Annotated in this window: 58 protein-coding genes (2 of these 58 cut by a window edge); 33 read left to right on the top strand and 25 right to left on the bottom strand. The window is 72.3% G+C overall.

Going from position 1 to position 54,754, the window contains the following annotated elements; translation table 11 throughout:
- The 3 genes from AH6_RS00795 to AH6_RS00785 form a co-directional block, all read left to right on the top strand.
- Positions 1 to 815: the final stretch of a tetratricopeptide repeat protein gene (locus tag AH6_RS00795; protein ID WP_067471711.1), read on the top strand. It extends 979 nt beyond the left edge of the window; the window shows 815 of its 1,794 coding nt (coding positions 980–1,794); the start codon falls outside the window, past its left edge; its stop codon occupies positions 813 to 815.
- A gap of 89 nt (positions 816 to 904) precedes the next feature.
- On the top strand, positions 905 to 1,435 hold the full coding sequence (locus AH6_RS00790; protein ID WP_067471709.1) for a universal stress protein: 531 nt from the start codon (positions 905 to 907) through the stop codon (positions 1,433 to 1,435).
- 33 nt (positions 1,436 to 1,468) lie between these two features.
- Positions 1,469 to 2,119: an adenylate kinase family protein gene (locus AH6_RS00785; protein ID WP_067471706.1), complete on the top strand. Its 651-nt coding sequence runs from the start codon at positions 1,469 to 1,471 to the stop codon at positions 2,117 to 2,119.
- Here the strand turns inward: AH6_RS00785 and AH6_RS00780 are convergent.
- On the bottom strand, positions 2,104 to 4,227 hold the full coding sequence (locus AH6_RS00780; protein WP_067471703.1) for an MMPL family transporter: 2,124 nt from the start codon (positions 4,225 to 4,227) through the stop codon (positions 2,104 to 2,106). The two genes, AH6_RS00785 and AH6_RS00780, sit on opposite strands and share 16 nt — an antisense overlap.
- A gap of 105 nt (positions 4,228 to 4,332) precedes the next feature.
- Here AH6_RS00780 and AH6_RS00775 point away from each other — a divergent pair, with 105 nt between their 5' ends.
- Genes AH6_RS00775 through AH6_RS00765 form a run of 3 tightly spaced genes read left to right on the top strand, consistent with a single transcriptional unit; the run spans position 4,333 to position 6,687 of the window.
- Positions 4,333 to 4,947, top strand: coding sequence for a TetR/AcrR family transcriptional regulator (locus tag AH6_RS00775; RefSeq protein WP_067471700.1), 615 nt, complete (start codon positions 4,333 to 4,335; stop codon positions 4,945 to 4,947).
- A 34-nt stretch (positions 4,948 to 4,981) separates the two neighbouring features.
- Positions 4,982 to 5,821 (top strand): 1-aminocyclopropane-1-carboxylate deaminase/D-cysteine desulfhydrase, encoded by an 840-nt coding sequence (locus tag AH6_RS00770; protein ID WP_218005668.1) that lies wholly within the window; start codon positions 4,982 to 4,984, stop codon positions 5,819 to 5,821.
- Between the two features lie 14 nt (positions 5,822 to 5,835).
- Complete coding sequence (locus AH6_RS00765) at positions 5,836 to 6,687, top strand: hypothetical protein (protein ID WP_067471694.1); 852 nt, start codon at positions 5,836 to 5,838, stop codon at positions 6,685 to 6,687.
- Here the strand turns inward: AH6_RS00765 and AH6_RS00760 are convergent.
- The 5 genes from AH6_RS00760 to AH6_RS00745 form a co-directional block, all read right to left on the bottom strand.
- Positions 6,660 to 7,571: a helix-turn-helix domain-containing protein gene (locus tag AH6_RS00760; protein WP_067471691.1), complete on the bottom strand. Its 912-nt coding sequence runs from the start codon at positions 7,569 to 7,571 to the stop codon at positions 6,660 to 6,662. The two genes, AH6_RS00765 and AH6_RS00760, sit on opposite strands and share 28 nt — an antisense overlap.
- Positions 7,572 to 7,640: 69 nt before the next feature.
- Positions 7,641 to 8,984, bottom strand: a complete 1,344-nt coding sequence (locus AH6_RS00755) for an amidohydrolase family protein (RefSeq protein ID WP_067471688.1) — start codon at positions 8,982 to 8,984, stop codon at positions 7,641 to 7,643.
- Positions 8,985 to 9,141: 157 nt separating this feature from the next.
- Complete coding sequence (locus tag AH6_RS43275) at positions 9,142 to 9,387, bottom strand: hypothetical protein (protein WP_157431191.1); 246 nt, start codon at positions 9,385 to 9,387, stop codon at positions 9,142 to 9,144.
- A gap of 23 nt (positions 9,388 to 9,410) precedes the next feature.
- Entirely contained in the window at positions 9,411 to 10,475 is a 1,065-nt protein-coding gene (locus AH6_RS00750) for an acyl-CoA dehydrogenase family protein (protein ID WP_067471685.1), read from the bottom strand.
- Positions 10,472 to 11,665, bottom strand: a complete 1,194-nt coding sequence (locus tag AH6_RS00745) for an acyl-CoA dehydrogenase family protein (RefSeq protein ID WP_067471682.1) — start codon at positions 11,663 to 11,665, stop codon at positions 10,472 to 10,474. Before AH6_RS00745 ends, AH6_RS00750 begins: the two co-directional genes overlap by 4 nt.
- 576 nt (positions 11,666 to 12,241) lie before the next feature.
- Here AH6_RS00745 and AH6_RS00740 point away from each other — a divergent pair.
- Together AH6_RS00740 and AH6_RS00735 are read left to right on the top strand one after the other, a co-directional pair.
- Complete coding sequence (locus AH6_RS00740) at positions 12,242 to 12,487, top strand: hypothetical protein (protein ID WP_067471680.1); 246 nt, start codon at positions 12,242 to 12,244, stop codon at positions 12,485 to 12,487.
- A 10-nt stretch (positions 12,488 to 12,497) separates the two neighbouring features.
- Positions 12,498 to 14,363, top strand: a complete 1,866-nt coding sequence (locus tag AH6_RS00735; protein ID WP_067471677.1) for a DUF4407 domain-containing protein — start codon at positions 12,498 to 12,500, stop codon at positions 14,361 to 14,363.
- Here AH6_RS00735 and AH6_RS00730 read toward each other — a convergent pair.
- Genes AH6_RS00730 through AH6_RS00720 form a run of 3 tightly spaced genes read right to left on the bottom strand, consistent with a single transcriptional unit; the run spans position 14,342 to position 18,328 of the window.
- Positions 14,342 to 15,220, bottom strand: coding sequence for a DNA-3-methyladenine glycosylase family protein (locus AH6_RS00730; RefSeq protein ID WP_067471674.1), 879 nt, complete (start codon positions 15,218 to 15,220; stop codon positions 14,342 to 14,344). The genes AH6_RS00735 and AH6_RS00730 overlap by 22 nt on opposite strands.
- Positions 15,217 to 17,259, bottom strand: coding sequence for a HelD family protein (locus tag AH6_RS00725; RefSeq protein WP_067471671.1), 2,043 nt, complete (start codon positions 17,257 to 17,259; stop codon positions 15,217 to 15,219). The genes AH6_RS00730 and AH6_RS00725 overlap by 4 nt, the downstream gene beginning before the upstream one ends.
- A gap of 49 nt (positions 17,260 to 17,308) precedes the next feature.
- Positions 17,309 to 18,328 carry a LacI family DNA-binding transcriptional regulator gene (locus AH6_RS00720; RefSeq protein WP_067471668.1) on the bottom strand — a complete coding sequence of 340 codons (1,020 nt, stop codon included), beginning with the start codon at positions 18,326 to 18,328 and terminating at the stop codon, positions 17,309 to 17,311.
- A 201-nt stretch (positions 18,329 to 18,529) separates the two neighbouring features.
- Between AH6_RS00720 and AH6_RS00715 the strand changes: the two genes are divergently transcribed.
- Together AH6_RS00715 and AH6_RS00710 are read left to right on the top strand one after the other, a co-directional pair.
- Positions 18,530 to 19,801 carry an MFS transporter gene (locus AH6_RS00715; RefSeq protein ID WP_067471666.1) on the top strand — a complete coding sequence of 424 codons (1,272 nt, stop codon included), beginning with the start codon at positions 18,530 to 18,532 and terminating at the stop codon, positions 19,799 to 19,801.
- Between the two features lie 59 nt (positions 19,802 to 19,860).
- Positions 19,861 to 20,553, top strand: coding sequence for an alpha/beta fold hydrolase (locus AH6_RS00710; RefSeq protein ID WP_067471664.1), 693 nt, complete (start codon positions 19,861 to 19,863; stop codon positions 20,551 to 20,553).
- A gap of 54 nt (positions 20,554 to 20,607) precedes the next feature.
- On the opposite strand, the gene AH6_RS00705 is transcribed toward AH6_RS00710, so the two are convergent.
- Together AH6_RS00705 and AH6_RS00700 are read right to left on the bottom strand one after the other, a co-directional pair.
- Positions 20,608 to 21,843 carry an MFS transporter gene (locus AH6_RS00705; protein WP_067471661.1) on the bottom strand — a complete coding sequence of 412 codons (1,236 nt, stop codon included), beginning with the start codon at positions 21,841 to 21,843 and terminating at the stop codon, positions 20,608 to 20,610.
- Positions 21,843 to 23,240 (bottom strand): GH1 family beta-glucosidase, encoded by a 1,398-nt coding sequence (locus tag AH6_RS00700; protein ID WP_218005672.1) that lies wholly within the window; start codon positions 23,238 to 23,240, stop codon positions 21,843 to 21,845. Before AH6_RS00700 ends, AH6_RS00705 begins: the two co-directional genes overlap by 1 nt.
- Before the next feature lie 334 nt (positions 23,241 to 23,574).
- On the opposite strand from AH6_RS00700, the gene AH6_RS45180 reads away from it, so the two are divergent.
- Both AH6_RS45180 and AH6_RS00685 read left to right on the top strand, forming a co-directional pair.
- Positions 23,575 to 24,912, top strand: a complete 1,338-nt coding sequence (locus AH6_RS45180; RefSeq protein WP_218005667.1) for a proprotein convertase P-domain-containing protein — start codon at positions 23,575 to 23,577, stop codon at positions 24,910 to 24,912.
- 26 nt (positions 24,913 to 24,938) lie between these two features.
- Positions 24,939 to 25,973, top strand: a complete 1,035-nt coding sequence (locus AH6_RS00685; protein ID WP_174555062.1) for a helix-turn-helix domain-containing protein — start codon at positions 24,939 to 24,941, stop codon at positions 25,971 to 25,973.
- A 55-nt stretch (positions 25,974 to 26,028) separates the two neighbouring features.
- Here AH6_RS00685 and AH6_RS00680 read toward each other — a convergent pair whose 3' ends face one another.
- Positions 26,029 to 27,390 carry a M28 family peptidase gene (locus AH6_RS00680; protein WP_067471649.1) on the bottom strand — a complete coding sequence of 454 codons (1,362 nt, stop codon included), beginning with the start codon at positions 27,388 to 27,390 and terminating at the stop codon, positions 26,029 to 26,031.
- A 295-nt stretch (positions 27,391 to 27,685) separates the two neighbouring features.
- Between AH6_RS00680 and AH6_RS00675 the strand changes: the two genes are divergently transcribed.
- From AH6_RS00675 to AH6_RS00655, 5 genes are all read left to right on the top strand, one after another.
- Positions 27,686 to 28,528 carry an ABC transporter ATP-binding protein gene (locus AH6_RS00675; protein WP_083982084.1) on the top strand — a complete coding sequence of 281 codons (843 nt, stop codon included), beginning with the start codon at positions 27,686 to 27,688 and terminating at the stop codon, positions 28,526 to 28,528.
- Between the two features lie 86 nt (positions 28,529 to 28,614).
- Entirely contained in the window at positions 28,615 to 29,196 is a 582-nt protein-coding gene (locus AH6_RS00670) for a TetR/AcrR family transcriptional regulator (protein WP_067471642.1), read from the top strand.
- Between the two features lie 164 nt (positions 29,197 to 29,360).
- On the top strand, positions 29,361 to 30,854 hold the full coding sequence (locus tag AH6_RS00665) for an RtcB family protein (protein ID WP_083982083.1): 1,494 nt from the start codon (positions 29,361 to 29,363) through the stop codon (positions 30,852 to 30,854).
- 77 nt (positions 30,855 to 30,931) lie between these two features.
- Positions 30,932 to 32,113: an acyl-CoA dehydrogenase family protein gene (locus tag AH6_RS00660; protein ID WP_067471639.1), complete on the top strand. Its 1,182-nt coding sequence runs from the start codon at positions 30,932 to 30,934 to the stop codon at positions 32,111 to 32,113.
- Between the two features lie 77 nt (positions 32,114 to 32,190).
- Positions 32,191 to 33,066: a DUF5753 domain-containing protein gene (locus AH6_RS00655; protein ID WP_067471636.1), complete on the top strand. Its 876-nt coding sequence runs from the start codon at positions 32,191 to 32,193 to the stop codon at positions 33,064 to 33,066.
- On the opposite strand, the gene AH6_RS45175 is transcribed toward AH6_RS00655, so the two are convergent.
- Positions 33,063 to 33,845, bottom strand: a complete 783-nt coding sequence (locus tag AH6_RS45175; RefSeq protein ID WP_218005666.1) for a DUF6879 family protein — start codon at positions 33,843 to 33,845, stop codon at positions 33,063 to 33,065. The two genes, AH6_RS00655 and AH6_RS45175, sit on opposite strands and share 4 nt — an antisense overlap.
- Positions 33,846 to 33,994: 149 nt before the next feature.
- Here AH6_RS45175 and AH6_RS00645 point away from each other — a divergent pair, with 149 nt between their 5' ends.
- The 3 genes from AH6_RS00645 (at position 33,995) to AH6_RS00635 (ending at position 35,522) form a co-directional block, all read left to right on the top strand.
- Positions 33,995 to 34,183 carry a hypothetical protein gene (locus tag AH6_RS00645; protein ID WP_067471977.1) on the top strand — a complete coding sequence of 63 codons (189 nt, stop codon included), beginning with the start codon at positions 33,995 to 33,997 and terminating at the stop codon, positions 34,181 to 34,183.
- 125 nt (positions 34,184 to 34,308) lie between these two features.
- Positions 34,309 to 34,758, top strand: coding sequence for a glycine-rich domain-containing protein (locus AH6_RS00640; RefSeq protein WP_067471633.1), 450 nt, complete (start codon positions 34,309 to 34,311; stop codon positions 34,756 to 34,758).
- Positions 34,759 to 34,772: 14 nt separating this feature from the next.
- Entirely contained in the window at positions 34,773 to 35,522 is a 750-nt protein-coding gene (locus AH6_RS00635) for a protein kinase family protein (RefSeq protein ID WP_067471623.1), read from the top strand.
- 126 nt (positions 35,523 to 35,648) lie between these two features.
- On the opposite strand, the gene AH6_RS00630 is transcribed toward AH6_RS00635, so the two are convergent.
- Together AH6_RS00630 and AH6_RS00625 are read right to left on the bottom strand one after the other, a co-directional pair.
- A complete protein-coding gene (locus AH6_RS00630) occupies positions 35,649 to 35,930 on the bottom strand; it encodes a hypothetical protein (protein ID WP_067471620.1) in 282 nt (93 codons plus the stop codon).
- Complete coding sequence (locus tag AH6_RS00625; RefSeq protein WP_169807779.1) at positions 35,927 to 36,295, bottom strand: ATP-binding protein; 369 nt, start codon at positions 36,293 to 36,295, stop codon at positions 35,927 to 35,929. The genes AH6_RS00630 and AH6_RS00625 overlap by 4 nt, the downstream gene beginning before the upstream one ends.
- 196 nt (positions 36,296 to 36,491) lie before the next feature.
- Between AH6_RS00625 and AH6_RS00620 the strand changes: the two genes are divergently transcribed.
- From AH6_RS00620 to AH6_RS00605, 5 genes are all read left to right on the top strand, one after another.
- Entirely contained in the window at positions 36,492 to 37,286 is a 795-nt protein-coding gene (locus AH6_RS00620) for a helix-turn-helix domain-containing protein (RefSeq protein WP_083982082.1), read from the top strand.
- Positions 37,277 to 37,462, top strand: a complete 186-nt coding sequence (locus tag AH6_RS41930) for a DUF397 domain-containing protein (RefSeq protein ID WP_083982081.1) — start codon at positions 37,277 to 37,279, stop codon at positions 37,460 to 37,462. Before AH6_RS00620 ends, AH6_RS41930 begins: the two co-directional genes overlap by 10 nt.
- A 287-nt stretch (positions 37,463 to 37,749) precedes the next feature.
- A complete protein-coding gene (locus tag AH6_RS00615) occupies positions 37,750 to 39,069 on the top strand; it encodes an MFS transporter (RefSeq protein ID WP_245679102.1) in 1,320 nt (439 codons plus the stop codon).
- A gap of 10 nt (positions 39,070 to 39,079) precedes the next feature.
- Positions 39,080 to 39,745: a response regulator transcription factor gene (locus AH6_RS00610; RefSeq protein WP_067471611.1), complete on the top strand. Its 666-nt coding sequence runs from the start codon at positions 39,080 to 39,082 to the stop codon at positions 39,743 to 39,745.
- Between the two features lie 106 nt (positions 39,746 to 39,851).
- Complete coding sequence (locus AH6_RS00605; RefSeq protein WP_067471608.1) at positions 39,852 to 41,207, top strand: sensor histidine kinase; 1,356 nt, start codon at positions 39,852 to 39,854, stop codon at positions 41,205 to 41,207.
- Here AH6_RS00605 and AH6_RS00600 read toward each other — a convergent pair.
- Positions 41,186 to 42,103, bottom strand: coding sequence for a TAXI family TRAP transporter solute-binding subunit (locus tag AH6_RS00600; protein WP_067471605.1), 918 nt, complete (start codon positions 42,101 to 42,103; stop codon positions 41,186 to 41,188). The genes AH6_RS00605 and AH6_RS00600 overlap by 22 nt on opposite strands.
- A gap of 90 nt (positions 42,104 to 42,193) precedes the next feature.
- Here AH6_RS00600 and AH6_RS00595 point away from each other — a divergent pair, with 90 nt between their 5' ends.
- Positions 42,194 to 42,628 (top strand): SRPBCC family protein, encoded by a 435-nt coding sequence (locus AH6_RS00595; RefSeq protein WP_067471601.1) that lies wholly within the window; start codon positions 42,194 to 42,196, stop codon positions 42,626 to 42,628.
- A gap of 12 nt (positions 42,629 to 42,640) precedes the next feature.
- On the opposite strand, the gene AH6_RS00590 is transcribed toward AH6_RS00595, so the two are convergent.
- From AH6_RS00590 to AH6_RS00580, 3 genes are all read right to left on the bottom strand, one after another.
- The gene (locus AH6_RS00590) at positions 42,641 to 43,447 is read right to left on the bottom strand and encodes an enoyl-CoA hydratase/isomerase family protein (protein WP_067471599.1); all 807 of its coding nucleotides are present in this window, start codon (positions 43,445 to 43,447) and stop codon (positions 42,641 to 42,643) included.
- Positions 43,444 to 44,415: an alpha/beta hydrolase gene (locus AH6_RS00585; protein ID WP_067471597.1), complete on the bottom strand. Its 972-nt coding sequence runs from the start codon at positions 44,413 to 44,415 to the stop codon at positions 43,444 to 43,446. Before AH6_RS00585 ends, AH6_RS00590 begins: the two co-directional genes overlap by 4 nt.
- A gap of 78 nt (positions 44,416 to 44,493) precedes the next feature.
- Entirely contained in the window at positions 44,494 to 45,198 is a 705-nt protein-coding gene (locus AH6_RS00580; protein WP_067471594.1) for a gamma-glutamyl-gamma-aminobutyrate hydrolase family protein, read from the bottom strand.
- A 555-nt stretch (positions 45,199 to 45,753) separates the two neighbouring features.
- Here AH6_RS00580 and AH6_RS00575 point away from each other — a divergent pair.
- A complete protein-coding gene (locus AH6_RS00575; RefSeq protein WP_083982080.1) occupies positions 45,754 to 46,971 on the top strand; it encodes a globin domain-containing protein in 1,218 nt (405 codons plus the stop codon).
- 241 nt (positions 46,972 to 47,212) lie between these two features.
- Positions 47,213 to 48,034 carry a hypothetical protein gene (locus tag AH6_RS00570; protein WP_067471591.1) on the top strand — a complete coding sequence of 274 codons (822 nt, stop codon included), beginning with the start codon at positions 47,213 to 47,215 and terminating at the stop codon, positions 48,032 to 48,034.
- Between the two features lie 60 nt (positions 48,035 to 48,094).
- Here AH6_RS00570 and AH6_RS00565 read toward each other — a convergent pair whose 3' ends face one another.
- Positions 48,095 to 48,901, bottom strand: a complete 807-nt coding sequence (locus AH6_RS00565; RefSeq protein WP_067471588.1) for a helix-turn-helix domain-containing protein — start codon at positions 48,899 to 48,901, stop codon at positions 48,095 to 48,097.
- Positions 48,902 to 49,029: 128 nt separating this feature from the next.
- Between AH6_RS00565 and AH6_RS00560 the strand changes: the two genes are divergently transcribed.
- Positions 49,030 to 49,431 (top strand): PaaI family thioesterase, encoded by a 402-nt coding sequence (locus AH6_RS00560; RefSeq protein WP_067471585.1) that lies wholly within the window; start codon positions 49,030 to 49,032, stop codon positions 49,429 to 49,431.
- A gap of 38 nt (positions 49,432 to 49,469) precedes the next feature.
- A complete protein-coding gene (locus AH6_RS00555; protein WP_067471582.1) occupies positions 49,470 to 49,673 on the top strand; it encodes a hypothetical protein in 204 nt (67 codons plus the stop codon).
- 99 nt (positions 49,674 to 49,772) lie between these two features.
- Here the strand turns inward: AH6_RS00555 and AH6_RS00550 are convergent, their stop codons facing one another.
- Together AH6_RS00550 and AH6_RS00545 are read right to left on the bottom strand one after the other, a co-directional pair.
- Complete coding sequence (locus AH6_RS00550; RefSeq protein WP_157431190.1) at positions 49,773 to 50,090, bottom strand: hypothetical protein; 318 nt, start codon at positions 50,088 to 50,090, stop codon at positions 49,773 to 49,775.
- Between the two features lie 217 nt (positions 50,091 to 50,307).
- Positions 50,308 to 50,511, bottom strand: coding sequence for a hypothetical protein (locus tag AH6_RS00545; RefSeq protein ID WP_067471574.1), 204 nt, complete (start codon positions 50,509 to 50,511; stop codon positions 50,308 to 50,310).
- Between the two features lie 254 nt (positions 50,512 to 50,765).
- On the opposite strand from AH6_RS00545, the gene AH6_RS00540 reads away from it, so the two are divergent.
- Together AH6_RS00540 and AH6_RS00535 are read left to right on the top strand one after the other, a co-directional pair.
- Entirely contained in the window at positions 50,766 to 52,079 is a 1,314-nt protein-coding gene (locus AH6_RS00540) for a helix-turn-helix domain-containing protein (RefSeq protein ID WP_067471571.1), read from the top strand.
- 3 nt (positions 52,080 to 52,082) lie between these two features.
- On the top strand, positions 52,083 to 52,628 hold the full coding sequence (locus AH6_RS00535) for a GNAT family N-acetyltransferase (RefSeq protein ID WP_067471568.1): 546 nt from the start codon (positions 52,083 to 52,085) through the stop codon (positions 52,626 to 52,628).
- Positions 52,629 to 52,693: 65 nt separating this feature from the next.
- On the opposite strand, the gene AH6_RS00530 is transcribed toward AH6_RS00535, so the two are convergent.
- Positions 52,694 to 53,338, bottom strand: a complete 645-nt coding sequence (locus AH6_RS00530; RefSeq protein ID WP_067471565.1) for an HAD family hydrolase — start codon at positions 53,336 to 53,338, stop codon at positions 52,694 to 52,696.
- A gap of 222 nt (positions 53,339 to 53,560) precedes the next feature.
- Here AH6_RS00530 and AH6_RS00525 point away from each other — a divergent pair, with 222 nt between their 5' ends.
- Entirely contained in the window at positions 53,561 to 54,184 is a 624-nt protein-coding gene (locus AH6_RS00525) for a 2'-5' RNA ligase family protein (protein WP_067471562.1), read from the top strand.
- 95 nt (positions 54,185 to 54,279) lie between these two features.
- Here the strand turns inward: AH6_RS00525 and AH6_RS00520 are convergent, their stop codons facing one another.
- Complete coding sequence (locus AH6_RS00520) at positions 54,280 to 54,558, bottom strand: DUF2283 domain-containing protein (protein WP_067471559.1); 279 nt, start codon at positions 54,556 to 54,558, stop codon at positions 54,280 to 54,282.
- A 17-nt stretch (positions 54,559 to 54,575) separates the two neighbouring features.
- A protein-coding gene (locus tag AH6_RS46995; protein ID WP_067471556.1) for a DUF4258 domain-containing protein crosses the window boundary here: on the bottom strand, positions 54,576 to 54,754 show its 3' portion. The gene runs 46 nt beyond the window's last position; only the last 179 of its 225 coding nucleotides appear in the window; its start codon lies beyond the right edge, outside the window; the stop codon is at positions 54,576 to 54,578.

Genomic DNA, 54,754 nt, shown 5'->3' with positions numbered 1-54,754 from the left:
GGCACGTGCCCCGGCCGTCGGAGGCGGTGGTCAACGTGCTGCGGCAGATGCTGGCGGAGGGCGGCGGCACGGGCGGGGCCGCGTTGACGTTGTCGGCGCCGGAGCCGCCCAGCGCGCTGCTGGCGTTCGACCGGGCGCTGCCGGGCTCCACCGTCGACATCACCGGCGTGCCCGAGCCCGACCCGCGCCGCACCGTCCCGGAGGTGTTCGCCGAGGGCCCGGTCCGCACGGTGCGGCACCGCGTCTGGGAGTACGACGGCGTGACCGCGCACCCGGCCGTCCCGCCGCCGTCGCCCGAGGCGCTGCGCGCCGTCCAGGCTATGGCCGGGCACCGGTGGCGGCACCTGCCGGGCGCCTACGACGACGCGGTGCGGCTGGCCGAGACCGATCTCGACGACCTGCTGGGCGTGCTGGTCCACCCGCCCGCGCAGCCCGAGCCCGACCCCGCGACGCTGCCGGAGTGGATCCGGTCGGCGCAGGCGTGGGCGTGCCTCGGCATCGCCCACCACCGCCCCGACGAGCCGTGGGAGGGGTCGCGCCGCCGCGCCGTCCTGGTCGACCTCGCCTACGGCCCGGAGGACTGGACGGGCGAGGCGGCGCTGCTGGCGCTGGTCGCGGTGGCCTGGACGCACCCCGAGGCCCGCGCCGACGTGGCGGCGCTGGTGTCGTGGCGGTTCCTGGCCGCGCTGCGCGCCGGACGCGACCGCGCGGTGCCCGTCCTGGACTCGCTGGCGCTGCTGGTGCGCGTCACCCCGGACGTGCACCCCGACATGCGCGGCCTGGCCGCGGAGGTGCTGGAGGAGCCCGCCGGCTGAGGTTTCCGCGCGCCCCCTTCCGCCGAGGTCACCGTCCTGCCAAGCTGTCAGGCACAGCTCAAACAGTGGTGTTCGGAGGACGAGACACCGTGATCTCACGACCGGACGGCGGCCCGCGCGTGGTCGTCGGGGTCGACGACTCCGCCGGGGCGCGCTGCGCCCTGTCCTGGGCGATCGGCGAGGCCCGGCTGCGGCGGCTGCCGCTGCTGGTGGTGCACGCCGCCCCGCTCCCCCCGCACGTGTCGGCCGCCGGCCAGCTCGGCTGCGGGATCACCGAGGCCCTGCGCGGCGCGGGCGCCGAGCTCGTCGCCCGGCTGCTGGCCGAGACGGCGGGCGGCGCGCCCGCCGGCGTGGAGACCGCCACGCTCGCGCTGGTCGGCGAACCGGGCGCGGCCCTGGTGCGGCTCGCGCGCGACGACGACATCCTGGTGGTCGGGCACGGCTCGCGCGGCCTGCTGTCGCGGCTGGTCCGGCCGTCGGTGCGGCTGCACTGCGCCCGCCGCACCCGCGCGACGTTCGTGTGCGTGCGGCCGCCCGCGCTGGACTCGCTGCTGCGCTCGCTCAACGCCCGGGACCGGCCCCCCGACCGCCACCGGCCGCGCCGCCGCGACGTCGATTAGCGCCGCGCGCCCGCCGCGTGCCAGGGTTCCGGCATGCGCAAATACGTCATCATCGGTGCTCAGGGCAGCGGCAAGGGGACCCAGTCGCTGCTGCTGGCCCGGGACCTTGACCTGGTGCACATCAGCGTCGGCGACATCTTCCGCTGGCACGTGCAGAGCCACACCAAGCTCGGCGCGCAGGTCCGCCGCGCCGTGTCGGCGGGCGAGCTGGTGAACGACGACCTGGTGGCGGGCGTCGTCCGCGACCGGCTGGACCAGCACGACTGGAACTACGGCTTCATCATCGACGGCTTCCCCCGCAACCCGCGCCAGGCGGAGTTCTTCTTGGAGAGCTACGACATCGACGGCGTGATCCACCTGGACCTGCCCGACGCCGAGGTGCGTCGCCGCGTGCTGGCCCGCCGCCTGTGCTCGCGCTGCGGCCTCGACTACAACCTGATCGCACACCGCCCCGCCGACGAGGGCCGCTGCGACGTGTGCGGCGGCGAGCTGGTGAGCCGCCCGGACGACACCGAGGAGGCGCTGGCCGAGCGGTTGCGCGTCTACCACGAGAAGACCGACCCCATCATCGAGCTGTTCCGGCGCAAGGAGTACGTATTCACCATCGACGCCCGCCCGGACAAGCACACGATCCAGCAGACGATCCGCGAGCGCCTCAACCTGCCCGCCTACGAGCGCTCGTAGACGCGCGGGGCGGGGGCGTCCAGGGCGGGGGCCGGGTCCTCGGCGAGGCCGACGCGGCGGTGGAGGCGGCGCAGCGGGGCGGGGGCCCACCAGTTGGCGGGTCCGGCCAGGCGCATGAAGGCCGGGGCCAGGACACCCCGGACCAGGGTCGCGTCCACCAGGACGGTGAGGGCCATGCCGACGCCGAGCTGCTGGAGGAACACCACCCGGCCGGTGGCGTAGGCGGCGAAGGACACCGCCAGGATGACGGCGGCGGCGGTGACCAGGGGCGCGCTGCGGGCGATCCCGGCGGGCACCGAGCCGGCGGCGTCGCCGGTGCGGTCGTACTCCTCCTTGATCCGTGACAGCAGCAGCACCTCGTAGTCCATGGACAGGCCGTAGGCGACGCAGAACATCAGGAGGGGGATGCTCGGCTCGATCGTCCCCGTCGGGGTGAAGCCGAGCAGCCCCGCCAGGCGGCCGTCCTGGAAGACGAACACCAGCGCGCCGAACATGACCGTCAGGCTCACCGCGTTCAGCAGCGACGCCTTGAGCGGCGCGACCACGCTGCCGGTCATCAGGAACAGCACCGCGCAGGTCACCGCGACGACGAGGGCGGCGACCAGCGGCAGCCGGGCGGTGACGCCGTCGCGGTAGTCGGTCAGCTCGGCGGGGTAGCCGCCGACCAGGGTCCCGGCGGGGGCGGGGACGGCGCGCACCTCGCGGACCAGGCCGATCGCGTCCCGTTCCAGGCGGTCGGCCGAGGGGACGACCGACAACCAGGGAGTGGGTCCGGAGGCGGCGTCGACGCGCAGGACCCCTTCGATCCGGGCGAGGCGGGCGGCGTAGGGAGCAACGGCGGCGGGGTCGGCGGCGGGCATCACCACGTGCAGGGCGTCGGCTTCCTCGGCGGGGAAACCGGCGCGGACCTGGTCGTACATCTGGCGGACGGGCGCGGAGCCGGGCAGCACCCGGTCGTCGGGCAGGCCGAACCGGATGCCCAGGAACGGCGCGCCGAGCAGCAGGACGACGCCGAGCGCCGCGCCGCCGAGCACGACCGGCCGCCGCATCACCCGGGAGACGACCGCGTGCCAGATCCCGGCGCTGTCGGGGGCCGGGCTCCGGCGTTCGACGCGGCGGCCCAGCAGTGCCAGCGCGGCCGGCAGCACGAGCGTCGCGGCGGCGACGGCGGCGATCACGACGGCGACGCCCGCGTAGGCGAACGAGGCGAGGAACGGGAAGGGGAACACCAGCAGCACCGACAGCGCCGCCGCGACCGTGACACCGCTGAACAGCACGGTGCGCCCCGCGCCGCGCACGGTGCGCGCCACCGCCTCGGGCACCGGGTGGAGCCGCAGCTCCTCGCGGAACCGGAAGATCATGAAGAGGCCGTAGTCGACGCCGAGACCGATGCCCATGACCAGCGCGAGGTTGGCGGCGAACGTCGAGATCTCGGCGAACGCGAGCGCCCCACGCAGCAGCGCCAGCGAGCCGAGCACCGCCGTCAGGCCGGTGCCGAGGGTGAGCAGGGCCGGGAGGAAGCGCCGGTAGACGCGCCACAACAGCAGCAACACCAGCGGCAGGACGATCAGCTCGGCGCGCGTGAAGTCCCGCCGCGCCTGCTCCATGACCTGCCGGAACACCTCGTCGCCGCCGCCGACCTCGACCTTGACGGTGGCGTCGGCGCGGTTGAAGCGCGGCGCGAGGGCGGGCAGCGCTTCGCGGCGCACCCGGTCGGCGTCGCCGGGCAGCCAGGCCAGCACCAGGGCCTGGCGCGCGCCGTCGCCGCGCAGCGTGGGCCGGTTGCCGCGCGTCCAGTAGGACCAGGCGTCGCCGACGCCCGGCCAGGCGCGCAGCTCCTCGGTGAGGGCGCGGCCCGCGGCGGCGACGGCCGGGTCGTCCACGGTGCCGGAGCGGGCGGTCACCAGCAGCGCGACGTTCGGGCTGCCGGTGCCGTACTCGCGGGCCAGCGCGTCCCGGGCGCGCATCGACTCCGAGCCCGGGGCCTCGAAGCGGTTGAGCGACAGCGCGCCGATCGTCCCGGCGCCGACCAGCGCGGCCACGACCGTCAGCAGCACCCCGGCCACCACGATCCACCGCGCACGGCGTACGACGAACCTTCCCAGCATGGTCTCCCCGTCCGGAGGAATTTACGAGTCATCGCTCGTGTTTCTGGGGACAATACGAGCGATGACTCGCGTTTGCAATACTTCGGGGGACCGGACGGAGGGCCCATGGGGGACGAGGAACGACCGCGCCGCAGGCAGGCGCGCGGGGAGCGCCGGATGGCGGAGATCCTGGCGGCGGCCGCCCGGGTCTTCGCCGAGTCCGGGTACGAGGCGGCGACCACCAACGCCATCGCGGCCGCCGCCGGGGTCTCGCCGGGCTCGCTGTACCAGTTCTTCGGCAACAAGGAGGCCGTCGCCCGGGCACTGGCCGACCGGTTCGTGAGCGAGATGCGGGCCGCCCACGCGGCGGCGTTCGACGAACTCGACCACGCCGCCCTCGACCTGGACGAGCTCATCGACCGCATGGCCGACCCGATCGTGGCGTTCAACATCGCCAACCCCGGCTTCAAGGCGCTGTTCGCCCGCCCCGACATGCCGCCCGGCCTCGCCGCGGCCGCCCGCCCCATCCAGGCGGCGCTGCTGGGCCGGGTGGAGCGGATGCTCGAAGTACGCGCGCCGGACCTGCCCTCCGACGACCGCGCGCGCACGGCCCGCGTGCTGATCCAGCTCTTCCAGGCGATGGTCCCGCTGGTGACCTCGACCGAAGGCGACGAGCGCGCGGCGTCGGTCCGCGAGATGAAGAAGGTGCTGCGTGGCTACCTGGCCCCGATCGTGGCCTGACGAGCGGACGACACCCCCGCGCCTCCCCTCCCCCGTGACGGAGCTCCACGACGAACGCCTCACACGAGCAGGCGTCCGGCTGTTCCTCAAGCGCGACGACCTGATCCATCTGGACCTGCCGGGCAACAAGTGGCGCAAGCTGAAACACAACCTCCGCGCGGCCGCAGAGCAGAGCCACCACACCCTCCTCACCTTCGGCGGCGCGTACTCCAACCACCTACGCGCCACGGCCGCCGCAGGCCGCCTGTTCGGCTTCTCGACCATCGGGATCGTGCGAGGCGAAGAACACCTGCCCCTGAACGAAGTACTGGAGTTCGCAGCAACCCAAGGCATGAAGCTCGCCTACCTGGACCGCACGACCTACCGCCACAAAACCGACCCCGCCGTAATCGAGGCGCTGCACCAAAAGTGGGGCGACTTCTACCTACTCCCCGAAGGCGGAAGCAACGCCCTGGCCGTGCAAGGCTGCGCCGAACTAGGAGCGGAGATCGGCCCGTCCTACGACGTGGTGTGCTGCGCGGTAGGAACCGGCGGAACACTCGCAGGCCTGGCCGCAGGATTGGCCCCACACCAACGCGCGCTGGGCTTCGCGGCCCTGAAAGGCGGCGAGTTCCTGAACGACGACGTCGAACGCCTACAGCGCGAGACCTACGGCGAACGACGCGGCGACTGGAGCATCGAAACCGCCTTCCACCACGGCGGCTACGCCCGCCGCACCCCGGAACTGGACGCCTTCATCAACGACTTCGCCACCCGCCACGGCATCACCCTCGACCGGATCTACGTGGCCAAGATGCTGCACGGCATCCTCACCCTCGCCATCCAGGGCACGTTCCCACCCGGAAAACGACTTCTGGCGGTCGTCACCGGCTGATTACCCTGGCGGCCATGAGCGGCGGCCACGCGCACTACGTGATCATCGACGGGGACAACCACCAGGTCTGGACCCGCGACCGCGGCGCGTCCGGCCTCTTCCGCGACCTGCTACCAGGCCCGGAAGCCGCGATCTCCTTCATCCGCGCCCAGGAAGGCGGCACCCCTAACCGCTGGATGAACTCGGTCTGGTGGGAAGGGGTGGCACTGCTCGATCTGCGACGGCGGCTGCTGCTCGTGCACACCAACCAGGAGATGCCGGGCCTGGAGAGCGACACGTCGGTCCCCCAGATCCGGGCCTGGCTGAACTTGGTCGGCGCCTGCTGGCCGGGTTGGCGCGTGAAGTGGGCGTCGCGCGGCCTCTTCGAGGTAATGGACTACCTGGAGCTGCCCTACAGCACCGTGCTCTACCTGGACGATCCGCCGAGTCCACTGCACGAGCAATGGGCGTACGAGGTCGTGGACGACGAAGACCCGACCGCCATGGCGCACGCCCTGGTCACGATCCGCAGCGCCCCCGAACGGCTGTCGTTCGCAGGGTGGTGGGGCGACGAACTAGGCCCGCTCCTGCTCGCCGGTCCCGATCCGCTGCTCGTCCCGCAAGACGAGGCGTCCACGTTCGCCGTGCTGGACGGCGTCCCCTACAGCGGCCTCCTGCTCGACGTGCCCGAGCGGCGCGCGGACTGGTGGTCGATCGACTGCCTGCACGATCCGCGCCTGCTGCCCGCCCGCTGGCCCGGCTGGACGCTGACCGACCACGGCGACGCCTACGAGGAGGTCGCCGCCCTGATCGGCCCCGAACTGCTCATCGACACCCCTCCCGAAGCGGAGGTCCTGCGTCAGGTGCGCGCCGCGCTGGAGGCGTGACCGCCGTGGGCGTTCAGCGCTTGGACGGACCAGTCGAGCATCGGGGCCAGGTCGTCCGGCGCGGTCCAGCCGTTGACGATCGAGAGCAGCTCGACGTACCGCTGCCTGCGCGGGTCTCCGGCGGCCGCCAGCAGGTCCGGCAGGTGGCCGCCGCCGTACGCGGTGATCGTCTCGACGATCGGGGCCGCTGCCGGGGAGGTCGGGGCCACGCCGTTCGCCAGCGCCGTGGCCGCGTGTTCGACGGCCACCGACACTGGGTCGCGGCGCAGAGGCGGGCCGATGCGGGACTGGTGTTCGGCCAGGGTCCGCAGGAGGGTGCGGAAGTCCTCGTCCTGGGACAGTTCGGCCAGCTCCACCCACGCCTCGATCTGCTCGTCGGACGGGTCGTCGGGCAGTTCCGGGGTCAGCGTGCGCCGGATGCCGGGCAGGCCGCCGCCCTCCCCCAGGTCCGCGAAGACGCCGTCCAGGAAATCGGCGATCAGGTTCCGGCGCTGTTCGGCCGACAGCCGGGCCAGTCGGTGCATGAGGTCCCCTTCGTCCATGGTGATGCCGCGCCGGGCCACCGCCGTCGCCACCGCGCGCCGGAACCGCAACGTCGTGATCTGTGCCGTGAGGGCGCGGGCGTGCGCCTCGGCGACGTCGGCGAGCGCGACCTCCCGGTGCACGATCCGGCGGATCGTGGCCAGGTCCAGCCCGAGGTCGCGCAGCGTCCGCACCAGCTCCAGGCGGGCGAGGGCCGCCCCGCCGTACAGACGGTGCCCCGCCGCGTTGCGGGCGGCCGGGGGCACGATGCCACGGTCGGAGTAGAACCTGATGGTCTTGACCGTCAGCCCGGTGCGCCGGGCCAGCTCGCCGATCGGAACCAGGGGATCGCCGTCGTCCATGGCCTCACCCTCGCAGCTCCCCTAACGGGAGGCGCAAGGCCGAGGGTGACGGCATGGGACTCCAGAGGATCACGGGACGAGCAGCGCGGGGTCGGGCGCGGCGGCGACCGCGCGGGCGATCAGGTCCTTCTCGTCCATGCGGGTGCTGCGGCCGTCGCTGATCAGCACCTCGCCGTCCACCAGCACGCTGTCGACGGTGCGTGAGCTGCCGGTGGTGAGCAGCGTCGCGCCGGGGTCGAGCACCGGCACGCACGCCAGGTCGCGGTCGAAGCGCAGCAGCACCAGGTCGGCCTGCACGCCCGGCAGCACGCCGTCGGGCCGCTCCTCCAGGCCGAGCACGGCGTTGGCGCCGCTGGTGGCCAGGCCCAGCATGTCGGCGAAACCGAGCAGGTCGGACCGGCCGCGCACCGCGCGTTGCAGGTAGGCGCCCATGCGCATGGTCTCCAGCGCGTCCTGGGTGTCGTTGCTGGCCGCGCCGTCCACGCCGAGGCCGACGCGGATCCCGGCCTCCAGCATCTCGGGGACGGGCGCGACGCCGCTGCCCAGGCGCATGTTGCTCAGCGGGTTGTAGGAGACGCCGACGCCGCGGCCCGCCAGCAGGCGGCGGCCCTCGGCGTCGAGCTTGCAGCAGTGCACCGCCAGCAGCCGGTCCCACAGGAAACCGGCCTCCTCCAGGTAGCCGACCGCGCCGACGCCCGCGTGCTCGCGGCACATGTCCTCGTCGGTGGCGGTCTCCAGCAGGTGGATGCTGGCGGTCATGCCGCGCTCCTCGGCGAACGCGCGGACGCGGCGCAGCCCGTCGGGGGTGAGCGAGCGCGGGTTGGGCACCGCGACGCCCAGCCCGATCCGGCCGCCTGCGGTGCGCGCGGCCAGCTCGTCCACGTGGTCGAACGCCTCGTCCAGCGGTTCCATCAGGCGCGGCTCGAAGCCCCACTTGCGGGTGGTGTCGGGGCGGTCGGCCACGCCCCGGCAGACGACGGCGCGGATGCCGGTGTCGTCCAGGGCTTTCAGGATGGCGTCGTGCACGGCGCGTGAGGGGTGCGGCCACATGTGCTCCACCAGCGCGGTGGTGCCGCTGCGCAGCGCCTCCAGCGAGGCGGCGGCCGCCGCGACGTACGCCTGCTCGGGGGTGAGGGCGACGGTGCCCTCGGCGACGTAGCGCAACCAGCGGATCAGCGGCTCGCCCTCGGCGATGCCGCGCATCACCGCCTGGTGCAGGTGGGTGTGGGTGTTGACCAGGCCGGGGATCAGGTGGCCGCCGCTGCCGTCCAGGACGTCGCCCGCGGCGGGCCGCGCGCCGTGCGGGACGACCTCGGTGACGCGGCCGCCGCGCAGGTGCACGTCCTGCCCGGCGACCCAGCGGCCCTGCGTCCACACGGTCACGTCGCGGATCATGGCGGGGGTGGCGGTCATCGGTGGGCCTTCTCTCTGCGGAGCGGCGATTTCGTCGCCGGACAGGCCCGGTTGCGGGTCATCGAGTCTCCCTCATCTCCTGCTGCCTGTGCGGTGAGCGGAGCCACGGGCCCCAAACGAAGGACGGTGTCCCGGCTCCGTTCGGCGGGGTGTCGGCTCAGTACAGCAAGGTGGGAAGGGTCGCCGTAGTGTCGATGCCTACGAAGCCGGGCCCGACGGTGATCACCGCTTTGTAGGAACGGGCCAAGTCGGCGGCCGGTTGCATGCACGGATCGACGGCGTAACGAAGAAGAGGCGGGCCCTGGATCCGGTTCGGAGACCTCAAGCGCCGCGCGAGTGCCTGACCGGCCTTGTGGGGCGAAGTGCGCAGAGTGTCGCCGGAGGGCTCGCCCTGTTCGCTCACATCCGCGATCTTATGACCCGCCGTCAGGACCCGTACGGCAGATCCACCAGGGCGGCCAGCGCCGCGCGGTGCCGGTCGGGCGTGCCGAGCGCCAGCGCGCCGCTCTTGGCCCGCTTGAGGTACAGGTGCGCCGGGTGCTCCCAGGTGAAGCCGATGCCGCCGTGCATCTGGACGCACTCCTCGGCCGCCCGGACGGTCACGGTCGAGCAGTGCGCCTGTGCGACGGCCACCGCGACCGGCAGGTCCGGGTCGCCGGTGGCGGCGCAGTCGGCGGCGTACCGGGCGACGGCGCGGGCCTGCGTGATGGCGGTCCACAGGTCGGCGAGCCGGTGCTTGAGTCCCTGGTAGGAGCCGACCGGGCGGCCGAACTGGTAGCGGGTCTTGAGGTAGGCGACGGTGGTCTCCAGGCAACGTTCGGCCAGGCCGAGCTGCTCGGACGCCAGCATCGCCGCGCCGACGGCGAGGGCCTGGCGCAGCGCGTCGTCTCCCTCGGCGATCCGCCGGGCGGGGGCCGCGTCGAACGTGACGTCGCACAACCGCCGGGTCATGTCCAGCGACACCACCGGCGTCAGCCGCGCGTCGGCGGCCTCGACGGCGTACAGCCCGCCGGACGCCGGGACCAGCAGCACGTCGGCGGCGGCCGCGTCGGCGACGCTGGTGACGGTGCCGGTCACCGTCCCGCCGTCGGCCTGCACCCCGCCGGGCAGCGGGCCGTTCGGCGCGGTGGTGAACGGCACCGCGAGCAGCGCCGTCCGGCCGCCGGACAGCAGGTCGCGGTCTCCGGCGGCCTGCGACGCGGCGACGCCGAGCACGGCCCCGGTCAGGAACGGCACCGCCGCGACGGCGCGGCCCAGCTCCTCCATCACCACGGCGGTCTCGCGCCACGACGCGCCCGCCCCGCCCAGGTCCTCGGGCACCGGCAGGGCGGTGACGCCCATGTCGGTGAGCGCGCGCCACAGCGCGGCGTCGTGCGCGTCGTCCTTCTCGGTCCCGGCGAGGACGTCGGTCCAGGCGGCCTTGTCGTCCAGCAGCCCGCGGACGCCGGCGCGCAGGTCGTTCTCGATCTCGCTGTACAGCAGGTCGCTCACTTGGGCAGGTCCTTCCACGGCACGTCCTTGTCCACCCGGATCTCGCCGGGCAGGCCCAGCACGCGTTCGGCGATGATGTTGCGCAGGATCTCGGAGGTGCCGCCCTCGATGGAGTTGCCCTTGGCGCGCAGGTAGCGGTAGCCGGGCGAGCGGCGGGTGAAGTCCACCTCCGACGGGCGGCGCATGGTCCAGTCGTCGTAGCGCAGGCCGTCCTCGCCGAGCAGTTCCAGCTCCAGGCCGGAGATCTGCTGGTTGAGGGCGGCGAAGGCGAGCTTGGCGGCCGAGCCCTCGGGGCCGGGCTGCCCGGCGGTGAGCTGCTGGCGCAGCCGCTCGCCGGTCAGGCGGGCGGCCTCGGCCTCCACCCAGGAGCGCAGCAGCGCCTCGTGCAGGCCGGGGGTGCGCAGCTCGGGACGCTCGCGCCACAACTTCGCGACGACGCCGATCATGCCGCCCTCGCGCGGGGTCGCCGCGCCGCCGATGGCGACGCGCTCGTTCATCAGCGTGGTGGTGGACACCCGCCAGCCGTCGCCGACCTCGCCGAGGCGGTGCTCGTCAGGAATGCGCACGTCGGTCAGGAAGACCTCGTTGAACTCGGCCTCGCCGGTGATCTGGCGCAGCGGCCGCACCTCGACGCCGGGCGCGGTCATGTCGCACACGAAGTAGGTCATGCCGCGGTGCTTGGGCACGTCGGGGTCGGTGCGGGTCACCAGGATCGCCCAGCGCGCCTCGTGCGCCATCGACGTCCAGACCTTCTGGCCGTTGACGGTCCAGTGGTCGCCGTCGCGGACGGCGCGGGTGCCGAGCGCGGCGAGGTCGGAACCGGCGCCGGGCTCGGAGAACAGCTGGCACCAGATCTCCTCGCCCGTCCACAGCGGCCGCAGGAAGCGCCTCTTCTGCTCCTCGGTGCCGAAGGCGAGGACGGTGGGGGCGGCCATGCCGAGCCCGATGCCGTTGCGCTCGGGCTGGTTGGTCGGCGCCCCGGCGGCGGCGAACGCCTTGTCCACCTGGGGCTGGAGGGCGCGCGGCGCGCCGAGGCCGCCCAGCCCCTCGGGGTAGTGCACCCAGGCGAGCCCGGCGTCGAAGCGGGCGCGCAGGAACTCCAGGGGCTCCGTCGCGGCCGGGTCGTGCCCGGCCAGGAAATCGCCGACCCGCCTGCGCAGCTCGTCGGCGTCGGGTGGTGCGGTGCTCACGGGGACCTCCGGGAAACGGGTGCCACGGACCTGCCGACACGGACATACCAACCGGTCGGTATGTGCCCCACCTTAGAAAGCGCCCACTGATGAGGTCAACCGTGCTGTGAGCCGTCACAAGGCCCGGACGTGAAGAAGGGCCCTCGCGGCAACGAGGGCCCTTCGGGTCCGCGGCTCCTCGTCTCACGCCATGAGGCGAAGGTGCGGAAGTGCCGCCCGAGGGGCGGCTCGGCCCCAGTGTCACATCCCGTCCGGCGGGGGGTCGAGGGCGGCGGCGTCCGGACGGCGGCCCGGACACCGGCCGCACAACCGTCCCCGCCCTGGCGGCCGACACCGGCCGTACGGACGCCGAACGCGGCCCGCACAACTCGCTGAGCTGCGCGTTCGTCACCGGCCGCGAACCCGGACGGACCGTGCCGCGCGACGGCCTTCCCGGTGCCCCTGTGGTGCAGGAGAGTGAGGGGCACACCGCTCGCGGTGACGGCGCTCGCAGCCGTCACGGGGTCGGCAAGCCCCGGCGGGCGGTGGCCGGGTCCCGTTCCTCGTCTCACGCCGTGAAGGGAAGGTGTCGTGCCCATGTCCGATCCCCTGTCCGATCTCCCCACCCCCGGTCCCCTGCCGCCGGGCCGGACCGCCGTGCTGGTCCTGGTGGTCGTCGCCGTGGTCTGCCTGTGGTTGCTGCACCGGGGGATGCCGCCGGTGCCCGCGCTCGGCTGCACCGCCGGGATCGGCCTGATCGCCGCCGAGGTCGTCGCCCGGCTCGCCGGGGCGCGGTCGCCGTGGTCGCCGCGCCTGGCCGCCACCCTCCCCCAGCCCGGGTAGGTCGGGGCCGGTGTCCAGAGCCGGGCGGCCGGAGGAGCCGCTCGACCCGTCCGCCGGCGCGGTCGCCGCCTTCGCGCAACGACTGCGGGAACTGCGCCGGGGGTCCGGGCTGACGCTGCGGCAGGTCGCCGAGCGGGCCGGGTACTCGCCGACGACCTGCACGGCGGCGGCGCGGGGCCGGACGCTGCCGACCTGGGAGGTGGCCCGCGCCTACGTCGTCGCGTGCGGCGGCGACGAGGCGGAGTTTCAGGCGTCGTGGGAGGAGGCGGCCGTCTCGGTGGGACGGCCGATCGACGCCCACGTGCCGATGGGAGATCCGCCCGACCCCGCCGCGGCCGCGTCCGTACGGGACTTCCTGGATCTGCTGGCGGAGCTGCGGACGTGGGCGCGGTTGTCGCTGGCCGACCTGAACAAGCGCGCGGACGGGCACAACGTGCTGCCGCCCAGCACGGTCAGCGAGACGTTGAAGCGCGGCCGCCTGCCGAAGGTCTCGTTCGTGCTCGCCTATGCACGGGCGTGCGGACTGGAGGAGGAGCGCGTCCGGGAGTGGGTAGCGGCGTGGGAGGCGCTGGACGACCGGGGCCGGGCCGACGAGGTCGAGCACGTCGCTCCGCCGGTTCCTCCGCCCGGCCGGGGCAGAGTGGGGCCGTTGTTGCGCCGTCTCATCGGTGTGGACGAGGAGGTCCTCGACCTGGTGCCGCAGGAGCGCGGACGCTACACGTCGGTCAGCCTGCTGCTCCTGGCCGCGACGCTGATGGTCGGCGCCCTGACGGTGCTGCTGGTCGTGAGCGTGCTGGGCAACGTTGCGGTGGCGCTGGCCGTGGGCGTGTCCTGGGGTCTGGTGCTGCTGGCCCTGGACCGTTGGCTGCTCGCGTCGCTACCCCTGGGCGGCGGCCGGGGCGGGGCGTTGGGGACGGTCGTGCCCCGCATGGTCCTGGCGAGCCTGATGGGCCTGGTCATTGCGGAACCGCTGCTGCTGGAGGTCTTCGGATCGGAGGTGAACCACGAGATACAGGCCCGCCACGAGCAAACGTTGCGCACGGCCAATGCCCGGCTGCACCGGTGCAACCCCTTGCTCCCCCTGTCGACTCCCCGCGACTGCCCGTCCAGCATCCTGAGCGAATCGACACTCTCCCAGCGCCAGCGGCTGTCGACCGTCATCGAGCAGGCCAAGGACCTGAAGGCTCAGGTCGACAGCGATCTGAAACAGCTGACCTACCTGCAAGAGACCGCCACACGGGAGTGCACGGGCCAGGGCGGGACAGGACGCCCCGGCGACGGCCCGGACTGCAAGCGCGCCAAAGCCGAGGCGGACGCGTTCCGGCACGACAGCAGGCTCGTCGAGAACCAGACCGGTCTCGGCACCCTGCGCGGCACCGGCCAGTCGCTGGCGCTGACGGTCAAGACGCGGATCGATCGGGAGATCGCCACCGAGGTCGCCGTGATCCGCACAAGACTTTCCGAAGCTGCCGGGCCCCTGGAGCAGAGCACGGCCCTGGGCGCGCTCAGCGGCCGCAGCCTCACCGTCTTCGCCATGACCTACCTGCTGCGGATACTGGTCACGGTGGTCTCCATCGCGCCGATCCCGGCGTTGTGGCTGCTGCACCGCAGCGGCTACCAGCGGCTCCTACGGCACCGGCTGGACGAGACCGTCCGGCTGGCCCAGCAGGAGGCGCAGGCCCGCGCCGAACAGCAACTCCAAGAGCTGGTCGCCATCACCCAGGTCATCGGCGACCTCGCCCAGCGGCTCCCCGGCCTCAAGGAGCAGGCCGGGGAACTGGCGCTGGACGAGCTGCTGGAGCCGCTCGCCGAGGTCCGGGCCCGGCTGACCGAGATCGCCGAGCCCGGCGACGGTCAGCCGACGAGGCGCAGGTAGTGCGCCCACAGCCCGGCCCACGGCCCGTAGCGCCCGCCGATCTTCTGGATCTGCGCCTGCGACAGCGGCTGGCCGTAGACGCGGGACGCCGGTTCCACCAGCTGCTTCTCGACCGGCGTCTCGTCGGTGCGGCCCAGGCCCCGGATCATGATGAACGTCGCCGACCAGGGGCCGACGCCCGGCAGGCCGAGCAGCACCTTCTTGGCCTCGGCGTAGGGGGCGGTGCTCAGGAAGTCCTCGTCCACCTCCAGCCAGGCGTGCAGGGCGTCGGCGAGAAAGCGGCCCTTGCGCTGGTTGCCGATCAGCTCGGCGACGCGGCCCGGCGGCAGCGCGGCGAGCTGCTCGATGTCGGGGAAGGCGGTGTAGGGCACGCCGTCCACCGTCAGGGTGGCTCCGATGTCGGCGGCTAGGTTACGGCGGCCCCGCACGCTCATCGTGAAGGTGTTGCGCTGGGTCAGGATCGACCAGACCATCGCCTCCAGCGGCGTGCTGAACCGCGCCTGGTGGTAGCCGTGCAGGCGTTCGACGACGGGCGCGAAGTCGGGGTCCTCGCGGGCGATCTCGTAGAAGCCGGTCAGGTCGTCGGCCAGGCTCAGCGAGGCGGAGAGGCGGTCGGCGGCCTCGTCGATCACGTCGGCGTCCAGCGGGCCGTCGGCGTGCAGCTCGCAGCGGAGGGCCGCGTCGCCGTCGGCGGTGAGGCGCGCGACGACGGTGCGGCCCCCGGCGCGCAGCGCGCGGGTGAGCGCGCCGCCCTCGACGCGCTGGGCGTCGGCGGCCAGCGCGAAGCCCTCCAGGAACCGCAGCGTGGCCCCGAAGTCGAACGGCGGGGCGGCGGGCAGGGTGACGACCTCGCTCATGCGGCCAGCTCGGCGGGCAGGTCGGCGCGGTGGACGACGGCGAGCGAGGTGACCGCGCGGGTCAGCACCACGTACAGGCGGGCGAGGCCGCGCGGTTCGGCGGCCGCGATGACGGCCGGTTCGGCGATGATCACGTGGTCGTACTCCAGTCCCTTGGCGAGCGTGGCGGGGATGAGCAGCAGCCGTCCGGACCCGTCGGAGTCGGGGCCGAGCACGGTGTGGTCCAGGCCGGCGGCGGTGAGGGCGGCGGCGTGCGCGGGCACGTCGGCGTCGGCGGCGATCAGGCCGATCGAGCCCTCGCGGGCCAGCGCGGCGCGGGCGGCCTCGACCACTCCTTCGGCGAGGTCGTCGGCGCGGGTGACGGTGAGCGCGCCGATCCCGGCGCGCAACGAGCGCGGGGCGGCGAGTTCGGGCGCGACGTGCGGGAGCAGGCGCGCGGCGTAGTCCAGGACGGCCCCGGGCACGCGGAACCCGAGCGTCAGCTCGGTGACCTCGCCCTTCTGCCCCAGGTGCTCCAGGACCTCGGTCCAGGAGCGGGCCGACCAAGGCGTGGTGCCCTGCGCGATGTCGCCCAAGACGGTGGCCGAACTCCCGGCGCAGCGGCGGCCCAGGGCGCGGAGCTGCATGGCCGACAGGTCCTGGGCCTCGTCCACGACCAGATGCCCGAGCGTCGGCGTGCGGTCGATGAGGCCGGTCAGCTCGTCCAGCAGGGCGCGGTCGGCGGCGGTCCACTTGGCGGAGCGGTGCGAGCGCGGCGGCTTGGCCCACCGCAACGCTGCCTGCTCGTCCTCGTCCAGCACGCCCTTGGCGGCGGTGCGTAGGAAGTCGGCGTCCGACAGCAGCCGGAACAGCACCTGCTCGGGCGTCACCTTCGGCCAGACCTGGTCCACGAGCTGCTTGACGGGCTTGGAGCGGGTCACCCGGTCCTGGTCGCGGTCGTCGGCGGCGTAGCCGCGCTGCTCCATCCGCACCAGGATCTGGTGGGCCAGGCGCTGGGCGAACATCTCGCGGCCGTTCCCGTAGCGGGCGGTGCCGCGCAGCGCGGCGGCGATCTCGCGCACCTCGTGGTCGGCGAGCCGGTAGCGGGCGACGCCCTGGGTGACGACCAGGCCCTCTTCGGGCTTGCGGATGTGCCGCCACAACGCCTTGTGCAGCACGTCGGCCATGCGCGCCTCGCCCTTGAGCGCGGCGACCTCGTCCGGCTCGACGGCGGCGGGCGCGCCGAGCAGGTCCTCGATGGTGGCCTGGTCCACGCGGACCTCGCCCAGCGCGGGCAGCACCGCCGAGATATAGGCGAGGAACGCGCGGTTGGGGCCGACGATCAGCACGCCGGAGCGGGCCAGCCGCTCGCGGTGGGTGAACAGCAGGTAGGCGGCGCGGTGCAGGCCGACGGCGGTCTTGCCGGTGCCCGGCGCGCCCTGCACGCACACGGTCTGCGGCAGGTCGGCGCGCACGATGACGTCCTGCTCGGGCTGGATGGTGGCGACGATGTCGCGCATCGGGCCGGTGCGGGGCCGCTCGATCTCGGCGGTGAGGATGGCCGACGGGCCGAGGGCGCGGCCGTCGAGCGGCTCGTCCTCGAACGCGGTGAGCGCGCCGCCCTGGAAGCCGAACCGGCGGCGACGACGCCAGCCCATCGGGTCGGCCGGGCCCGCCTGGTAGAACGCCCGCGACACCGGGGCGCGCCAGTCCAGCACCAGCGGGCGGCCCTCGGGGCCGTCGTGCACGTGGCGGCGGCCGACGTACATGGTGCGCGGCAGGTCCTCCGCGACGGCCTCGGCGTCGCCGCCGTGGTCCCGGTCGTGGTCCATGCGGCCGAAGAACAGCGGGGTGTCGGGGTGGTCGGCGAGGGCCGCGACGCGCTGGTCCAGCAACGATTCCAGGAACTGGCGCGAGACCCAGTCGGCGGCGGCGTCGGCCGACATGCCCTCGGCGTGCTCGCGCATCCGGCGCAGGGCGGCGCGGGATTCGGCGAGATGCGCCTGCTCGGCGGCGAGGACTGCGGCGGAGTCGGGCTCCTCTACGACGGGGGCGGACATGCGGAACAGACCTCCGGGCTCGGGGTGGCGAAACCGTCGAGCTTACCCGTCAGGAGGATTCGCGATGGACGATCTCCGCACTGCTCTCGAACAGCACGACGCCCGCCTCCCGCTCCGCCGCGACGATCATCTGGTGCAGCCGGTCGGCGACCTGCGCGGCCGACCGGTCGCCCGCCACCCGCACCGAGGTCAGGCGCGGCCGCAACAACCGTCCCAGCGGCAGGTCGTCGGCCCCGACCACCGCCACGTCGCCGGGGACCGCCAGCCCGGCGTCCTGCATCACCCGCATCAGCACCATCGCGTAGTCGTCGTTGTAGGCGAAGATCCCGTCGGGCCGCTCCCCCGCGTCCCAACCCGCCACGACCTCGGCCGCCCCCGCCTCGTCGGACGGCAGCACGATCCGCCGGACGGCCACGCCCCGCGCGGCGGCGGCGCGCTCGGCCCCCTCGAACCGGGGCCCGGCGAACACCGCCAGCTCCGGTTCGGCGGGCACGACCACGCCGAGCCGCCGCCGACCCCGCGCGATCAGGTGCTCGACCGCGCAGCCGCCGATGGCGTAGTCGTCGAAGACCAGGGTCGGGGCCAGCAGCGAGGGGCGGGGCCCCATGGCGACCACGGTGGCGACCCCGGCGGCGTGGAGCTGGCGCACCCCCGCGCGGGTCAGGCGGTCGGCCGCCACCAGCACCGCAGCCGGACGCCACTGCGCCCACTCGCGCGCGGCCGTCGCGCCCCGGCCGTCGGTGTCGCCGTACATCACCAGCGTGTGACCGTGCCCGCGCAGCAGCCGCCCCAGCTCGCGGAAGAAGCGTCCGGCCAGGTGGCCGACGGGGATGTCGGGGACCGGCATCAGGACCACGTCGCTGCGCCCCTTGCGCAGGGTGCGGGCCGAGGCGTGCGGGCTGTAGCCGAGCTGCTCGGCGGCCTGGCGGACCCGCTCCCGGGTCGAGTCGCTGATCTTCACGCCGGGGGCGTCGTTCATGACGTAGGAGACCGTCGCCTGGGAGACGCCCGCCAGCCGGGCCACGTCGGTGCTGGTGGCGGGCCGGGGGCCGGACGGGGGATCGGTCATGGCAGCAGTCTTCCGCAGGGTCGGCCTTGGCAGTGTCCGAAAGGTAGTGCTATACAAAGTTTATACGTATAAGTGATACGTATCACCGGCCACCCCCGGGTGCCTCGTCCGTCCTTCGAGGAGTCACACCATGCCGACCACCGACGTGCCGACCACCGACGTGCCGACCACCGGCACCCGCCCCACCACCCGGACCCTCCGATGACCGCCGGTACCGCGCCCGCCGCCGCTCCCGTGACGCCCGCGGGCCGTCGCGGGCAGCGGGGCCTGATGCCGCTGCTGCTGACCGGGAACCTGCTGCTGTTCTCGGTCTACGGCGGGGTGGCGAGCATCCTGCTGCCGCTCCAGGTGCAGGAGATCGACGCCGCGAACAAGGTCGCCAACCTCGGCCTGGTCACCGGCGTCGGCGCGGTCTTCGCCACGCTGCTCAATCCGATCGGCGGCGCGCTGTCGGACCGCAGCCGCTCCCGGTTCGGCCGCCGCAACCCGTTCCTGCTCGGCGGCGCGGTGCTCGCGCTGGCGTTCCTGGCCTTCCTGGGCTCGGCCGACACGATCGCGATGCTGATCGTGGGCTGGTGCCTGGCCCAGGGCATGGGCAACGTCTACCAGGCCGCGGTGACCGCGATCATCCCCGACCGGGTGCCCGAGCGGCGGCGCGGCGTGGCCTCGGCCATGATGGGCGCGGGCATGCAGCTCGGCCTGCTGCTCGGCGTCCTGGTCGCCGGGCGGTTCACCGGCGCGATCCAGCTCGGCTACGTCACGCTGGGCGCGCTGCTGGTCGCCGCCGCCGTGGCGCTGGTGACCCTGAGCCACGATCCGCGCCCGGACGAGCTGCCGCAGGACGCGGCGGCGAGCCGGACGTCGCTGGCCAAGGACCTGACGTCGTTCCTGTCGGCGCTCCGGCACCGCGACTTCATGTGGGTGTTCGTGGGCCGCGCCCTGATCATCCTCGGCTACTTCAGCGTCGTCGGCTACCTGCTGTACATGCTGGAGGACCACATCGGCCTGCCCGCCGGGCTCAAGGGCGCCGACGCGGTGGCGCTGCTGATGGCCGTCACCTGCCTGGTCTCGGTGGTCTCCACGGTGATCGGCGGGCCGCTGTCGGACCGGCTGGGGCGGCGCAAGGCGTTCGTGTTCGTCTCCAGCGTCGGCACCGCCGGGGCGATGCTGCTGCCGCTGTTGTGGCCGACCTGGCCCATGATGATCGTCTTCATGGCGGTCGGCGGGTTGTTCTTCGGCGTCTACATGGCCGTGGACACCGTCATGGTGACCATGGTGCTGCCCGCCCAGGAGGACGCCGCCCGCGACATGGGCGTGCTGAACATCGCCAACGCCGGGCCGCAGATCGTCGCCCCGTTCGTGGCGTCGGTGATCATCAGCCATCTGGGCGGCTACTCGTCCCTGTACCTGTTCGCAGCCGTGCTGTCCCTGCTGGGAGCGCTGGCGATCCTGCCGGTCAAGAGCGTGCGCTAGCGAACGCCCCCCCCGTGAACGAAGTAACGGAAACCCCTCGCAAGGAAGTGACCCCACCTATGAAGCTCAAGATCCACCAGCTCGGCGACGGCGACCGGACCGCCGTTTTGATCCACGGCATCATGTCGTCGGCCGGGACGTGGGGCCGGGTGGCCCCGCTGCTGGCCGCGCGCGGCTACCGCGTCCTGCTGCCGGACCTGCGCGGCCACGGCGACAGCCCGTACGCCGACCGGTACGGGCCCGAGCTGTTCGCCGCCGACCTGGTGGAGTCCCTGCCCACCGGCGCCGACGTGATCATCGGGCACTCGCTGGGCGGGTTGTCGTTGTCGCTGGCGGTCGGGGACCTGCGCCCGGCCCGCGCCGTCTACAGCGACCCGGCCTGGAAGATCGGCGGCGGGGCGACGGCCGAGTTGCAGCAGTTCGTGAAGTTCACGAAGGTGGCGACCGCTGACCAGATCCGGCAGATGTCGCCCAAGTGGAGCGACGAGGACGTGGCGGCGGAACTGGCCGACTTCGCGCGGTGGGACGTCCACGCCGCCGACTGGCTCGGCGAGGCCGAGGACCGTTTCCCGGACGCGCCGGTCGTGCCGTCGCTGGTCCTGGGTGCCGACGACAAGCGGCTGCTGCCGGACGACGTGGTGGCGGACCTGCGGGCCAAGGGGTTCGAGGTGAAGGTGCTGCCGGAGACCGGCCACGTGATCCACCGCGACGACCTGGACGGTTTCATGGCCGCGCTCGACGGCTGGGTCTGACCGTTACGCGGAGGGCTGCGGCGAACCGGGGCCGCCGCAGCCCTCCGCAACGGATCAGGGCACCGACCGGATGCGCCGCACCAGCACCGTCCCGGCCAGCGCGAACAGCGCCGCGACCACGTACAACGTCGCGTAGCCGCCCACCCCGGCCACGATGGGCGCGGCGATCGCGGGCGCGATCACCTGCGGCAACGACGCGGCGATGTTGATGACGCCGAGGTCCTTGCCCCGGTCGGCGGCGGCCGGGAGCACGTCGGTCATCAGCGCGAAGTCCGCCGAGGTGAAGACGCCGAAGCCGACGCCCAGCACCAGCGCCGCCACGATCGCGCCGGGCCAGGTCTGCCAGACCGCCAGCAGGGCGGTCGCGGCCGTCATGACGTAGCCCGACCAGACCACGAAGGGGAGGCGGCGGCCGATCCGGTCCGACCACGCGCCCGCCACCACCACGCTGGCCAGCAGCGTGACGGCGTTCAGCGCGGTCAGGATGAGCACGCCGGTCTCCGCGCCGTCGCCGTAGTGCACCGCGTCCTGGAGGTAGTACAGCAGGTACATCATCACGATGGCGTTGCTGAGCTGCATCAGGAAGCGGGTCAGCCACGCCCAGCCGAAGTCGGGGTGGCGGCGCGGGTCGATCCAGAAGCCCGCCAGGAACGCCTTCCAGGCGAACGGCGGCCGTTCGGCGAGCCGCGCGTCGCGCCGCGCCAGCAGGAACGGCACGACCGCCACCAGCATGAACGCCGCGCACGCCAGGTAGCCCGCCGCCAGGCCGCCCGCCACGGTGCCGAGCGCCGTGCCCGCCAGCACGCCGCCGATCTGCGCGACGCCGAGCCAGCCGCCGACCACCCCGCGCTGCCGCCAGGGCACCTGGTCGGGGACGGCGGCGGTCAGCGCGGCGTAGGAGGCGTTCAGCGCGACCTGCACCAGGCACCAGCCCGCGATCATGACGGGGACGCTCGGCGCGACGGCCAGCACCGCGAGCCCGGCGACGCCGCCGAGCACGCCGAGCAGCACCCAGGGCGCGCGCATGCCGTGCCGGGAGGTGGTGCGGTCGGAGATCGCGCCGAAGACGGGGTTGGCGACCAGGGAGAACACCGCGCCGATCCCCGTCGTCCACGCCAGCGTGGTGGCCTTGTGGCCGGGGTTCAGGTCCTCGGCCTGGAGCGCCAGCAGCACCTGGAGCGGGCCGAACCAGCCCGCCCACACGCCCAGGTTGGCCAGGGTGAGGGCGCCGACCCAGCGGCCGGGCGCCCGCTCCCCCGCCTCCGGGACGCCCGCCGTCACGGCGGTCATCAGCCGGTCTGCCGGGACGCCGCGATCATGTCGCGGTACCAGTGGTAGGAGTCCTTGGGCGTGCGCTTCAGGGTCGCGTAGTCCACGTGGACCAGGCCGAAGCGCTGCCGGTGGCCCTCGGCCCACTCGAAGTTGTCCATCAGCGACCAGACGAAGTAGCCGCGCACGTCCACCCCGGCGTCGATCGCCTCGCGCAGCGCGCGCAGGTGGCCGTCCAGGAACTCGACGCGGCGGGTGTCGGCGACGCGGCCGGAGGCGTCGGGGCCGTCGCCGTAGGAGCAGCCGTTCTCGGTGATGTGGATCGGCGGGAGGTCCGCGCCGTAGCGCTTCTTGAGCGTCACGAGGACCTCGCGCAGGCCGTCGGGCACGACCGGCCAGTCGAAGTCGGTGCGCGGCGGGCCCTCGATCTCCCGGATGCCGAACGGCAGGTCGTCGGGCAGCTCGATGCCGCCGAAGGCGTCCTGGCCGGACGGGTCGGGCGCGCCGACCAGCGTCGGGTTGTAGTAGTTGACGCCGTACCAGTCCAGCGGCGCGGAGATGACCTTGAGGTCGTCGGCGACGGGGCCAGGCATGGCCTCGGCGAGGCCCTCGGGGTAGCGGCCGGTGAGGATGGGGTCGGAGAACAGCCAGTTCATGAGGGTGTCGTAGAGGTCGGCGCCCATGCGCGCGGCGTCGTCGTCCCCGGCGGTCCACACCGGCGTGTGCGAGGCGGCGAGGCCGACGTTGTCCGCGCCCGCCGCACGCAGCGCCTGGACGGCCTTGCCGTGCGCGAGCAGCAGATGGTGCGCGACCGGCAGCGCGTCGAACATCAGCGTCTTGCCGGGGGCGTGCTCACCGAGCGCGTGGCCGAGCAGGGTCAGCTCGGCGGGCTCGTTGATGGTGATCCACATCGGCACGCGGTCGCCCAGCCGCTCGGCCACGACGGCGGCGTACTCGGCGAACCGGTCGGCGGTGTCGCGCGACTGCCAGCCGCCCGCCTCCTCCAGGGCCTGCGGGGTGTCCCAGTGGAACAGGGTGGGCGCGGGCTTGACGCCGTTGGCGCACAGCTCGTCCACCAGGCGGTCGTAGAAGTCCAGGCCCGCCTGGTTGACGGGGCCGGAGCCGGTGGGCTGCACGCGGGTCCAGGCGATCGAGAAGCGGTAGGCGTCCACGCCGAGGTCCGCCAGCAGCGCGACGTCCTCGCGGTAGCGGTCGTAGTGGCCGGTGGCGGTGGTGGCGTCGGAGCCGTCGCGGACCGCGCCGGGGCGGGCGGTGAACACGTCCCAGGCGGAGACGCCCCGGCCGTCGCGGTCGGTGGCGCCCTCGATCTGGAAGGCGGAGGTGGAGGTGCCCCACACGAAGCCGGGCGGGAACGGGGGAAGGGCCACGGGTGCCTCTCTTCTGCCACGACGAAACATGAACAAGTTTCGTGAATTTATCCCGCGGCGTGGCGGCCGAACAAGGAAACGCGCGAGGTTTCTCGGCGCGGGCGGACTTTCTGAAGATTCAGTCGCGGCAGGCGGCCACCCGCGCCCGCTCCCGGCACTGCCCCTCCCCCGGGCCGCCGACCAGCGGCTAAACCTCTCCGGCCGCATCCAGCCAAACCGAATTTCCAGTCTTTAGCGCCCGGCATCCAAGGTTTGCCCGGCCGCCGCCTCCGCCGCCTTGATCCCCTCCCGTCTCCGGCGCACGCTGCTGCGCGGCGGCACCGCCGGGGGCAGGCCGCCGTCCCCCGACCCAAGGAGCGAGACGATGAACCGACGGACGCGGGCCGTCCCGGTGGCCCTCGGCGCGGCGCTGGCCGCCGCCGCGACACTGCCCGCCCTCACCCTCCAATCCCCTGCCGCCCTCGCGGCCCCCGCCCCCGACCTCGGCCAGGCCGTGCACACCGCGATGCAAGACCGGCTCGCCCCGCGCGCCACAGGCTCCTACGGCGTGGCGGCCGGTACGGCGCTGCGGACGCTGATCGAGGCGCAGCGCTGGTCGTCCGACCGGGCCTGGGCGTTCGGCAGCGGCGCGTTCCAGATCCCGAAGGGCGTGGAGACCGCGCCGGTGACCGCGCTGTTCGTGGCGCGTCTGGAGGGCCGGACCTGGCGCGTCGGCCTCCAGGGCACGCCGGAGTTCGCGGCGCTCGCGCACTCCGCGCCGTCCTCGGTGGTGCACGACGGCGAGCGCGGCCCGTTCGCGCGGACCGCCGCCGCCAAGGCCCCGGCGGCGCTGGCGGCCGACACCGGCCTGTCGTTGCCGTGGCGGCAGGGCACCGGCTGGGGCCACTGGGGCGTGCACGGCAACAGCGGCCAGTCCCGCCCCTACAACTCCATCGACTTCTTCGGCGGCGACGGCAACGTGCTGGCCGCCCGCGCCGGGACCATGTACCGGCACTGCACCAACGGCGGCCGCTGGCCCTACATCACCGTGATGCACGACAACGGGTACACCACCGGCTACTACCACCTGCGCGACGCCACCACCAAGGCCAGCGGCAGCGCCGTCAAGCTCGGCGAGTACCTGGGCCGCATCGCCGAGGAGCTGCCCTGCGGCGGGTCGGCCAACGGCGACCACACGCACTGGACGTTGTGGAGCGGCGACGGCAACACCCCCGTGCCGGTGCAGGGCAAGACGATCGGCGGCTGGACCTGGTACGAGGGCGCGTCGGCCTACACCGGCTACGCGCAGCGCGGCACCACCCGCATCTACCGCGACGCCTGCTGCAACCTGATCAACTACGGCGGTGGTGGTGACCCAGGCAAGGTCTTCGAGAACACCGCCAACGTCAACGTCCCCGATCAGGGCACCGTCGAGTCGTCCATCACGGTGTCCGGCATGACGGGGAACGCGCCCAGGGCGCTGAGCGTGTTCCAGGACGTGCACCACACCTGGCGCGGCGACCTGCGGATCGACCTCGTCGGGCCGAGCGGCCGCACCTACCGGCTGCGCGAGCCGGACGCCGACGACGACGGCGACGTCATCCACGAGACCGACACCGTGGACGCCTCCGCCGAGCCCGCCAACGGTGTCTGGAAGCTGCGCGTCACCGACACCAGCGTCAACGACTCCGGCTACATCGACGCCTGGAGCCTGACCTTCTGACGCACCGGCCGACCTACCGGCCGATCGTGCCGGTACCGGCGGCCGCGCCCTCGACGGGGTGCGCGGCCGCCGGTACCTTCGTGATCACCGGCCGTCAGGAGGTCCCGCCGATGGCGTCCACCGAACGCGCGCCCCGCCCCGGCGACACCGCCCCTCCCCCGCTCCCCCCTCCGCCGGGCGACGCGTTCGCCGAGGCGCTGCGCGCCGCCATCCGCGCCCGCGGCCTCAGCCTGGAGCGGCTGCACGCCCGGCTGGACGAGCGCGGCATCAGCGTCAGCCTGGCCAGCCTCAGCAACTGGCAGCGCGGCCGCTGCCGCCCCGAGCGCACCCGCTCACTGCACGCCGTGCGGGCGCTGGAACAGATTCTGGGCCTGCCGCCGGGTTCGCTGGTGGCGCTGCTCGGCCCGCCCCGGCCGCGCGGCCGCTGGGTGCGGCACGTGCCCGGCGCGCTGCCCTACCGCGAGGTGTGCGAGGTGCACGGCAGCGTGGACCGGCTGCTCGCCCAGATCGGCGACCCCGGCGACGGCGGGCTGGACTGGCTGAGCTGCCACGAACGTTTCCAGGTCGGGGCCGATCGCCGGGAGGTCGGGGTGCACACCCGGCTGGTGTTGCGCGCGCGGGCCGACGGGGTGGACCGGCACGTCGCGCTGCACCACAACGAGCGCGGGCTGCTGCCGGACGTGCGGCGCGGCGCGTTCTGCCGCCTGGGACGGGTGCGCGCCGACCCCGGCGAGGGCGTGACGGCGGTGGAGTTGCTGTTCGACCGGCCGCTGGCGCGCGGCGAGACGTGCGTGGTCGAGTACGAGTTCGGCTACCGCGACGGCGGCCCGCTGTCCACCTACTACCAGCGGTGGTTCCGGTTCCCGGCGCACGAGTACCTGCTCCAGGTGCACTTCGACCCGGCGGCGCTGCCCACCCGCTGCTACCGCGAGTGGCAGCCGAACGTGGCCACGCCGCCCGCCACCGTGGCGGAACTGCGGCTCAGCGGCTGGGACACCGTGCACCTGGCCGAGGTGGAGGTGCGGCCGGGCGTGCACGGCATCCGCTGGGAATGGGACTAGCCGGACGGGCCGGGCCCGCGCCGTCAAACAACGGCGCGAGCCCCACCACAGCCGGTCACTTGTGGCGCGCGACCTCGTAGAGGGCGCAGCCGATCAGTTCCAGCGACACCTGGAGCCGCTGGAGGCTGATGTTGTTCGCGATGGTGTCCTCGGGCGTGTGGTAGACGGGTTCGAGCTGGCTGGGGGCCTCGCCGCCGCGCCAGCTGAAGTTGCCCGCCGCGATGCCGCGCTCGAAGAACGCCTCGTGGTCGCTGGAGCCGCGCGCGACCGGGCCCTTGGTCTGGCCGGTGTAGCCGAGCCGCTCGGCGGCGGCGGTGACGGCGGCGGTGGTGGTGTTGACCGCGCCGTCCACCGACAACAACCAGTAGGTGCCCGCCGGGGGGTGGCTGGTGGCGACCATGTCGTTCTGGAAGCAGCCGCTGATCCGTGCGGCCGCCGCGTCGTCGAGCTGCTTGACGTAGTGGCGGGCGCCGACCAGGCCGAGTTCCTCCGCGCCCCACAGGCAGATGCGCAGGTCCTGCTGGGTGGGCAGGCGGCGCAGCACGCGGGCCAGCTCCAGGCACAACACGGTGCCGCTGCCGTCGTCGTTGCCGCCGGGCGAGCCGGGCACGCTGTCGTAGTGCGCGCTGACGATGACGGCCTTGCGGCCGGGGTTGGGCAGCGTCGCCTTGCGCTCGGCCAGGACGTTGTAGGAGGTCAGGTTGGTGTGCTTGGTGACCTTCACCGACAGCCGCTTGACGCCCTTGCGGAGCTCCGCGCCGTGGTACTCGGCGAGGCCCAGCACCGGCACGCCGACGCTCTCGGTCAGCACGGGCACGAAGGAGGCGGCCTTGCGCTCGGGGTAGGTGGTGGACCGCACGTTGACGATCATGACGAGGGCCGCGCCGTGCTCGGCGGCGGCCTTGGCCTGCGCGGTCTCCTGGCCGGTGACGCGGGTGAACAGCGCGATCCGGCCGCCGAGGTCGGTCGTGACGGTGGTGGCGTCGCCCAGGTCCACGATGTCGGCCTTGACCGCGCCGGTGCCGCCCTGCAACGAGGCGGCGCTCTGCCAGTGCAGGTTGTCGCGGCCCCACATCTCGGCCAGCACCTTGTCGGGGACGGGGAACGGCTGGAGCTGCACCTTGTAGCCCAGGTTGCGCAGTTCGCGCTGGATGTACCAGGCGGCGCGGTGCTCGGCGTCGGTGCCGGCGATGCGCCAGCCGATCTCGTCGCTGAGCACCTTCAGGTGGCGCAGCGCGCGGCGCGCGTCGACCCGGGCGACCACGGCCTTGTCGCCGGGGGTCAGGGACGGGGCGCGGAGCGCGCCGGGGCGCTGCCGGGTCGCGGCGGCGGCGGTGCCGGGCAGCAGGCCGACGGTGGCGAAGCCGGCGAGCGCGGCGGCCCCGGCCAGCAGATCACGGCGTTTGACCTCGGACATGCGTCTCCTCGGGGAGTCGGGCAGCCGGCCGGTCCGGCCCCGGCCCGGATCGCGGGCCCGGGGTCGACGCCGACCGCTGCGAGGGGTCTGGGAAAACGCCCTTTCGCCGCGAACCTATGAAATGCCCCATATACCCACAAGATCAGGCATCGTCGCGCAACCGAAACGTGATCAGCGGCCGGGCGGGCGGGGCGGTGTCGTTGCCCGGCGCGGGAGGCGTCAGTAGGGTGGGGCGGCGTCAGTGATCTACATCACATGAGCTGCGTCACATCGCGCACCGGAAGGCGGGTGGGCCATGTCCGGTAGGGAGGCCGCCCTGACGGGGCTGCGGGCGGCAGGGTCGCAGGCGTCAGATGTGCAGGCGGCAGGGCTGCGGGCGTCCGGCGTGACGGTCCGCTTCGGCGGCGTCACCGCCGTGGACGGCGCGGCGCTGGTCGCGCCCCCGGCCACCGTCACCGGACTGGTCGGCCCCGCCGGGGCGGGCAAGACGACGCTGTGCGACGTGATCTGCGGGCTGCGCCGCCCGGTCGGCGGCACGGTGCGGCTGGACGGGACGGACCTGACCGGCGTCCCGGCCCGGCGGCGGGCCCGGGGCGGGGTGGCCCGCACCTTCCACGAGCCGTCGCTGTACGGGGCGCTGACGGTGCGCGACAACGTGCGGATCGCCGCCGAGCTGCACGCCATGACCGGGCCCGTCGCGGGCCGGACAGCGCGCGACCGGTGGCGGCGACGCCGGGCCGCGCGGCGGCTCGCGGGCACGGTCGCCGACCGGCTGCTGACCCGCGTCGGGATCGCGGGGTACGCCGCCGACCGGGCCAAGACGGTCCCGCCGGGCGTGGCCAGGCTGGCGGAACTCGCGCGAGCACTGGCGTCGGAACCGCGCCTGCTGCTGCTCGACGGGCCGTGGCGCGGCCTGCCCGAGCCGGCCGCGCGCTCACTGGAAGTGCTGCTGCGGGACCTGGCCGCCGAGGGGCTGGCGATCTTGCTGGCCGAAGACGACCTGGAGACCGTCATCGGCGTGTGCGACGTGCTGTACGCGCTGGACGCCGGACGCGTGATCGCCTCCGGGCCGCCCGCCGAGGTGCGCGCCGACCCGCGCGTGCGGGCCGCCTACGGGCGGGCGACGACGGCACGCTGACCCGGGCGCGCCGATACCTGCGCGTCAACACCGGCGCGCCGACACCGGCGGGCACCGATATCTGAAGGGCGCTGATAATGATGGGCATGGACACCCCGCAGCGCCCGGTGCGCGAAGCCCTGCTCAACGCGGCGGCGGAACTGCTGGTCGAACGCGGTTACCGGGCGGTCCGCATGCAGGACGTCGCCGAGGCCGCGGGCGTGTCGCGGCAGACCCTCTACAACGAGTTCGGCGACAAGTGGGGCCTGGCGCAGGCGGTGGTGCTGCGCGACAACGAGCGCTACCTCGACGGCATCGACCAGGCGTTGTCGCAACACCGCGACCTGCGCTCGGCGGTGGAGGCGGCGGTGCTGTTCACGCTGGAGCTGTCGGCCGACGACCCACTGAAGAAGACGGTGCTGACCGGCGCGGGCGGCGAGGAGATGTTGCCGCTGCTGACGACCCAGGCCCAGCCGGTGCTGTTCACCGCCAGCGAGCGCATCCTCGACCACGCGCTCGCGCGGTGGCCGCACCTGGACCGGGAGCGGCTGGCCGAGGTCGCCGACGCGGCGGTGCGGCTGACGATGAGCCACCTGGTGCTGCCCGGCGGGCCGCCCGAGCACGTGGCGCGGTTCATCGCGCGGATGGTGACGCGCTACCTGGAGCCGTCCGTCCCGAAAACCAGGTGACCCGGCGGCCTCACCCCCACTACGCTCGAACCTCACCTCGCGGCTGCTGAACCGGAGGTCGCGGCCGGGCCGATCGCCCGCCGCACCACGCCCGGCCCCGACCGGGTCCTTTCCCCTGCGCGTTTTCGCGCGCCCCTCAGCAGCCCGAAGGATCTTCACGCATCATGCGCGCCCGCCAAGACCACCGTCTCGTCCGCGTCGACGACCACTGGCTCCGTCTGCCCAACCCCTGGGACATCCCCGTCGAGGTGTGCGCGGGGCCCGACGTCCCCCTCGAACCCGCCGCCGTGGACGAGGTCCTCACCCTGCTGGAGACCGCCGACACGCTGGAGCGCCTGTCGCGGGGCGGCCCGCCCGCCCGCATCACCCGCGTCGCGCTCACCCCCGACTTCCACAAGGGCGCGGGCATCCCGATCGGCACCGTCATCGAGACCGAGCACGCCCTGCTCCCCCAGGCCGTGGGCAACGACGTCAACTGCGGGATGCGGCTGGAGGTCACCTCGCTGCGCGCCGACCGCGTCCGGGCGGGTCTGGACGGCCTCGAACGGCGGCTCCGGCACCTGTTCTTCGAGGGCGGACGACGGATCGCGCTCACCCCCGCCCAGCGCGAAGGGCTGCTGCGCGACGGCCTGCCGGGTCTGCTGCTCACCGGCGACACGCCCTGGCAGGGGCTCGCACCAACTGACGTGAACGACGCCGTCGATCGTGTCCACTCCTCGGGGTTCTCCGTCGGCAGCGCCGAGGCGTTCGCGGGCTGGATCGGCAGCGCCGGGGGCGCGAGCCATGACAGCGTGATCGGCGGGATAGGCGGCGGCAACCACTTCGCCGAGTTGCAGTACGTCACGGCCGTGCACGACGCCGCCGCGGCGCACGCCTGGGGCCTGACGCCCGGCACCGTCGTGCTGATGACGCACAGCGGCTCGTTGTCGCTGGGCCACCAGGCCAACGGCACGGCCGTGGACCTGCTGCGCGCGGGCTGGCCCGCCGGGACGCCGCACCCGCGCAACGGGATCATGCCGTTCCTGCTGGACGAGCGGTCCGAACAGGCGCGGCGGCGTTACCTGGACGCGTTCGGCAACGCCGCCAACTTCGCGCTCGGCAACCGTTTCTTCCTGGCGCTGACGATGCGGGCCGGGCTGGCGGCCGAATACGGCGAGTTGTCGTCGCGCCTGCTGTACGACGCGCCGCACAACCTGTTCTGGCAGGACGGCGACCGTGTGGTGCACCGCAAGGGCGCGACGCCCGCGGGCGGCCACGCCGAGATGGCAGACGGCCCGTACGGGATGTGGGGCGAACCGGTCATCGTGCCGGGCTCGATGGGCGCGGCGAGCTTCGTGCTGCGCGGGCACGGCGAGCCCCGGACGTTGGCCAGCGCGTGCCACGGGGCGGGCCGCCGGGTGCCGCGCGGCGCGTCGGCGCGCGGGAACGACGCCGAGCTGGACGCGTTCCTGCGCGAGTTCCGGGTGGTCACGCCGCTGGACCACCGCGACCCGGTGACGGCCCGGCGCGCGGACGTCATGGCGGCATGGCGGCGCGACCTGAAGCAGGAGGCGCCGTGGGCCTACAAGGACATCGGCCCGGTGGTTGAGGGCCTGAACGCGGGCGGGGTGGCCACACCGGTGGCGGAGCTACGCCCGCTGCTGACGGTGAAGGGCTGACCCGGGGACACCGCGTCAGTGCTCACTTACAGCATCGGCTACCGTGGTCCCCGAACGACGTTCTGGAGGAGGCGCGAGTGGACTTCGACCTGCCCGAGACCGCGATCGCGGTGCGCGAGGGCGTGCAGGCGATCGCCCGGAAGTACGACCAGGGCTACTGGGACCGGTGCGACGCCGAGAAGCGCTGGCCCGAGGAGGTCTGGCGGGAGCTGGTCCAGGGCGGCTGGCACAGCCTGGCGATCCCCGAGGAGTACGGCGGCGCGGGCCAGGGCCTGCTGGAGCTGGCGGTGGCGCTGGAGAGCCTGGCGGCCGGGGGCGCGGGCGGGGCGGCGTCGTTCCTGTACCTGCTGACCCCGGCGTTCGGCGGCCTGACGATCGCGCGGCACGGCACCGAGGAACAGAAAGGCGAGTTCCTGCCCGCGATCGCCGCCGGGGAACTGGAGACCGCCTTCGCGATCACCGAGCCCGACGCGGGCAGCAACGCCGTGAACATCACCACCCACGCGCGCCGCGACGGCGACCACTACGTGGTGACCGGCCAGAAGATCTGGATCTCCGGCGTGGAGCGCGCCGACTTCCTGGTGCTGGTGACGCGCACGATCCCGGCGGCCGAGGCGAAGCCCCGCACGAACGGCTTCACGGTGCTGCTGGTGGACGTCAAGCAGGCCGTGGCCGACGGCACGCTGACCTTCCAGCCGATCCCCAAGCTGGGCACCAACACCGTGGCGTCCAACATGGTGTTCCTGGACCAGGTACGCGTCCCCGCCGACCGGGTGCTGGGCGAGGTCGACCAGGGCTTCGCGGTGTTGTGGGACATCCTCAACCCCGAACGCATCCTGGCGGCGGCGAGCGGCGTCGGCTTCGGCGAACTGGTCCTGGAGATCGCCTGCGACTACGCCCGCGACCGCGCGCCGTTCGGCAGGCCGATCGGCGCGAACCAGGCCGTCGCCTTCCCGCTGGCCAAGGTCAAGGCCCAAGTAGAGCTGGCCCGCCTGATGACCTACAAGGCGGCCTGGTTGTGGGACCGGGGCCGCCCGTGCGGCTCGGAGGCCAACATCGCCAAACTGACCGCCGCCGACGCGGCCTGGCAGGCCGCCGACCGCGCCTTCCAGACCCACGGCGGCATGGCGTACTCGCTGGAGTACCCGGTGGCCCGCATGTTCCGCGACGCCCGCATAGCGAAGAACATCCCCGTCGCCGAGGAACTGGTCCTGGCCCACATAGCCCAACACGAACTGGGCCTGCCGAAGTCCTATTAGCGGGACACCTCAACCAGGTGTCAAAGCCGGTCAATCCAGCGAGCGGCAACGGCGGCGAGACGGGATGATGTCGGATCATGCCCGCCTCGCCGTCGTCGTCCGCGCAGGCCGCCCGACAGCGCCTCGGGAGGAAGCTCCGCGAGATGCGGGAAGCCGCGCGGATCAAGCCGATGCCCTTCGCGAGGGAGGCCGGTTGGGCCGACTCCTCCTTGGTCACGGCCGTTGAGCTCGGACGACGCACGATCACTGAGCATCACGTCCGCGTCTGGTGCCGGATCTGCCGGGCGTCGGACGTCCAGACCGAGGCGTTCCTTGCCGAGCGATCCGCCGTCGCCGGAATGTGGCTCGCCAACCAGCAGCTGATCCGAGGCGGCCTGAAGAGGGCCCAGGAAGAGGAGCAGGAGAAGTACGCCCAGGCGCGCATGATGCGCTTCTACGCCACGAAGGGTGTCCCCGGACTCCTCCAGACCGAGGGGTACGCGACGCACGCCCTTCGTTCCATCCGCATGGAACTGCGGGTGGAACATGACGACGTGGCTGAGGCGGTCACCGAACGAATGGCACGCAATGCGGCGATTCGCCGAGCTGGTCGGTTTCTGTTCGTCCTGGAAGAGGACGTTCTTTGGCATCGGACGGTTCCCCTGGACGTCCACCGGGAGCAGCTTCACCGACTCCGCGAGGCGATGCGCTGGCCATCGGTGTCACTTGGCGTCATCCCTCGCACCGCCGACCGTTCGGTGAACGGTTTCGGAGTCTGGCCGGACGAGTCGTTCCTGATCACCGATGCGCGGCTGGTCAATGTCGAACTGGTGTCCGGCTACCTCTCGTTGACGCAGCCGGACGAAGTGGACTTCTACGTGCGCGCGTGGGATCGCCTGTTCGCGCTGGCGGTGTTCGGCGATCCCGTGGCGCGGATGATCGAATCGGCCTTGGCCGGACTGGGACGGGCCTAACGGGCCGGCCTGTACTCCTCATGCGGCGTCGCGCGGTTCCAGACCTGATCGAACGCCGCCACGACAGGGCCGACCTTGAGGGGGTCGCTGACGAACTCGTACTCCCGGAGGCTGCTGCCGTCTCCCGCGTTGAAATTGAACGCGACGAGCCGCGAGTCGATCACGTAGAAGTCCGCCGTCGGGGTCAGCAGGTCGTAACCGTCCCGCCGGGACAACCAGCGGACCTGTTCTCCCGCCTCCACGTTGAAGTCGGTCAGCGCGTGTTCCCACGCGATGTAGTCGGAATGCGGTTCGCTGACGATGCGGGCGCGGCGCATCTGGACGCCCCTGCCGACCAGTTCGCCGACGAACGTCATCCAGTCGACCATGAGCTCTCGCATGGCCTCGGGCGAGGCGGTCCGGCCGTTGGCCTTCCACTCCTCGAAGGCCGGTTCGGTCCCGTACTCGTCACGCTGCTCAAGGTGGATCACGCTGTGTTTCGCGCCCTTGATGAGATCAACGAGCGCGGCCCTGCCGTGGCCGACGCGTCCGGCCTCGTAGTTGCCCGTCGCGGCTTCCGCAAGGGTGGGGGCGAGGCGGAGGGGCTGCCAGACGATCGCCTCGTCCGCGCCCAGCGGCGAGTCCTTGGCGAGCCGCGCGAGGATCAGCGGATCGGTCACCAGCTTGCCCTGCTGGTAGAACCCGCCGGTCTCCGGGTCGGGGTCGATGAACACGGCTGGGCATTCGAGGTCTTTGGAGTCGGGGTCTGCGCCGACGAAATGGATCTCTTGCTCGCTCACGGGAGTCTCCAGGGCTCAGACTGCGCAGGACGCCTCTGCGACCATCACTCCCGCCCTGCCTCCGGGTCAAGACTCGCGCACGATTCGGAGGTGTCAAAGAGTGTCGATTCTCTGGCTCCGGCCCACCACCGGTTTCTACCTTCGTGGTCATGGAAGTGACGTGGAGGTTCTGGAACAGCGACGACGGCTCGCACTACGCGACGCGCCTGGGCTTTCTCACTGACGCCCAGATTGACGGCGGCCTGGCGATGACGCTTGCCGCCGACTCCCGCGAGGAACTCGACGCGGCGATCACCGAGCAGATGCTGTTGCAGCAGAGGCTCGGCGGAACGCTGTGAGCGCGTTCGCGTGGGCCGCGCTGCTGATCGGCTGGGGGTGGCCCAAGCACACCGAGCCCCACCACCGCCGACGCCACTGAGCCTCCTGGGACTTCCTTCCCTCCCGACCCGCAGAAGGAGAGCACGTGACCGTCACCGCTGAACGGACGGGCCCGGCCCTGGCCACCGACCCGCGAGACCTGGTGTCCCCCGACCTGTTCGACCGGCTCACCGCGAGCATCGTCAAGGACCACGGCGTCACCCCCGAGTACGCCGAACGGATCATGCGCCAGGCGCTGGTGTTCCTGGTCGCCAGCATCGACCGGCCGCGCCTGTCCCCGACCAAGGCCGTGGACATCGGCTGGCACACCTTCATCCTCCACACCGCCGACTACGCCGCCTTCTGCGACCGGATCGCGGACGGCTTCATCCACCACAACCCCATCTGCACGGACGACATCCGCAGCGGTGCGGCTCTGGCCCGCACCATGGAGGCCCTGGAATCGACCGGGTACCCGGTGGACCGGGAGCTGTGGACCGTCGATGACGTGGCCGAGTGCAACCAGTGCCACGCCACCTGCTACAACTCCCCGTGACCTAGGGTCCCACCATGGACGAGCTCCCCGAAGCGGCCCGCACGATCGTTCACCGACGTTGCGGAGACCTGCGAGCCGTCGAAGCGGTGCCGGTCGGACAGTCCGCGTTCAAGTTCGTCCTGACCACTGAGCTGGGCCGGGTGTTCCTCAAAGGGACAACCGGCCCACGGGCCGCCATCGAAGCCCGCGTACAGCCGCACCTACCGCCGATCGCGCCTCGACTCCTCTGGCACGAGGAGACCGGAGACCTTCACCTGCTCGCCTTCGAGCACATCGAAGGCCGGTATCCCGACCTCCGACTGGCCTCCCCGGATCTCGCTCTGATCGCCGACGCCTTGGGCAGGCTGTCCTTCTGCCAAGTGCCAGACCTACCAGTACTCCCCGCAGAGCGCAGGTTCGGCCCGCTTACCGACCCGGCAAGCGCCGCCCTGCTCACCGGCCGCGCCCTGGTCCACACCGACCCGGTCAAGGAGAACTTCCTCATCCACGACGGCCGGGTGACCATCGTGGATTGGGCCTGGCCCACCTTCGGCGCGGCATGGCTTGACACCCTGTCGATGGCCGTCCGGCTCATCGAAGCCGGACACAGCCTCGACCAAGCCCACCAGTGGGCCGGCCAGATCCCCGCCTGGCACGACGCCACCCCTGACGCCCTGGCCGCCTACGCCACCGTCCGAGCCGCAGTCGCCCGCCGCAACGGAAACCCGATCGAACGGACGTGGAACCTCTTCCTCGGCGGGCTGGCCCAAAGCTCTGGGGCCTAAACCCAATCCAAGATCATCATCCGGCGTGGCGGCTCGGCTCCACCAGCCCGCCCAAGTCCTGCCGACCGGACCCCCCAAGGACGAGCAAAGCCGTCTTCTCCGCGAGACCTGCGCAGTCGTCCATGATCAGAACTCCCCACGGGTCTGCCAGGCGTGTTGCCGCTCGACTCCCAACGCCTCGATGAGGGTGGTCTCGGCCAACGTGGCGGCCTCGGCCAACGCGTTGGCCCTGGCGATCTGCCGCGCCTTCTGCGGGTCGTCGGCAGGCAGTTCGCAGGCGTCGGCCTTGGCCTGGTCCGCCATCGCGTAGAGGCGGGCGGGCAGGGCCGTCATGGTTCCCACTGCCCGACGCGCGGCGCGCGAACGGAACAGCAGCAGGAACACCGGAAAGGCATGGGTCTTGATCATGCTTGTTCCCTTTCCAGAATCGCGTAGACGATCTTGCCGCCCTGCACCAGCGGAACATAGCCGAGGGTCCGCGACATCAGCTCGACCATGGCCAGACCACGGCCGGACTCGTGCATGCTTTCGAGACGGCCGGCGATCGGGGCGGCGTTGGAGCCGTCCCACACTTCGATCACCGGACCTTGGTCGCTGAGATAGAAGCGAATGATGATCGCTTCGCACCGGCCGCCATTTGAGCCGTGGACCACGGCATTGGTCGCCAGCTCGCTGATGATCGCCTGGCAGGTGTCGGGGTCGGCGTCGTAGGTGTCGCTGTGCGCCGCGATGAATGATCGCGCTCGACCGACCGACTCCGGCGAAGCTCGCAACAATAGCGATGAGACGCCGCTGACGGGGCGTGGCCTAGCCGCTGTGATCATGTCCGCTGCCTTGTGTTGGTGACTCACGGTCTATGTCATGTGACGCGCTTACATGAAGGCACGCAGCGGCGTACGGTTACAGGGAAGCGGTTCGGTGCAAGGACGTTAGTTCCCGTTACTTCCCCCGTGGTTCCGGAGGGTTCCCATGGCAACGCGTAGACGTGCACCCGAGCTGAAAGCGTTCGGCTCGGACGTGACGCGGTACCGTGAAGCGGCTGGTTTCACGCTGACGGAGTTGGCGCGCAAGGTCGCCGTGAGTCGGAGTTACATTGGCCAAGTAGAGTCGGGCACCACGCGTTGCCGGGAAGACTTCGCACGGCGCGTGGACGAGGCACTGAACGCTCAAGGTGAAATTGTCAAGTCATGGACTAAACTGATCCGGGGAACGAAGTACCCTCGCTACTTCGTGGACTTCTCCAAAGTCGAAGGCACCGCCGTACAGCTACGCGCCTACGAGACGCATAACGTGTACGGGCTGTTCCAGACGAAGAACTACATGAGCACGCTACTCAGCAAACGCGAAGATATAGACTCCCGAATGTCTCGCCAGGAGCGCGTCCTCAACGACACCAGTGATACCGCGCCAAAAGTGTACGTCGTCTTAGAAGAGAGCATCCTCTACCGGGAGATCGGCAGCCCCGAGACGATGCGGGAGCAGCTCGAATTCCTGCTGGAGATATCATTCAAGAAGAACATCTGCCTTCAAGTACTGCCAAGCCATGCGTTCGTTCCCGACGCTCGCGCATCGTTCACCATCGCCACCCAGGAGGACCGCAGAGAAGTCGTCTACGCAATCAAGGCGACCGGCGGCGAGACTTCCGATGATCCGGCTGACCTAGCGCGAGTCAACGACGCGTTCGCTATGCTGCAAGCGGAAGCGCTCAATGTGAAAGACACACGAGCGCTCATTAGAAAGGTGATTGAAGAACGATGGACTTGAGTAACATCACGTGGCGGAAGGCAACGCGCAGTAGTGCGGACGGCGATAACTGCGTGGAAGTAGCCGCTGCTTCCGGTACCGTTGCGATGCGAGACAGCAAGGACCCGAGCGGCCCCAAGCTGCTTGTGAACCGCACGGATTTCCGACGCTTCGCGGACACGATCAAGAGTCTCTGAACAAACAGGAAACCCCCGGCGCTCGGAGACGATTCCCAGCACCGGGGGTCTCTTGCGTTTTGCGATGTCGGCACTACTGACGCAGCGCACGCGGCAAGTGGCAGAGAAGGCGGCAGCAGGCGGTCCTGTGGCAGGCGCTTCCACACGCTGCCGCCCCTCCCCCCAACATCGGCCCGATGCCGTGTTTCCGTTGTGTTAGCCGCATGTTAGATAACCGTCCCCTCCCCTAGACGGTGACCCCGTTCACATAGAGGCTCCCACCTGCAACGACTCAGCAGGAGGTCCCCGTGACGACGGTTAGCAAGCCCGCGCGCACGCCCTGGAAGGCGGTGCTCGGCGGCTCGGTCGGCAACATGGTCGAGTGGTACGACTGGTTCGTCTACGCCAGCTTCGCCACCTACTTCGCCGCCTCGTTCTTCCCCAAGGGCAACCCCACCGCGCAACTGCTCAACACCGCGGGGATCTTCGCGGTCGGGTTCTTCATGCGGCCCATCGGCGGCTACCTGCTCGGGCGCTTCGCCGACCGGCGGGGACGCAAGGCCGCGCTCACCCTCACCGTGACGCTGATGTCGGGCAGCGCGCTGCTCATCGCCATCGCCCCCACCTACGAGTCGGTCGGGTACTTCGGCGCGGTCGTGCTGCTGGTGGCGCGGCTCATGCAGGGCATCTCGGTCGGCGGCGAGTACGCCGCCAGCGCCACCTACCTGACCGAGGCGACGCCGCCGGGCAAGCGCGGGTTCGCCTCCAGCTTCCAGTACGTGTCGATGACGGCGGGGCAACTGCTCGGCCTGGGGTTGCAGATCGTCCTCCAGCAGACGATGTCGGAGGAGGCGCTGAAGTCCTACGGCTGGCGCATCCCGTTCATCGTGGGCGCGCTCGCCGCCGCCGTGGTGTTCTACCTGCGGCGCTCGCTGATGGAGACCGAGGCGTACGACGAGGTCACTCAGGACGCGGAGGCCGAGCGCGGCACGCTGCGCGCGCTGCTGCGGCACCGTAAGGAGTTCGTGCTCGTCATCGCCCTGACGATGGGCGGCACGCTGGCCTACTACACCTACACGACCTACCTCACCAAGTACCTGTCCAACACCGCCGGGCTGCCCAAGACCACCGCGTCGGTGGTGAGCTTCTGCGCACTGTTCGCGTTCATGCTCATCCAGCCGCTGGCCGGGGCGCTGTCGGACCGCATCGGCCGCCGCCCGCTGCTGATCATGTTCGGGGTGGGCGCGACGTTCGGCACGGTGCCGCTGATGACGGCGCTGTCGCAGGTGGACGGGTTCGCGGGCGCGCTGGTGTTGTCGCTGGCCGGGCTGGTGATCGTGACCGGCTACACCTCGATCAACGCGGTGGTGAAGGCCGAGCTGTTCCCCACGCACGTGCGGGCGCTGGGCGTGGCGCTGCCGTACGCGATCGCCAACGCGCTGTTCGGCGGCACCGCCGAGTACGTGGCGCTGTGGTTCAAGAAGGGCGGCGTCGAGTCGGGCTTCTACTGGTACGTCGCCGGGTGCGCGGCGGTGTCGCTGGTGGTGTACCTGTTCATGCGCGAGACCAGGGACGCGGCGCTGACCGGCCGCGAGAAGGCGGCCGATCCGGTCCCGGCGCGCGTCTAACCTGGCGGCCATGCGCGTTCTGCTGGTCGAGGACGACGAGCGGCTGGCCGCCGCCCTCACCACGGCCCTGACCCGGCACGGCCACCAGGTCGTCCGGGCGGGGCTGGCGGTGGACGCCCTGCGCCTGGCGGGGGCCGCCGACTTCGTCCTGCTGGACCTCGGCCTCCCCGACCTGGACGGCCTGGAGGCGCTGCGGCGGCTGCGCCGGGTGTCGGCGGTCCCGGTCATCGTGGTGACCGCCCGCACCCAGGAGCGCGACGTGCTGCGCGGCCTGCGCTCGGGCGCCGACGACTACCTGGTCAAGCCGTTCCGCACCGCCGAGCTGATGGCGCGGATGGAGGCGGTGCAGCGGCGCGGCACCCGGCCGCTGCCGGTGCGCGACCAGGTCGTCGAGGTCGGCGACGTGCGCATCGACCTGGAGGCGCGGCAGGTCACCGTCGCCGGGACGCCGGTCGCGCTGACCCGCCGCGAGTTCGACGTGCTGGCGCTGCTGGCGCGCGAGCCCGGCGTGGTGCGGGGCCGCGAAGAGATCCTGGACGCGGTGTGGGGCGACCCGCTGCTGTCGGCGTCCCGATCGCTGGACGTGCACGTGGCGGGGCTGCGCGCCAAGACGGGACGGCCTGGCCTGGTCGAGACGCTACGCGGCACCGGCTACCGCCTCGGCGGCACCACGTGAGCCGGACGGATCGGATGGGCCACGCCAGGCGGATGAGCCACGCGAGGCACGCGGGCCGGGCAGAACACGCGGGCCGGGCAGGGCGCTCCAGCCGGGCGGGCCGCACGTGAGGTTGCGGCTGGTCGTGGTGTTCACCACGCTCATCGCCCTGGTCATCGCCGGGTTGGCGGTGCCGCTCGGGCTCGCCTACGCCTCCCACCGCTCCGGGCGGCTCCTGCTGGACCGGCGTGCCGACGCCACCCGCTTCGCCGAACTGGCCGACCAGGCCGCCCGCGACGGCGACCGCACCACGCTGGCCGCCGAGATCGCCCGGTACGCCGAACTCTACGGCGCAGGCGTGCGCGTCCTGGACCGCGACGGGATGCTCGTCGCCTCCAGCGGCGTCCTGGACGTCGACCACCGCGAGGCGGTCGCCGCGGCGCTGTCGGGCCGCACCACCGAGGCGCTGCCGCCGCTGACTCCGTTCGGGCCGCGCAAGGTGCTGCTCGCCGAGCCGTCCGGCCGGGACGCGCAGGTGTCGGGCGTCGTGCTGGTGCAGGTCCCGACCGTGCGGGCGCGCCGGGACGTGGCGCTGGTGTGGGCGGGGCTGGCGCTGGGCGCGCTGGCGGCGCTGGCCTGCTCGGTGCTGGTGGCGCGGCGGCTGGCCCGCTGGATCCTGCGGCCGGTCACCGAACTCGACCGCACCACGCGCGCGCTCGCCGAAGGCCATCTGGAGGCGCGCGCCGCACCGAGCGTGGGCCCCGCCGAGCTGCGGCGGCTGGAGGAGCGCTTCAACGCGATGGCCGACGCGGTGTCGGGCGCGATGGAGCGGCAGCGCACGTTCGTCGCCGACGCCTCGCACGAGCTGCGCACCCCGCTGACGGTGTTGTCGCTCCGGCTGGAGAACCTGCACCCGCACCTGGACGGGGCGGGCGCGGCCGAGTACGAGGAGGCGTTCGCCGAGGTGGACCGGCTCGCCGGGCTGGTGGAAGATCTCCTGGCGTTGGCCCGGGTGGAGGCGGGCGCGGCCGTCGCCGACGTCGAGGTGGTGGCCGAGCTGCGGCCCCGGCTGGCGGGCTGGCGCGAGGTGTACGCCGCCAAGGGCCTGACGCTGGCCGTCGAGCTGCCCGATGAGCTGCGGGCCCGCGCGGTGCCGGACGCGGTCGCGCGGATCGCCGACATCGCCCTGGACAACGCGGGCAAGTTCGTCCCGGAGGGCGGCACGGTCTCGGTGGTCCTGGACGGGCCGGTGCTGCGCGTCGCCGACGACGGTCCGGGCCTGCCCGACACCGAGCGCGACCAGGCGTTGGGCCGGTTCTGGCGCTCGTCCGCACACGCCGCGCTGCCCGGCAGCGGCCTGGGCCTCGCCATCGCCGCCGAGCTGGCCCGCGCCTGCGGCGCGACGCTGGACCTGCGCCCCAACCGGCCGCGCGGCCTGGTGGTCGAACTGCGGCTCGACGCTCAGCCGTGCACCGACCGGTAGTAACGCGCTGCGCCGGGGTGCAGCGGCATCGCGCCGGTGCCGATGGCGTAGCGGCGGTCGAGGCGACCGCCCGGCGCGTCGGGGGCCCGCAGCCGCTCGCGGCTGGCGAACAACGTCTCGGTCACCGCGTGCGCGTCCGCGTCGGGCAGCGCCCTGCGGCACACCAGGTAGCTGGCGGTGCCGACGGTGGCGACCGGCTCCTGCGAGCCGTAGGAGCGGGCGGGCACCGTGGCCGCCTCGTAGAACGCGCCGTGCGCGCGGCGCATCCGGGGCACCTGCGCGCCGAGCGGGACCAGGCGGACGGGAGTGGCGCGGGCGAAGGCGTCCAGCGCCGGGGTGGGCACGCCGCCGGACCAGAAGAACGCCGCGATCCGCCCGGCGCGCAGGGCCGCGATGGAGGCGTCCAGGCCGAGCCGGACGGCGCGGACCGGCCGCCGGGGCGCGGCGGCCGCGAGCACCCGTTCGGCGGTGACGGCGGTGCCCGAGCCCTCCGCGCCGATCGACACCGGCAGCCCCGCCAGGTCGGCCGGGGAGCGCACCGGCGACCCGTCGGGCACGACCAGGTGCACGTAGTTCAGGTAGACGCGGGCCAGCGCGACGACCGGCCGCCCCGCCCGCACGGCGTCGTCGGCGCTGTCGGCCAGCACGAAGCCGACGTCGGCGCGGCCCTCGGTGAGCAGGGCGAGGTTGGCGACGCTGGCCGCCGTCTCGATCACCTGGACCGGGTGGCCCGCACGCCGCAGCTCGGCCGCCAGCCGGTCGCCGAGCGCGCCGTAGGGCCCGCCCGCCGGGCCGGTGGCCAGCCGCAACGGGGCCGCGCGGCCGTCTCCCCCGGCGCAGCCCGCGACAGCGGAGGCGGCGGAGAGCAGCAGGAAGGCGCGGCGGGGCACGGACACACGCGCACGGTACCCGAGGGTTGCCCAGGTCACATCCCAGGGTCGAGCATGGAGGCGTTGATCCACCCCTCAACGCCGAGGAGAAGGCCCATGCCCAGGTCGTACGCCAGCGCCGTACTGAACGCCCCCGCCGACCGGGTGTGGGACTACCTGCGCGACTTCGGCAACCTGGCCGAGTGGATGCCGGGCGTGGAGACCGGGATCATCGAGGACGGCGGGCCGCCGGACCGGGTGGGCTGCGTGCGGCGGATCATCGGCCCCGGCAGCTCGGTGTTCCGCGAGCGGCTGGCCGCGCTGGACGACGGCGACCGCTCCTACCGCTACGAGATCGTGGAGTCCCCGCTGCCGATCCGGAGCGCGCGCGGGCTGCTGCGCGTCGCGCCGGTCACCGACACCGGGCAGGCGTTCGTGGAGTGGTGGGGCGAGTTCTCGGCCGACGCCGCCGACGAGGAGGCCATGGAGAAGACGCTGCGCAGCGCGATCTACGCGCCGGGGTTGCAGGCGCTACGCAAGCGCTTCGGCTGACGGCCCTGCCCGCTAGGTGAACTTGGGGGGACGCTTCTCGCGCAGCGCCGCCACGCCCTCGCGCACGTCGGGCCCGCTGAAGCCGAGGAACTCCAGCGCCAGCGACGCGTCGAAGGTGGGCCCGGCCATGCGCAGCCAGTTGTTCAGCGCGTGCTTGGTGAACCGGATCGCCTCGGCCGCGCCCTCGGCGAGCCGCACGGCGACCTCCAAGGCGCGCTCGTGCACCTGGTCGTCGTCCACGCACACGCTGACCAGGCCGATGCGCTCGGCCTCCTCGCCGGTCAGCGCCTCGCACAGCAGCAGGTGGTACTTGGCCTTGGCCATGCCGCACAGCAGCGGCCACACGATCACGGCGTGGTCCCCGGCGGCGACGCCGAGCCGGGTGTGCCCGTCGATGATCTTGGCGGTGCGCCCGGCCACCGAGATGTCGGCCAGCAGCGCCACCGCCAGGCCCGCGCCCACCGCCGGGCCCTGGATCGCGCTGACCACCGGCTTGGAGCAGTCGATCACGTTGTGGACGATGGCGCGGGCCTCGCGCAGCACGCGCGAGCGCACGGCGTGGTCGTCCATCATCTCCTCGATCATGGCCAGGTCGCCGCCCGCCGAGAACGCGGTGCCCTCGCCGCGCACCAGCACCGCGCGCACTTTGTCGTCGGCGTCGGCGTCGCGCCAGATGTCGGCGAGTTCCCGATGCCCCACGGTGTCCACGGCGTTGAGGCGGCCCGGCGCCGACAACGTCACGCGCAGCACGCCCGGCGCGGCCCAGTCCAGCTTCAGCCGCTCGTAGGAGTCGTACCTGGGGTCGCCGGTCTCGTTCACGCCGCGTCGTCCTCCCGGGTGGGTCCGGCCGTGCGGCCGGTCGCCTCGTCGAATGCCGCCCGCAATCGTCGCACAGCGAATTCCTGGGCCTCGACCCCGGCGTCGAACACCTCCGGCATCAGGAAGAACGAGTGCACCACCCCGTCGTAGCGGCGCAGCTCGACCGGCACTCCCGCGTCGGCCAGCCGCCGCGCGTACGCCTCGCCCTCGTCGCGCAGGATGTCGCACTCGGCGGTGAGGACGGTGGCGGGCGCGGCCCCGGACAGGTCGGGGGCGCGCAGCGGCGCGAGCCGGGGGTCGGACGGGTCGGCGTTGCCCCGGTACAGGTCCATGAAGCGGGCCATGGCGTCGGAGTCCAGCCCGTAGCCGTCGCCGTAGTCGGACCAGCTCGGGGTGGAACGGGCCGTGTCGGTGACGGGGTAGGCCAGCAGCTGGTGCGCCAGCCGGACGCCGCGCTCGCGCGCCAGCAGCGCCACCACGGCGGCCAGGTTGCCGCCCGCGCTGTCGCCCGCGACCGCGACCGCACGGGGGTCGGCGCCGAAGCGGGCGGCGTCGTGCGCGACGGCGGCGGTGGCGGCCCACGCGTCCTCGACCGCCGCCGGGAACGGGTGCTCGGGGGCGAGCCGGTACTCCACGTTCACCACCGTGCACCGCGCCCGCGCGGCCAGCTCGCGACAGACGCCCTCCACGTTGTGCATCCCGCCCACGACCCAGCCGCCGCCGTGGAAGTACACCAGCGCGGGCAGCGCCTCCCCGCCGAGGGGTTCTGGCCGGTAGACGCGCACCGGGACCGGGCCCGCCGCGCCCGGCACCGTCGTGTCGGCGATGTAGGGCAGCTCGCGGTGCTCCACCGGGAAATCCAGGTCGAGCTGCGCGCGCATCTGCTTGATCGAGGGGGCGGGGGCGTCGATCGCCGTCCAGGCGCGCAGCTCCTTCAGGAACCGCTCGGTCTGCGGATGGAGCTGCATGGGCGACCTCCGGAGGGTGCGGAAGAGGATCTCCCCCGGCCGATTCCCCCGCGCGCGGAGATCAACCCGTGGCGGGCGTCACCGGCCCGCCGCCTCGGCCACCAGCGCCTCGAACAGCCGCAGGTCGTCGCCCTCCTCGGGGTGCCACTGCACGCCCAGCCCGAACCGGTGGCCGGGCAGCTCCACCGCCTCGACCACCTGGTCGTCGGCCCACGCCACCGCGGTCAGGCCCTTGCCGAGCCGACCCACGGCCTGGTGGTGGTAGGTGGGGACGTCGGCGGTGTCGCCGAGGATCTTGCCGAGGGCGCTGGTGGGGCTGATCCGCACCCGGTGCGTGCCGACCATCCCGACCTCGGGGCGGTGCCCCTCGTGCCCGACGGCCTCGGGCAGGTGCTGGATCAGGCCGCCGCCGCGCACGACGTTCAGCACCTGCATGCCCCGGCAGATCGCCAGGAACGGCAGGTCGGCGTCGATGGCCGCGCGGGCGAGCGCCAGCTCGTAGCGGTCGCGGCGGGGTTGCGGCGGGCCGGTCTCGGGGTGCCGGTCCGCGCCGTACAGCTGCGGGTCGAGGTCGCCGCCGCCCGCCAGCACCAGGCCGTCCAGCCGCCCGACCAGCGTCTCCAGCCCGCGCAGGCTCCCGGCCGGCGGCAGCAGCACCGGCACGCCCCCCGCCCGCTCGATCGAGCGCGGGTAGGGCGCCGGGAGCAGCGCCGCCTCCCGCACCCAGCTGCTCCAGCGCGCCGGTTCGAGATAGGTCGTGACGCCGATGAGCGGCTCTGCCATGGGTGCTCCCCTTCTGGCGCGCGCCGTCGCGGGCGCACGACCCGGGTTTTCGGTCAGCCCCGCCGCTGGCCGGTTACCGGCCAGTTTGCCGCAGGGTCCCGGTCTGCGCAGGGCGAAAGCCGGAGCCGGTCTCGTCCCGCCCGCACCGGTGCCGCCGCGCAGCCCCCGCCGTCGCGCCCGCCGCGGCCCGCTCCGCGCGCCGATACCGCGCGACGATCACTTGCGCCGGCCGATCGGCGAACTTTCTCCCCGGGTTGAGAATCATCCCCCGCCTTGACTGAGCACTATCAGGGTGGAGACAAGAAAGGTCAATGCCGCCGCCGGACGGACACCTCCAATACCGATCAGTATCCTTCCTCCGCACGAGAAACCGCCGATTACGGAGAATCATGAGTCGATTACCCTTCGCGGAGTTGCGGGTGGGTTACCGCGAAACGGTTGAGTACCAGCGGCTTTCGGTGCGAGAATCTCAGCGAGCCGGGCAGCCGAGGGCGCTGGAGTCGCCGGGGGACGTCGGGAACCGGCCCACAATTGTCAGGGGGGCGAGTTCGGCCGATGTCCTTGGAACCCCGAATCGTCAAAGAGAGCTTCATCCGAATCGAACCGGAGGGCGAAAAGGCGGCCGCCTATTTCTACGGCCGGCTGTTCGCCGAGAATCCACGCCTGCGGGCGCTGTTCCCGCCCGCGATGGACCTGCAACGCGACCGGCTCTTCCACGCGCTCACCAAGATCGTCTGGAGTCTGGACAGCCCCGAGTCGCTGGCCGGGTACCTGGGCCAGCTGGGCCGCGACCACCGCAAGTTCGGCGTGCTGCCCGAGCACTACCCGGCCGTCGGGGCGGCGCTCATCGCCACCCTGCGCAGATTCGCCGGTCCGGAATGGACGGCCGAGGCGGAGGCGGCCTGGACCGCCGCCTATCAGCGCGCGGCCGACCTGATGATGGGCGCGGCCGAGCAGGACGCCGCCCATTCGCCGCCGTGGTGGGTGGCCGAGGTCGTCGCGCACGAGCGCCGCTCGCCCGATCTCGCGCTGCTCACGCTGCGGCCCGACCGCCCGCTGCCGTTCACCGCCGGCCAGTACCTGACGGTGCAGACCGCGCGCTGGCCCCGGGTGTGGCGGCCCTACTCGATCGCCAACGCGCCCCGCTCCGACGGCCTGCTCCGGCTGCACGTGCGAGCGGTGCCGGGCGGCTGGGTCAGCGGCGCGCTGGTCCGCCACACCGCCGCCGGCGACACCCTGCTCCTCGGGCCCGCCCTGGGTTCGGCGGGGCTGGCTCCCGACAGTGACCGCGACCTGCTGCTGGTGGCGGGCGGCACCGGGCTCGCGCCGATGAAGGCACTGGTCGAGCAGGTGCTGCTGGCGGGCCACCGACGCAACGTGCGCCTGCTGGTGGGCGCGCGCACCGAGCGCGACCTGTACGACCTGCCCGACCTGCGGCTGCTGGAGTCCAGCTACCCGTGGCTGCGGGTGGTCCCGGTGGTGTCGGAGGACTCGGACTTCGACGGGATGCGCGGCACGCTGCCCGACGCCGTCGGCCGGCTCGGCGGCTGGGAGGACCACGAGGTCCACGTCTGCGGCCCCGCCGAGATGATCCGCCGCACGGTGGGCGAGCTGCAGCGCCTGGGAGTGCCGCTCGACCGCGTCCACCACGACCTGCTGGAGGCCGAGGGCATCGCGCCGCACCTGGCCGGGGCGTGCCCCGTGCACTCCGCCGCCCCCGTTCCCGCCCTCGCCGCGGGCGAGCGGGCGAGCCACCCGGCGTCGGGCGGCTGAGAGACCGGCCCCGACCTGCGCGCGGTCAGGTCGGGGCCTTCCTCTCTCTTCGCATCGGGCTCTGGCAGAACCAGCCCGGCAAGCACGTATTTACTGGCACCTTCTTCCGAAGACATGAACGTTCTTCGCCTCCTATAGATCAGTAAGGCGTTTTCCACCGTTCCAAAACCCGACGGTGGGCCGGCCCGCATCCCGCGCACGCCGCCCTTCCCACCCCGTCAACGCATGATCAGGAGTGCGCTTGAACCGCAACATCCGCCGTGCCGCCACCGCGGCGCTGGCCCTGCCCCTCGGGCTGGGCATGGCCGCCCTCGCCGTCCCGGCCGCCTCGGCCGCCCCCGGCAAGCCGGCCCCCAAGCCGAACCCGGTGCAGCAGCTCGCCGCCAAGGCCAAGGTGCGCACCACGCTGTCGGCCAAGGCCGCCGAGCTGCCGCCGGTGAGCTGGCGCGACTGCCCCGGCGTGGTCCCGGCCGGGGTGAACCCTGCCACCGCCTTCTGCATGCTGCTGATCACCAACGCCGGTGAGATCAGCATGGGCAAGATCCAGCAGCCCATCACCGGCACGATGACGATGACCCTGCTGAACTACACCGACCCGGCGACCGGGGAGGACCGTTCCAAGCTGGTGAAGGTGCGCGCGCCCAAGATGCGCGTGCCCGGCGGGGCACTCGGCATCCCCGGCAGCGACGACCTGGTGCCGCTGCTACGCCTGGACGCCCAGACCGAGGTGGACGCGGTCGACCTCGACCTGCTCAACATGCGCGTCGGCCTGACCATGCGGGTGAAGGTGCACAACCCGCTGCTCGGGAACAACTGCTACATCGGCAGCAAGGAGACGCCGGTCAAGCTGAACCTGGCGATCGACCCCACCAAGCTGGAGGGCGTCGACACCCAGCCGCCGATGCTGAAGGCCGTGGCCAACGACAACGCGTTCGCGGTGCCGGCGGCCAAGGGCTGCGGCCTGGTGGACCCGATCGTCAACTGGCGGGCCAGCCTGCCGTCGGCGGCCGGGGCCAACAAAGCGACGATGACGAGCTACGTGGTGGGCAAGCCCTACGCGTAGACCGTCAGGTCCTCTCGCCACAGGGCGGGCCGTCCTCCGGGGCGGCCCGCCCTTTGTGCACTACCAGCCCGCACGCTCGCGCAGGAACTCCGAGGTCGCGGGATCGGCCGGATAGAACGACTCGATCGCCAGCTCGGCCACGGTGATATCGACTGGCGTACCGAAAGTGGCGATGGTGCTGAAGAACGACAGCTCTTGCCCGTCCAGCCGTATCCGCAGCGGCACGAACACCTCGTTGCCGGTCGGCTGCGCGAACACCTCGGGCACGGGCCCGGCGTGCGGGTAGTCGCGCAGCTCCCGGTAGAGGGCGGTGAGTGAGGCATCGGCGGTGAGCGCGACGTGCCGCCGCACCCGGTCGATCATGTGGGCGCGCCACTCCCCCAGGTTGACGATGTTCCGCGCCATGCCGTCGGGATGCATGCTGAGCCGCAACACGTTCAGGGGCGGCTCCAGCAACTTTTCAGGCGCACCCTCCATGAAAAGCCCCGCCGCCGCATTGGCGTCAATGAGATTCCAGAACCGATCGACCACCACCGCCGGGTAGGGCTCGTGCCCGTCGAGCACCTGGCGCAGCGCGCCGCGCACCGCGTCCATGCGCGGCTCCTCCATGGACGTCTCGGTGTAGACGGGCGCATACCCGGCCGACACGAGCAGCAGATTACGGTCGCGCAGCGGGACCTCCAGATGGTCAGCGAGCCGCAACACCATGTCCCGGCTGGGCGCTGAACGCCCGGTCTCCACGAAACTCAGATGGCGGGTGGAGACGTCGGCCTCGGAGGCCAACTCCAACTGGCTGAGCCGACGGCGCTGCCGCCAGGCCCGCAACTGCTCGCCGATGGGCCGGACATCGCTGAGTGAGGTCGTCATAGCGGTCACGTCAGTGACGCTACCGACCCAGAGGTCACGAACGCGATTACCTAGGATGTAATGCCCACCACCGGCATTACCTGCAACGTCATGGACCCGCTTCTCCCCCGACCCCCAAGGTGAGACGCATGACGCTCACCCTGACCACCGACCAGATCCTGGACGCCATGCCGTTCGCCCGCACCCTGGGCATCGAACTCGACACGGCCTCTTCAAACGAGGTGACGGGTCACCTGACCTGGTCCCCAGACCGCTGCACCGCAGGCGGCATGCTGCACGGCGGCGCACTGATGGCCCTGGCCGACACCCTCGGCGCAACCTGCGCGTTCCTGAATCTGCCCGAGGGAGCTGTCACGACCACCCTGGAGTCAAAGACCAACTTCTTCCGCGCAGTGAAGAACGCTCATGCCCAGGGCACGGCCCGCCCCCTGCACGTGGGCCGCACGTCGATCGTGGTGCAGACAGACCTCTACGACACCGAAGACCGCCGCGTAGCCCAGATCACCCAGACCCAAGCAGTGCTGCGCTAGTGATCGTTTTTGCCAGCCTCGCCCCATAAGCTAACGGGATGTCAAATCCCAACGAGGAGCAGGAGCTCCGCAACGAAGCCCGGACCGCCCTCCTGAAGGCCATCAAGCAGAGCGCCGAAGAGATCGCCGGTCACACCGGCTCTGTTCACAGCCAGTCGCTGCTGGAGTTGTCGCAGGCGTACGAGGTGCTATGCGGCAAGGCCGAGCCCCAGCGCAAGCCGAGCCAGGGTGCGACTTCCTAACTGACGACCTGTAGGTACTCGCCCGGACAACCAGCCATGCGATGCCTGGTGGAGGGTGGCGGTGCGGGCGTCGGGGGATCTCGCGCCGCCACCCTCCGGTCAGGGAGGCGTGGGCTGCCACGCCCGGTGTGCGGTGAGCAGCTCGTCCAGCCGGGGCACCGCCAGGTCTCCACGGTTGGCCGGGCAGATCGGGACGGCCTCCTCGCCCGGCACCGCCCAGTACCACCACGGCACGCCGCCGTCGTCGCGCCTCCGGTGCTCCAGCACCGGCATCGGCACCCCGGGCGGCCACGCCAGCTCCGGAGGCAGGAACGTCACCCGCCCGTCGTCGAGCCCCTGCGTCAGCCACCCGCAGTTGGAGATGCAGTGCCTGGTGAGCACCTCGCGGTGATGCGGAGGCGGCTCATGAACACCCATCACGGTGTCCTCCCTTCGCGCGTCCCACGCGGCCGGTGCCCGACGGGGTCGGTGCACCGGCCGCGCAAGATCCCCCTGTGTCGCAGGGCGGTTGTCGGCCTGCCCTGCGGGCTGGAGTCGGACGGCGCGCTGAGCAGGCACGGGCCAACGTTCTCCCCGGCGGCCGTCCGACGTAGCGCCCGCGGCCCCGGCGCGCCCTGGACCGGGACCGCGGAGTTCATCGGGTCACCGCTTGGAGCTTCGCGCGCAGCCCGTCAGCGGTGTCATCTTCAAGGTCAGCGACCTCGCCGGCCTGGTCACGGGGCAGCGGCCCGCGAGTCGCCCACCATCGGTCCCGATCGGTGATGATGATCGACCAGCCCGGGAACTCTTCCCGTAGCTTCTGCTGCTCGGCCCGGTCGGGAGCGGATACCGTTCGCACAGCCGGAGACTCCTTCCGGTCAGGCCCCGGGACCACCAGCGTTCGCGCGCTAGCCGGGGCCGCCTGACATTTCGGGTGGGCGCGGACCAAACGAGAGCCCTGCGTCGGCGGCTCTCGGGATCGGACCACACGGGAACGAGTGGCTGATCCGCGCCCACAGCCAGCAGTGAAGCTCCTGTTCGACCGCCCGAGGAACCTTGATACTGCTGATGGCAGCCATATCTCTATCCGCACGGTCCCGCGAAGGTGCACGCATGACCGACGAACAGCAGCCCGCGTGGGCTGCCCGGCTTCAAGCCGAGCGCGAGGCGCGCGACTGGAGCAAACGCGAGATGGCCCGCCGCCTGTTCACCGCAGCCGGGATCGACAACGGCAACGTCGGCTCGCTGGCGCGGCAGATCAGTTGGTGGGAGAACGGCCGGCATTTCCCGCGGGACTGGGCCGCGATCTACGCCATCGTGCTGGAAACCTCGACGTCAGCGCTGTTCGGCCCTGAACACCGCACCCCTCCCGCCGTTGACGTCGACCAGCAGCGACGCCGCCTGCTGTCCTGCCTGGGGGCGCTGGGTGTCGAGGCGGCGATGCACACCGAGCCGCTGGAGCCCATCCGTGAGGCGCTCCTCGCCGCGCTGCCCGACGACCACGACGGACGCATGGTGCGGGACTGGGAGGAGACGGCGTTCGAGTACGGGCACGCGTTCTTGACCACCCCGCCCGGCGAACTGCTGTCTGACTTGGCAACCGATCTGGTCGGCCTCCAACAAGAACTCCAGCGCACCAGCGCCGAGCACCAGCGCCGCCGCCTGTGCGTCCCGGCCGGAAAACTCACCGCGTTGATGGCGATGACGGTGAGCACCCTCGGCCAGCCGCGCCAGGCTCGCAACTGGTGGAAGACCGCTCGGCACACCGCCGACGCTTCCGGTGACCGTGACCTTCGCGTCTGGGTCCGTGGCTATGAGGCGATGAGCGCGCTGTATGCCGGCAGGCCGCACGCCACCGTGCTGCGGCTCGCTGATGAGGCCATCGTCATCGCAGGTAAGACTCCCGGAGCCGCGGTGCTGGAGGCCATGGCCGGGCGAGCACAAGTACTGGCGCTGGCCGGTCAAAGGGCGGAGGCCGAGGCGACCATCAACGCGATGGGCGACCGGTTCGCCTCGCTGCCCGGCTCTGATCCGGAGGACCGGTTGTCCACCACGGCCTGGCCGGAGACCGCGCTCCACCACACCGCGGCGTTCACGTTCTCCCACGGCGGGAACACCGCGCGGGCCGAGGCTGCGCAGGAGCACGCGTTGGCGCTCTACCCCGCGGGGATGCGGCGCCAGCGTGCGCAGGTCGCGCTGCTGCGAGCGGTCACGCTGATCCAGCAGGGCGAGATCACCGCCGCCGTCGTCCTCGCTGGGGACACGGTGGGGTCGCTGGCGGTCGAGCAGCGCACCACGACGATCCGGCGAGGCGCGCGCATGGTGTTGGACGCGATTCCCGATGCCGAACTGTCCCGGCCGGTGGTTCAGGATTACCGTGCGGCGTTGGCGCTGCCTTCGGCTAGCCGGTCCCCGGAGAAGGGATGAGCCGTGCCCAACATCGACTTTCAGAATCTTGACGGGCACCAGGCCCTCGACGTCCTGGACGATCTCGCCGATCTGTATGTGCAGGTGTACGCCGAGCCGCCGTACAACTCCGCTCCCAAGTTCAGCCGGGACCGGTTCGTCGAACGCACGCGCGAGCAGGCGATGGCGTCCGGCTTCGCGCTGGTCACCGGCCGCTGTGATGGGGAGCTGCTGGGGTTCACGTTCGGGTTCTCGATGATGCCGGGAGCCTGGTGGGCCAACGCTTCCCCGCCGTCGGCCGAAGTGCTGGAGGCATCGAAGTTCGCGCTGGTGGAGTTCGTGGTGGCAAAGGCGTGGCGAGGCCAGGGCATTGGTCGGCGTCTATTGAGCGCGCTGCTGAAGGGAAGGGCCGAGGAGTACGCCACGCTCGCCGCAGTGATCGACGCGGACGCCTACGGCCTGTACCTGCGGTGGGGCTGGCAGAAGGTCGCTGAGTTCCGCGTCGAGCCGCCGCACTCCGATGCGCTGGTGCTGCCGCTTCACCCCGTCGCGCAAGCCAGGGACGCGTAGTCCGATGGCCACGTACACCACACGCCGACGGCGCTGTATCCGTCCGTTCCCTCGGCAGGACAGGGTCACGGAGGTGACAGCAGTGCAGGCAGTTCGCCGAGGCCGTTGATGTACCAGTGCGCGGCCGCGCGTGCCGCCGGGTCCTCGGCTGCCAGGTGTCCCCAGGGGCCGCGACGGATCAACGCCGTACGCAGGCCAGCGGCTCGCGCGGGATGGATGTCGTTGGCAGGGTGGTCGCCGACGTACACGATCTCGCCGGGGGCACCGGGAGCCCACTCGGTCAGCCGGGCGTAGAACTCCGGGTCCGGTTTGGCCGCACCCCATTCCCCTGAGGTCGCGATCGCGTCGGCGGGGAGATTCAGCGCGCGCAGTAGTTCAGCGGTGCGGACCGTCTGGTTGCCGACGATCCCCACCCATAGGCCGCGTTCGCGCAGCGCCGCCAGAGCGGGCCGGACGTCGGGGTACAGGTCGGTCTCGTCGAGTTGCTCGCCGTGGCCGGCGGCTTCGCGTGCGGCACGTTCGGCGGCGATGTCGATGCCCGGCCGGATGAGGCGGAGCGCGTCGGCGTTGTCGCGCCCTTGGGCGGTCACGGCGCCCACGAGCGCGGACACGGTGTGCGGAGGCACGCCGAGCCAGTCGGCCCACGCCCGCCATTCGCGGGTGTCGTTGACGAGGGTCTCACCAACGTCGAACACCACGGACCGGATCACCCGGTCAGGGTACGGCCGAGACGAAGTAGGGCAATCGGACATTGCCTCATGGGGCGTGGGCTCCATCGCGTCACAGGCGAGGCGCGATGCCGGAGCATAGCCTGGGTGTTCTGCATGCGCACCGGCCGCATGAGCGAAGTCGGCCGCCGCCCTGCGCGAGCAAATTCGCCGGTTCCAGGCCGGGTCGCTGGAACACCAGGCCATCACCGCCCCGGAGGTGCCGTGAGCCCGTTGCCCGAACGCATGTCCGATCACTGGTGGTGGAGGCCCGGCGTCCGGCCGGGCCGTGGCCTGCTGGTCTGGCACATCCTGCTCGACGACCAGCCGCAGGCCCGCGCCCTGGTCGCCGACTGCCAGGCCCGGCTGGCGGGCATCGCCGGTCTGGACCTGATCCCCGAGCCGTGGCTGCACATGACCACGCAGATCGTGGGGTTCGCCGACGAGATCCCTGCCGCCGAGGTCGACGCGATGACGAGCGCGGCGGCCGAGCGGTTGCGGGCTCTGGCTCCGGCCGAAGTCGAGCTGGGCAAGGTGTGGTTCCACAGCGAGGCGGTGATGCTGGGCGTGCGTCCACCCCGCGGGCTCGACCCAGTGCGGGCCGCGATCCGGGAGGCGGTCGACAAGACCGTCACCACCCACCAGCTCAGCCACGAGCCGGAGTGGACACCGCACGTGTCGGTGGCCTACAGCCACAGTGATCGGCCCGCCGCCCCGATCCTCGACACGCTGGCAGACCCGCCACCGCCACAGCCCTTCGCAGTGCGGGCCGTGCACCTTGTGAAGCAGGAACGCGCCGGGCGGTTGTACCGGTGGGAACCACTCGCCGGCGTCCCGCTGGACGCCTAACGCCGAGGACGCGTTGGACCCTATCTCTCCTCATTGGTCGCCCTTTCAGGCTACGAGGCAGAGCCTGGTTTCGTCTCCGGAGTTGGCAGGGGCAGCTAGGCAGGGACCGCAGGGGCAGCCGCTTGGTGAACCCCAACCGCAGGCACGTTGAAAGCGCGAAGACGCGCGGCGTCCTCCTGGCTGATGTCGTACTCGGCGATGATCCGGGACAACGGCCACCCGACGTTCGGCGCGATCACTTCGATCCCGACGGGCTTGCCTGCGGCGTCGAGGTCGACCATGGTTTCCGGATCGATCTCGACAGTCCGAGCCGTGGGGGCATCGGACAGAGTGATGTACAGGGCATTCGCGTCAAAGTCGTAGTCGATCTTCATCGCTGCCACCCTCCTTTCTACTCGTCCGGCCACGCTGCGGTGACCACGGTCTCGTTGTCGTGCGCCAGGAGTACTTTCAGTATGCGTCCCCCGGTGGCATACCCAAAGACCCAAGTGCACCCGGTGTGTGTCGCCCGAGGATCCCCCGAGCGACGGCGGAGGGCTTGACGAACGTCCTCCTCGGTAATGCCGCGCT

This window comes from Actinomadura hibisca NBRC 15177 (genome assembly GCF_001552635.1).
Lineage (GTDB): Bacteria > Actinomycetota > Actinomycetes > Streptosporangiales > Streptosporangiaceae > Spirillospora > Spirillospora hibisca.
Note: the sequence above shows the minus strand (reverse complement) of the source record. Positions and strands in the feature narration are given on the sequence as shown.

What these genes read in the sequence shown, in the direction of transcription:
- AH6_RS00785 (WP_067471706.1), top strand. Translation starts at nt 1,469, where the DNA reads ATGCGCAAATACGTCATCATCGGTGCTCAGGGCAGCGGCAAGGGGACC.
- AH6_RS00780 (WP_067471703.1), bottom strand. Translation starts at nt 4,227, where the DNA reads ATGCTGGGAAGGTTCGTCGTACGCCGTGCGCGGTGGATCGTGGTGGCC.
- AH6_RS00775 (WP_067471700.1), top strand. Translation starts at nt 4,333, where the DNA reads ATGGGGGACGAGGAACGACCGCGCCGCAGGCAGGCGCGCGGGGAGCGC.
- AH6_RS00765 (WP_067471694.1), top strand. Translation starts at nt 5,836, where the DNA reads ATGAGCGGCGGCCACGCGCACTACGTGATCATCGACGGGGACAACCAC.
- AH6_RS00760 (WP_067471691.1), bottom strand. Translation starts at nt 7,571, where the DNA reads ATGGACGACGGCGATCCCCTGGTTCCGATCGGCGAGCTGGCCCGGCGC.
- AH6_RS00755 (WP_067471688.1), bottom strand. Translation starts at nt 8,984, where the DNA reads ATGACCGCCACCCCCGCCATGATCCGCGACGTGACCGTGTGGACGCAG.
- AH6_RS00740 (WP_067471680.1), top strand. Translation starts at nt 12,242, where the DNA reads ATGTCCGATCCCCTGTCCGATCTCCCCACCCCCGGTCCCCTGCCGCCG.
- AH6_RS00730 (WP_067471674.1), bottom strand. Translation starts at nt 15,220, where the DNA reads ATGAGCGAGGTCGTCACCCTGCCCGCCGCCCCGCCGTTCGACTTCGGG.
- AH6_RS00725 (WP_067471671.1), bottom strand. Translation starts at nt 17,259, where the DNA reads ATGTCCGCCCCCGTCGTAGAGGAGCCCGACTCCGCCGCAGTCCTCGCC.
- AH6_RS00720 (WP_067471668.1), bottom strand. Translation starts at nt 18,328, where the DNA reads ATGACCGATCCCCCGTCCGGCCCCCGGCCCGCCACCAGCACCGACGTG.
- AH6_RS00715 (WP_067471666.1), top strand. Translation starts at nt 18,530, where the DNA reads ATGACCGCCGGTACCGCGCCCGCCGCCGCTCCCGTGACGCCCGCGGGC.
- AH6_RS00710 (WP_067471664.1), top strand. Translation starts at nt 19,861, where the DNA reads ATGAAGCTCAAGATCCACCAGCTCGGCGACGGCGACCGGACCGCCGTT.
- AH6_RS00705 (WP_067471661.1), bottom strand. Translation starts at nt 21,843, where the DNA reads ATGACCGCCGTGACGGCGGGCGTCCCGGAGGCGGGGGAGCGGGCGCCC.
- AH6_RS00700 (WP_218005672.1), bottom strand. Translation starts at nt 23,240, where the DNA reads ATGTTTCGTCGTGGCAGAAGAGAGGCACCCGTGGCCCTTCCCCCGTTC.
- AH6_RS45180 (WP_218005667.1), top strand. Translation starts at nt 23,575, where the DNA reads ATGAACCGACGGACGCGGGCCGTCCCGGTGGCCCTCGGCGCGGCGCTG.
- AH6_RS00680 (WP_067471649.1), bottom strand. Translation starts at nt 27,390, where the DNA reads ATGTCCGAGGTCAAACGCCGTGATCTGCTGGCCGGGGCCGCCGCGCTC.
- AH6_RS00675 (WP_083982084.1), top strand. Translation starts at nt 27,686, where the DNA reads ATGTCCGGTAGGGAGGCCGCCCTGACGGGGCTGCGGGCGGCAGGGTCG.
- AH6_RS00670 (WP_067471642.1), top strand. Translation starts at nt 28,615, where the DNA reads ATGGACACCCCGCAGCGCCCGGTGCGCGAAGCCCTGCTCAACGCGGCG.
- AH6_RS00665 (WP_083982083.1), top strand. Translation starts at nt 29,361, where the DNA reads ATGCGCGCCCGCCAAGACCACCGTCTCGTCCGCGTCGACGACCACTGG.
- AH6_RS00655 (WP_067471636.1), top strand. Translation starts at nt 32,191, where the DNA reads ATGCCCGCCTCGCCGTCGTCGTCCGCGCAGGCCGCCCGACAGCGCCTC.
- AH6_RS00645 (WP_067471977.1), top strand. Translation starts at nt 33,995, where the DNA reads ATGGAAGTGACGTGGAGGTTCTGGAACAGCGACGACGGCTCGCACTAC.
- AH6_RS00635 (WP_067471623.1), top strand. Translation starts at nt 34,773, where the DNA reads ATGGACGAGCTCCCCGAAGCGGCCCGCACGATCGTTCACCGACGTTGC.
- AH6_RS00630 (WP_067471620.1), bottom strand. Translation starts at nt 35,930, where the DNA reads ATGATCAAGACCCATGCCTTTCCGGTGTTCCTGCTGCTGTTCCGTTCG.
- AH6_RS00620 (WP_083982082.1), top strand. Translation starts at nt 36,492, where the DNA reads ATGGCAACGCGTAGACGTGCACCCGAGCTGAAAGCGTTCGGCTCGGAC.
- AH6_RS41930 (WP_083982081.1), top strand. Translation starts at nt 37,277, where the DNA reads ATGGACTTGAGTAACATCACGTGGCGGAAGGCAACGCGCAGTAGTGCG.
- AH6_RS00610 (WP_067471611.1), top strand. Translation starts at nt 39,080, where the DNA reads ATGCGCGTTCTGCTGGTCGAGGACGACGAGCGGCTGGCCGCCGCCCTC.
- AH6_RS00595 (WP_067471601.1), top strand. Translation starts at nt 42,194, where the DNA reads ATGCCCAGGTCGTACGCCAGCGCCGTACTGAACGCCCCCGCCGACCGG.
- AH6_RS00585 (WP_067471597.1), bottom strand. Translation starts at nt 44,415, where the DNA reads ATGCAGCTCCATCCGCAGACCGAGCGGTTCCTGAAGGAGCTGCGCGCC.
- AH6_RS00580 (WP_067471594.1), bottom strand. Translation starts at nt 45,198, where the DNA reads ATGGCAGAGCCGCTCATCGGCGTCACGACCTATCTCGAACCGGCGCGC.
- AH6_RS00575 (WP_083982080.1), top strand. Translation starts at nt 45,754, where the DNA reads ATGTCCTTGGAACCCCGAATCGTCAAAGAGAGCTTCATCCGAATCGAA.
- AH6_RS00565 (WP_067471588.1), bottom strand. Translation starts at nt 48,901, where the DNA reads ATGACGACCTCACTCAGCGATGTCCGGCCCATCGGCGAGCAGTTGCGG.
- AH6_RS00560 (WP_067471585.1), top strand. Translation starts at nt 49,030, where the DNA reads ATGACGCTCACCCTGACCACCGACCAGATCCTGGACGCCATGCCGTTC.
- AH6_RS00555 (WP_067471582.1), top strand. Translation starts at nt 49,470, where the DNA reads ATGTCAAATCCCAACGAGGAGCAGGAGCTCCGCAACGAAGCCCGGACC.
- AH6_RS00550 (WP_157431190.1), bottom strand. Translation starts at nt 50,090, where the DNA reads ATGGGTGTTCATGAGCCGCCTCCGCATCACCGCGAGGTGCTCACCAGG.
- AH6_RS00540 (WP_067471571.1), top strand. Translation starts at nt 50,766, where the DNA reads ATGACCGACGAACAGCAGCCCGCGTGGGCTGCCCGGCTTCAAGCCGAG.
- AH6_RS00520 (WP_067471559.1), bottom strand. Translation starts at nt 54,558, where the DNA reads ATGAAGATCGACTACGACTTTGACGCGAATGCCCTGTACATCACTCTG.